Below are 48980 nucleotides of genomic sequence, written 5' to 3'. Positions count from 1 at the left end.
CCAGGTTTTCCGAGACAAGGCGCGCCGTGCAGCGGGTAGTGGTTCTACCCGCAAGCGGCGCAACGCAGGATCGGGGAACCTGGGGTGCCAACCCCAAGGGGCTCGGCCGCCCGTTTTTGATAACAACGGGCGCGGGAACGGCGTTGCGGTTCCCTTGTGCAGAATGACTGCACGGCAGTCACTGCGCCTTGTTCGCACGCAAAAGCGACGAAGCAGCGAGCGTGTACATTAATCAGTGTTTCCCTGGCCTTCGTACGAGTCCTCAGGGCGCAGGTGAAAGATGGCCCCGGATCTTCTCCGGGGCCATCTGCATTGGGGGCAGGGGGAAACGCGAACGCCGTACGGTTTCGCGTTAAACTGCCGCGCTTCATTCATGCGGCCCAAGACCATGACCTTTCTCGAGGAAACCGCCCGGCGCCGGACCTTTGCGATCATCTCGCATCCGGACGCGGGCAAGACCACCATGACCGAAAAGCTCCTGCTGTACGGCGGCGCGATCCAGCTCGCCGGTACGGTCAAGGGGCGCAAGGCCTCGCGCCACGCCACCTCCGACTGGATGGAGATGGAAAAGCAGCGCGGCATCTCGGTGACCTCCTCGGTGATGCAGTATCCCTACAAGGGCCGCATCGTGAACCTGCTGGATACGCCGGGGCATGCGGACTTCTCCGAGGACACCTACCGCACGCTGACCGCGGTGGACTCCGCGCTGATGGTGATCGACGCCGCCAAGGGCGTGGAGGAGCGCACTATCAAGCTGATGGAGGTCTGCCGGCTGCGCGACACGCCGATCATGACCTTCGTCAACAAGATGGACCGCGAGGGCCGCGACCCAATCGAGCTGCTCGACGAGGTCGAGGAGGTACTGAAGATCCAGTGCGCGCCGGTGACCTGGCCGATCGGTTCCGGCAAGCGCTTCCGCGGCGTCTATCACATCCGCCGCGACGCGGTGCACCTGTACGATCCGGAAGAGGGCGGGAAGAAGTCCACCGGCGAGATCATCGACGGCCTCGACAACCCGCGCTTGGACGAGGTGCTCGGCGACCAGGCGCAGGAACTGCGTGACGAAATGGAACTGGTGCAGGGGGCCTCGCACGAGTTCGACCCCGAGGCCTACCTGCGCGGCGAACAGACCCCGGTGTTCTTCGGCTCCGCGATCAACAACTTCGGCATCGAGGAACTGCTGGACGACTTCGTCGAATATGCCCCGGGTCCGCTGCCGCGGCCGACCCATTCGCGCCGGGTCGAGCCCACCGAGGAGAAGTTCACCGGCTTCGTGTTCAAGATCCAGGCGAACATGGACCCGAAGCACCGCGACCGCATCGCCTTCATGCGCATCTGCTCCGGCACCTTCGACAAGGGCGCGAAGCTGCGCCATGTGCGTATCGGGCGCGACGTGAAGATCCCCGACGCCCTGACCTTCATGGCCTCCGACCGCGAACATGTGGAGACCGCCTACCCGGGCGACATCATCGGCATCCACAACCACGGCACCATCCGCATCGGCGACACCTTCACCCAGGGCGAGGAGCTGACCTTCACCGGCGTGCCCAACTTCGCCCCGGAGCTGTTCCGTCGCGCCCAGCTGAAGGACCCGCTGAAGATGAAGCAGCTGGCCAAGGGGCTGCAGGAGCTGTGCGAGGAGGGGGCGACCCAGCTGTACCGCCCGCTGACCAACAACGACCTGATCCTCGGCGCGGTCGGCGTGCTGCAGTTCGACGTGGTCGCCGAGCGCCTGCGTACCGAGTACAAGGTCGAGGCGCAGTTCGAGAACGTGAACGTCCAGACCGCGCGCTGGGTCGAATGTGACGATCCGAAGAAGCTCGAGGAGTTCAAGGCGAAGGCCGCGGCCAACCTGGCCATCGACCACGGCGGCGATCTGGTCTATATCGCCCCCACGCGGGTGAACCTGCAGATGGCGCAGGAGAAATGGCCGGAGATCCGCTTCGAGGCCACCCGCGAGCACGGCCAGCCAACGGAGTAGGGGCGACCCCGGGGCCCTGCGTTGGCACCGTCATCGCGAGGAGCGTAGCGACGTGGCGACCTCCGTCCGAAACCAGTGGTTCGTGGCTTGACGCCAGCTTGCGACTGCTGCGGCGCCTCGCAATAAAGGTGCATACGACTGACGCCGGAGGGCTGCATGGCACGAATACTTCGATGGATGCCCGTAGTGGCGGTGATGCTGGCGCTGGGTACAAGCGGTTGCGCGGTGCACAAGACCGAGACGCGAGCCGATGGACCGGAGCCGCGCCCGGGGACGGTCAAGCAGATGAACCCGTTTCTGCATTTCCTGGAGACCCGGCCAAGCCCCGAGGAGTTCGAACGCGTCTATCCGGACGTGACGCTCGTACTGCCGGGCGAGATCGCGACCCACGAGTACCGCCAGGACAACTCGCGCTTTTTCGCCGAGCTGGACGACGAGGGCCGAATCAAGGACGGCGACTTTCGCTAAGCCATGGCCCTGCGCATCTCCAACAGCGTCGCGGTGCCCGAGGACGAGGTCGAGTTGACCGCGATCCGAGCCCGGGGCGCGGGTGGGCAGAACGTGAACAAGGTCGCCTCGGCCATCCATCTGCGCTTCGACATCCGCGCCTCCAGCCTGCCTGACGTTTACAAGCAGCGCCTGCTGCGCCGTCGTGACCAGCGCATCAGCAAGGATGGCGTGGTGGTAATCAAGGCGCAGCAGTACCGCACCCAGGAGGCCAACCGCGAGGATGCGCTGGATCGCCTGGCCGAACTCCTGCGCGAGGCCGGTCGTCCGATCAAGACACGCAAGCCGACCCGTCCCACCCGCGCGTCCAAGCTGCGCCGCCTCGAGGGCAAGACCCACCGTGGCCGCAAGAAGGCCCTGCGCGGCCGGGTCGATCCCGATTGAGGGGGTGGGCTGCGGCGATAGACGCCTAGGGAGACGCTGATTTAATCGCACGTCCGCGCTCGAGTCGCTTTTGCGTGCGAACAAGGCGCGGTGACTGCGGTGCAGTCGTTCTGCACAAGGGAACCGCAACGCTGTGCGCGCGCCCGTTTTTGATCAACAACGGGCGGCCGAGCCCCTGCTTTAAATGGATTGTGGGGTTGGTGCCCCCTGTTCCCCGATCCTGCGTTGCGCCCCGCATTCATCAAAAACGGGCGGGTAGAACCACTACCCGCTGCACGACGCGCCTTGTCTCGGAAAACAGGGGGCACCAACGCGGACGTGCGATTAAATCAGCGTCTCCCTAGTCGATCCCGAGATGCCGCGGCAGCTGTCCCAGCCGGCCCAGTGTCAGCACCGGCCGGGGCCGCCCGTGTTCCCAGGGCAGCGCGTCGGGATTGAACCAGGCGGCCTGAAACCCCGCGTTCAGGGCTCCCAGGACGTCGCTGGTGCTGTCATCCCCCACATGCAGGATCTGCTCGGCCTCGACGCTGGCCTGCTCGCGGGCCTGGGCGAAGATCACCGGGTCGGGCTTGGCCGCGCCGGCCTCGCCCGCCGCGATCGCAAAGTCGAAGTGGCGCCCCAGGGGGGTGCGAAAGACATCGGCATTGCCGTTGCTGATGGCGCCCAGTCGGAAGTGACGCGACAGCGTGGCGAGTACGCCGTCGGCCTCGGGGAACGGGGTCACCTCGTTGCGCGCATGCCAGAACACCTCGAATCCCTCTTCGGACAGCAGATCGGGACAGCAGCCGCAATCCGTGGCCAGCTCGCGGAGCCAGCGCTTGCGCAGGCCGGTCAGGTCGTGGCGCTCGTTTTGCGGGGCCGCGCGCATGAAGGCGGCACGCTCCGTGACCAGGGCCTGCGGATCAAAGCGCTCGCAGACCATCGGCGCATGCTCGCGCAGCCAGGCGTAGAAGCGCGCCTCCGCATGGTGGATCACCGGCATCACCGGCCACAGCGTGTCGTCGAGGTCGAACGTCAGGCAGCGTACGCCGGTCAGTGACGTCGGGTTGGGGGTGGAGGATCGCATCCTCAAAGCATAATGGCCCGGTACGGCCAATGCGGGATATCGTCAGCCAGGCTGGGGTTGCGGGCATCCCCTGCGGGCGGCATGTTGGGGGGCATACACGAACGGGAGCGCGACATGGAGACGGACAATGCCGGAGTGTGGCCGCGTTACGCCCTGAGCCAGCGGATCGTGCACTGGGCGGTCGCCGTGCTGGTGCTGGGTGCGCTGGCGCTGGGTGGGACCATCGGCTGGTATGGCTTCGAGGGGCTGCAGGAGCGCTTTGGCGAGGGCACGACCGACACTATCTACACCTGGCACAAGAGCTTCGGGGTGCTGGTTTTGCTGCTGATGCTGGTGCGTGTGGGCCTGCGGCTGCGTCACGGCAAGCCGCCCTACGCGGTTGCGTTGCCGCCCGCCCAGCGCATCGCGGCCGAGTCGGTCCACGGGCTGCTGTATCTGCTGCTGATCGTGATGCCGGTGATCGGCTGGTGGGCGACGGCGGCCGGCGGTTACCCGGTGCAGCTGGGTCCGTTGATCCTGCCGGGCCTGTTCCCGGAAAACGAGGCGCTGTCGGAGACCCTGTTCGCATGGCACCAGATCCTGGGGATCACCATTCTGGTGCTGGCGCTGGGTCATATCTCGGCGGCCCTGTACCACTGGCGTGTCCGTCGGGATGGTGTCCTGCAGCGGATGACGTTCGGTTCCCCGCGGCGCTGATGCGCGTCTGTCCGTGATCCGACTGCTGCTGACCCTCGCAGCGCTCAACGTCGTGCTGCTGGGGCTGGCCGTGCCCCGGTACGCGGGGATCGGGCCCTACTGGCTGGCCTGGGAGGCGGTCTTGCTGGTTGGCCTGTTCGCGCTGCTGCCCGCCGGGCGGCTGGCGCGCGTCCTGGCCTGGGGGGCGGGTTTCGTTCTGCTGGCGCTGGTGGTGCTGGCGCTGTTCGACGCCCTGACCCGCGTCAGCCTGGTGCGCCCCCTGAACGTGATGCAGGACTGGATCCTGCTGGATGCGGTCTGGCGGCTGGTGACCGGCAATCTGGATGCCTGGGTCACCGTGGGGCTGGTCGCCGTCCTGATCGCGGGGCTGGTCGCGGTGATCGCGGGCGCCGCTCGCGGCCTGTTCGCGTTGACCGTGCAGCCGGCGCAAGGACATCGGATACCCCTGTCTGTCGCGGTCGGGCTGTTCACGCTCGGGCTGGTGGGGGCGGTCGTCTCCGCACGGGGCGCGGCATTGCCGGGCACGGCCGCCCCCGGGCTCGTCTCGGTCCACGAGCAGATCGTGGCCGGGCAGGGGGCGCTGGTGGAGAACCGCACGTTTCGCGAGCGCCTGGAACAGACCCGCGAACAGGCCGAGGGGCGTCCCCTGCCGGGTCTGGCTGACGTGGACATGATCGTGGGGCTGGTGGAGTCCTACGGGGTCTCGGCCGTGTTCGACGAGCGCTATGCGCCGGGGATCGTGCCGAGCCTCGAGTCCATCGGCGAGGCACTCGAGGACGCGGACCTGCATGTGGTGACCGGCGTACTGGAGGCCCCGATCGCCGGGGGGCAGTCCTGGCTGGCCCAGGCCTCGCTGCTGACGGGTCTGCAGGTGCGTTACGCCGGGCATTACGATGCGTTGCAGGCGCAGACCCGCGACACCCTGGTGCAGGACTTTCAGGCGACCGGGCACGAGACCACCATGCTGGCGCCGGCGATCCAGCTCGACTGGCCGGAGGGGCAGTGGTTTCGCTGGGACCGGATCGTCGACAAGCACGGGTTCGACTACGCCGGGCCGCCGTTTTTCTGGGTGACCATGCCGGATCAGTACACCTGGTCGTTCTTCGAGCGCGAGATCCGCGGGCCCTCGGAGCGCCCGGTATTCGCGATGCTGGCCCTGATCAGTTCGCATGCGCCGTGGACGCCGATCCTGCCGGTGCTGGAGGACTGGGAGGCGATCGGGGACGGCGCGGTCTTCGACGAGTGGGCGGGCAAGGGGCCGAGCCCGGAGGCGCTGTGGCGGGACTTCGATCGCGTGCGCGAGTACTACGCGGAGTCGGTGCGCTATTCGCTGGAGGTGACCGGGGGCTATGCGGCGCGGTATGCGGACGAGGACACGCTGTTTTTCATGCTGGGCGATCACCAGCCGGCGGCCCTGGTAACCGGGCAGGACGCCAGCTGGGCAGTGCCCGTGCACATCATCAGTGGCGATCCGGCCTTGCTGGAGCCGTTTCGCCAGTACGGGTTCGTCCCGGGCATGCAGCCGCCCTCGGAGCGGGCGGAACACGGTTTTGACGCCCTGCGCGACTGGCTGCGCGAGGCGTTCGGGACGCCGCCCGGTTCGGACTAATCTACGCCTTCCGGGGCTCCGTAGTCTTCCTCGAGCAGCTCGCGCATCTGGTCGACGACGCCGGGCTCGGTCCACTCGATCGCGCCGAACAGGTAGTAGCGCAGGTTGCCCTGGCGGTCGACGACATAGCTGGTGGGATAGGCCATCGCGCGCCAGTCGTTCAGGGACTCCTGGTCCGGATCGAGCAGGATGGTGAACTCCGTTTGCACCTCGTTCTCGATGAAGTCACGGATGGTCTCTTCGTCCTCGCCAAGATTCACCGCGAGGATACGAAAGCCCTCTTCGCGCAGCTCGTCTTCCAGCAGCTGCATCGACGGCATTTCGTGGACACAGGGCGGGCACCAGCTGGCCCAGAAGTTGATCAGCACGACCTCGCCGCGATAGTCCTCCAGACGGTGTTCGTCGCCTTCCAGATCCGGGCGGACCAGCTCGGGGGCCGCGACCGGTTCGTCCAGCGCATCCAGCTGGACGTCGCTGCCGGTGGGCGTGTTCACGCTCAGGTCCAGGTCGTCGGATGCGGCGGCGGTGCGCGCGGCCGGCAGGCGGCGCAACAGGTCCATGCCGTAGACGAGCTCCTGGTGAAAGATCTCGCGTGCCAGGAGTTCGGCCTCCATTGCATCGGGCCGGAAGAAGAAGCGGTCCCGCAGCTCGGGGAGCAGGCGCGCCCCGACGGAGCTGCCCCCGTCGCTCAGGGTCGAGCGGATCAGCCCCAGGTGCTGGAATTGCGGGGACAGCATGGGCTGGATGATGTAGATCGGCAGGTTGGTGACGCCGACGATGGGCTGCATCTCGGCCTCGTCGGTGTCCACGCCGGTATGCAGGTACGGGCTCATCATGATCAGCCCCGCGAGGTGCTCTGCCTCGGGGTGCTCCTCCTGCCAGTGGTACAGGCCCGTGAGCAGCCAGGGCAGGGCGCGGTCATTGCCGAACACGAACACCGCGCGTTCGTCCTCCGCGTGTGCGGCCTCGACCAGGTCGCCTACGGTCTCGGTCGGCATCTCGTTGAAGCTGGAGGCGGCCTCCGGCAGGAAATGCCCGGCGAACGGGTCCGCCAGCCAGACCTCGATGCCCGCGGCCTGCAGTGCCAGGGCCTGCTGCCGGTGGCCGTCCAGCAGTCCGTACTCGGACGGGAACCACAGCAGTACGGCATCGCCATCCGCGGAGTAGCGCTCGACCGGGATCTCGGCCCCGCCCGCATCGATGCTGACGGCAGCCGAGACCGCGCCGGTCTGGGCGTCGTCCGGGGTCTCTTCGGCAATCTCCTGGGCCAGGGCGGGGCTGGCACACAGGGCGCCCGTCAGGAGCAGGGCATGGAGCCACAGGGGCAAACGGGTCATGGAGAGAGGTCTGGTTGAATGAGTTCGAGCTGTAGACGTGGTGACAGCGGGTTTTGATCCCCCGCGAGCGTGAACGTCAGGGCGTTTCCGGGCGCGGGGCGTCGGCGTAGGGGTAGTCGCTGGCCTCGAGGTTCTCCTGGAAGGTCTCCAGGCGCTCCACCGCCAGGTCGGTCCGGTTGAACTGCGCGATATGAAACAGGGCGTCGCCCTCGTTGATCAGGGGCAGATTGAGCTCGCCGATGATGATCCCCGAGGCCGGGGCGAGGACCTCGGTCTCCGTCTCGCCGAAGGGATCGGAGACGATCGCCAGGCGGGTCTGGTCGCGGACCACGCGTTCGCCCTGGCGCACGAAGCTGCGCAGGATGCCGCTTTGCGGGGCGCGCACCCAGCCGCTGGTGCGGGCCATGATCGGCTCGCGCGGGGTGCGGCGCCGGCTTGCCGGCAGCATGCCGAGATGCCGCATCACTTCGATGATGCCGTGCACACCGCCGCGGATGGACAGCTCGTCGAAGCGCAATGCCTCGCCGGCCTCGTACAGCAGGATCGGGGTATCCCGCTCCGCCGCGGCCTCGCGCAGGGAGCCGTCGCGCAGCGCGGAATTCAGGATCACCGGCGCGCCAAATGCGCGTGCCAGCGCCTGCGTCTCCGAGTGATCGAGGTTGGCGCGGATCTGCGGCAGATTGGAGCGATGGATCGCCCCGGTGTGCAGGTCGATGCCATGGGTGCTGCGGTGGACGATCTCGCGCATGAACAGCCGCGCGACCCGGGCCCCCAGCGAGCCCTTGGGCGAGCCGGGGAAACAGCGGTTCAGGTCGCGGCGGTCGGGCAGGTAACGGCTCTGGTTGATGAAACCGTGCATGTTGACCACGGGAATGGCCAGCAGCGTGCCGCGCATGCGACGCAGCGCCGGGATCTTCAGCAGGCGGCGGATGATCTCCACGCCGTTGATCTCGTCGCCATGGATGGCGGCGCTGACGAACAGCACCGGCCCCTTGCGCCGGCCGCACAGTACCTGCACGGGCATGTTGGTCGGGGTGTGGGTATACAGGGCGCTGAGCTGCAACTCCACCGTGCGCCGCTCACCGGGACGGACGGTCGTCCCGCCGATGGTGATCGCGTCGTTGCGGTCGGCCCGGGGTGTGGCCATCAGCCGCGGCCCTTGGTCTTGGTGCGGTTGGGCTTGGCGTTCTTCTCGATGAATTCGATGATCATGCCGGCGACGTCCTTCCCGGAGGCGTTTTCGATCCCCTCCAGGCCCGGCGAGGAGTTGACCTCCATCACCACCGCGCCGTGGTTCGAGCGCAGGAGGTCGACGCCGCAGACGTTCAGCCCCATCACCTTGGCCGCGCGCACCGCCGTGGCCCGTTCCTCGGGGGTGATACGGCACAGGCTGGCACTGCCGCCGCGATGCAGGTTGGAGCGAAATTCGCCTTCCTTCGCCTGGCGCTTCATCGAGGCGACGACCTTCTCGCCGATCACGAAGCAGCGGATGTCGGAGCCCTTGGCCTCCTTGATGTACTCCTGCACCAGGATGTGCTGCTTCAGGCCCATGAAGGCCTGGATTACGCTCTCGGCTGCCTGCTTGGTCTCGGCCAGCACGACCCCCAGGCCCTGGGTGCCTTCCAGAAGCTTGATCACGCAGGGTGCGCCGCCGACGGTGGCGAGCAGGTCGTCGATATCGTCGGGGGAGTGGGCAAACCCGGTCACCGGGAGCCCGATGCCGCGGCGCGAGAGCAGCTGCAGGCTGCGCAGCTTGTCGCGCGAGCGTGAAATGGCCACCGACTCGTTCAGCGGATAGACGCTCATCATCTCGAATTGGCGCAGCACGGCGCTGCCGTAGAAGGTGATGGAGGCGCCGATACGCGGGATCACCGCGTTGAACTGGTCGAGCACATCGCCCTTGTAGTGGATCTGGGGCTTGTGCGCGGTGATGTTCATGTAGCAGCGCAGCGGGTCCACCACGCGGATTTCGTGGCCGCGTTGCTGGGCCGCCTCCACAAGACGCCGGGTGGAGTAGAGCTTGCTGTTGCGCGAGAGGATTCCGAGCTTCATTCGGGCGTGGATTCCGGTGTTGCAAGATGTGGAGCGGGACGGCCGAGCAGGAACGAGGCCTGAGGGTCCACCAGGAAGCGCCCCCGCATGGCCTCGCGCCCGAGCAGCATACGAAAGCGCATGGTATCGCGGCTGGTCAGGGAGAGTTCCAGAGGAACCACTCGATCACCGATTTTTGCCCGGGTCGCGATGAAGTAACGCTCGCCGGTATGGCCGCCGGAGTCCGTGACATTGCGGACATCCAGCACCGGGGCCTCGCACCAGACTTCGGTCTGGTCGTCGTGCTGATACGGGTGGATGCCGAAGCGCACCCACTCGCGCCCCGCTTGGGAAAAACTCTCGACATAGAAGGCATGCAGCGCGGAACTGCGTGCGCCGGTATCCACCTTGCACTTGATGGCCCCGAGGCCCAGATCCGGCAGGCCGACCCACTCGCGCCAGCCGAGCACATCTTCGGCACGCGCCGAGGGATTGAAATGAGGCGGGCGATCCATGAGTCCCCCGGCTGAATTGGGTCCGGCCCCCACTATAACGAATCGCCCGCGGGATGCTGACGCCCGGTGCCTCCCGATCCGTTCCCTTATAGCGCCCCGCCGCAACTGGAGCCCTGGCCGGCCGTGCAGCCGTAGCAGTGGTCGCCCACCGCGATCGGTGCCTGTGACAGGTATGAGGGCGTCAGCTCGCTGATGTGTACGGGGTGGCCATCGCCGGCGCCCAGAGGGATATTCAGCATCTGGTTGAAATCACAGTCGTGCACATAGCCTTGCCAGTCGACCGAAACGAGTGTCCGACACATGACGGCTGCAAGGTTGGACGACTGATGGGCGCTGCGCAGTGTCTGCATGTACGTGTTGTAACGGCCTTCACGCGCAAGTGTTTTGGCAAAGCGATGGATCGGCATGTTGGTGATCGTGAACAGCGCGTTGAAGCGGATGCCGTACTCGCGCTCGAGATGCTCGTGGTAGGCGGCCTCCAGTTCGGCCTGCGGGGGCGGCAGACTGGGGCCCTGCGGGTTGTAGACCAGGTTGAGGGTGAGACCACTGTCGGGCAGGCCATAGCCCAGGGCATTGAGCTGCCTGAGGCCCGCGATACTGCGTTCGAACACGCCGTCGCCGCGCTGGGCATCGACGTTCTCTTCCAGATAGCAGGGCAGCGAGGCCACAATCTCGACGCCCTGCTCGGCCAGAAAGGCCGCCAGGTCCTCCTGCCCGGGCTCGCCGAGGACAGTCAGGTTGCAGCGATCCATCACGTGTATCCCGCGCTGGCGCGCGGCGCGGACCAGGTGGCGGAAACCGGGATTCAGTTCCGGGGCGCCGCCGGTCAGGTCGAGGGTCGGGATGTCACAGCGATCGCAGCAGGCGAGCAGTTCGTCGATCACCTCCGGCGGCATGACCTCGCGCCGGTTCGGCCCGGCGTTCACATGGCAGTGAAAGCAGGTCTGGTTGCAGACATAGCCGAGGTTGGCTTGCAGGGTCTCCAGCCGGGTGCGCGTCACGGCAGGGAAATCGTGGTAGGCAATCAGGGGCTCTTGCTGGGACATGACATCGGCTGCCGGCTGGGGCTGTATTGGTACAACGAGTATCTCCAAGCCTGAACCGTCCCGGTGCCCCGGGCAACGAAGCCGGATGCCGGGTGGGGTTCTGGTACCGTGGCTCGATGCTGGAGCGCCTTCAGGTCTGGATCTATCTCGCCGCCATTTTGATGGGGCTGGTGCTGGCCGGCCTCTGGCCGGGGTTTGGCGAGGGGCTGACCGCCTGGGTTTGGGCCGTGCTCGGGCTGTTGCTGTTTGTCACCTTTGCGCAAATCCCGTGGGAGGCGATACGACTCGCCTTTAACGACCGTCGCTTCCTGGCTGCCGCGCTGGTGGGGAATTTCGTGCTGGTGCCTCTGGTATTGCTCGCGCTGCTGCCGCTGGCGCCCGACGACCCGGCGATACGGCTGGGCATCCTGCTCGTGCTGCTGATGCCCTGCACCGACTGGTTCATTACCTTTTCCCGACAGGGCGGGGGCGATGGTGCGCGTGCCGCGGCGTTCACGCCGGTGAGTCTTGCGGCGCAGTTCCTGATGCTGCCGGTGTACCTGACTATCATCCTAGGGCCGGGCGAGGCCCTGGGCCTGATGTCGGCGACCGTGTTCGCCGCGGCGGCGCTGCTGATCGGGCTGCCGCTGCTGGCGGCCGTCTTGCTGGAGCAGGCGCTCAGGATGCGGGGTCGCGTGGAGGTCTGGCAGAACCGCTTCGCGATTGCCACCGTTCCGCTGCTGGCGCTGGTGGTGGGGCTGATCGCGCTGGTGGAGGCCCCGCTGGTGTTTGCGGGTGGGCGGGATCTGCTGGGCGTGATCCCGGTGTACGCGCTGTACCTGCTCGGGGCGGCAGCGCTGGCCTGGGGACTGGCCCGGGCCTTCGCCCTGCCCGGCGAGCAGGGGCGCACGCTGGCCTTCAGCCTGGGTACGCGCAACTCGTTTGTCGTGCTGCCGGTCGCCCTTGCACTGCCGGAGGTGCTGCACGCGGCGGTCATGGTCATCGTGCTGCAGTCGCTGGTCGAACTGTTTGGCATGCTCGTCTACCTGCGCTGGATGCCGCGCCTGTTTCCTCCCGCGCAGGGATGCTCGGCACAATCCGGGTCGAGCTGACTGGTCCGGGGTGCGGTCACCGGCCCACCGTGCGTCGGCCATGACCAGCCAGAGGGTCGGGTATCAGCCCGGGGTGATGCGCTCGCCAGGCGGGCCTTACTGCATCAGCAGGTAGCCCTCGTGCTGCAGTTCGATGATCTCGGCGTCGGCCATGGGCACCAGGTTCACGAAGCCATGGACGTCATCGTGATCAATGCCGCGCAGCCGGGCGGAGGCCTCGCACATCCGGAACTCCACCACGCCACCTTCGGTGAGGGACTTGGCCCGGCGCATGGTTTCCTCGCGTTCGGCAAACTCGTCGCGGGTGAAGAACGGGACCTCCCGGCCATGCAGGACCAGCACGATGTGGGCCTCGAACGGATCGGACTCGTAGACGTTGTTCAGCATGCTGACGCGGTCGAGTACGCTGTTCAGCTCGTCTTCGGTATCCACGTAGACGTCGTAGACCACCTTCCTCGGTTCGTATTCGCGGTCCATCATCTCGGCCGAGCCCCAGGGCATCTGGTCATCGGCGGCCGCCTTCAGCGGCAGGGCCAAGAAGGCCAGGCTGGCGAGCAGACACAACAGCAACGCAGGGGTGCGGGAACGGTCTCGCATGGTCATATCCTCCGAATCGGTTCTTTGCAGGGTGGACGGCTGGTGAGGGGGACTTCTTCCCCGAAGGTCGAGTCTGTCCGGCTCATAGGCGTGCCTCGGGGCCCTGAGCGCGCAGCACACGCTCGACGATGGACTCCATCGCCAGCGTGATGCGCCGGCTCAGACGCTGCGGCCGGGTATAGGTAATCTCGAACAGGTCGGCCTCGCGGCTGATCTCCAACAGCAGATCATCGCTGGTTCGCAGCTCGTCGGCCAGGCCCATCTCGTGCGCCTGTTCGCCGTACCAGTGCTCGCCGGTCGCCACTTTTTCCAGGTCCAGGGACGGGCGGTAGCGGGAAAGAAACGTCTTGAACAGGTCGTGGGCCTCTTCCAGCTGTTCGCGGAACTTGCGCCGGCCCTCGTCCGTGTTTTCTCCGAGTACGGTCAGGGTGCGCTTGTGTTCACCTGCGGTCAGCAGCTCGACATCGATGTCGTGGCGCTCCAGCCAGCGGTGCAGGTTCGGAATCTGGGCCACGACCCCGATCGAGCCCAGCACCGCGAAGGGCGCGGCCACGATCCGGTGCGCCACCGCGGCCATCATGTACCCGCCGCTGGCCGCGACCCGATCCACAGCGACGGTCAGGTCCAGCCCGGCTTCGCGCAGACGGGCCAGTTGCGAGGCGGCCAGGCCGTACGACGGGACGAGCCCGCCCGGGCTTTCCAGGCATACGATCACCCGGTCCTGTTCGGGGCGGGCCAGGGTCAGGATTGCGGTCACCTCCTCGCGCAGGCTGTCGACGCTGGAGGCGCGGATGTCGCCGGTGAAGTGCAGCACATACACCCTGGGCCGTTCCTGGTCGTCGGAATCCTCGCCGGGGTGTTCGGTCGGGGTATCCGGCTTCGGGGTTTCGCTGGACGCGTCCTTGCCGGACGAGGAGTCACCACGGGGCCATCCAAGCTTCTTGCGCAGCCGCGCTCGCCAGTTCGCACTTCCCTCGACCGCGTGCCGAATGGTCTTCTCCATGCGTCGGTAGCGATCGTTCAGTTTGCGCACCGTCAGGCGGTCGGGCCGTTTTTCGCGGCTGCGGGCGAGTACGCCGGCAAAGGCCCCCATGAGTACCAGCAGCGCAACGACTGCGGTAACCACCTTGGCGAGAAAAAGTCCGTACTCCTGCAGCAGTTCCATCCGTGTCGTCCTGTTCCGTCGGCCGGCTTCCGGCATGCCATAATGCCAGCATGAGGATCGAAAGCGACGAAGACCCCCGTAGTGCAGGACTGTTTCTCGGGCGCGAGGGTTCCGCCAGTGCCACCCCGCCGGACCCGATCATCCACGCGGGATACGCCACCCTGAGCCTGCGCCAGATCGACGAATGGAACGGTGTGCCCAAGGGCACGGCGTTTCGCCTGTTCAAGGCACAAAAGGATCAGTTGCGCGAGGGGCAGGACTTTTTCTACATCCCCGAGGGCAAGGACCCGGAGCTGACCGAGACCCTGCGTCTGGATGGCCGGATCTATCCCTCCACCGTTCATGTGTTGCTGATGACCACGACAGCCTACGCGCGCATCCGCGAGGAGTGGCATCGGCGCATGCACAAGCCCGGCTGCGGGTGCCCCGGGGAACATTAGGGAAACACTGATTAATGTACCCGATCGTGCTCGGATCGATGTTGCTGGCGGACAAGACACGGCCTCCGTCGTTCAGCCTTTTGCCGGCACGGGAACGCCGCGGCGGATTGCGAAATCCCGGGTGTCGACGCAGGCGGGTCCATTGATCCGCGTCTCCCTGGAACAGTGGCGCATGCTGCAGGCGGTGGTGGCCGCCGGTGGTTTTGCCCGTGCCGCGGAACAGGTACACAAGAGCCCCTCCAGCGTGAACCATGCGGTGCAGAAGCTGGAGGAGCGCCTGGGTGTCGAGGTTTTCGAGGTGCAGGGCCGCAAGGCGGTCCTGACCCCGGCGGGCGAGGCGCTGCTGCGCCGTGCCGAGCACCTGCTGGAGGAGGCGGCCGAGATCGAGGCCCTGGCCGGCGCGCTCGCGGCCGGCGTGGAGTCCGAGGTCCGGCTGGCGGTGGATCAGATCCTGCCGCGGGAACCGGTGATCCAGGCGCTGGAGCGCTTTTCCCGTGCCTATCCGTCGACCCGTGTCCAGCTGGAGGAGGTCGTCCTGACTGGTGGACCGGAACTCCTGCGTGAAGGCCGGGTGGATATCCTGATCGCGCCGGAACTGCCGGGTGGCTATCTGGGTACCTGGCTGGCGGACCAGGTCATGGTCTGCGTGGCACATCCGGAACACCCGCTAGCGGGTCGCCCAGGGCTGACGCGGCGGGACCTGCAGGCCCAGCGCCAGATCGTGGTTCGTGATTCCGGCGAACAGCAGGCCGGGGAGGGGGGCTGGGTCGACGCCGACCAGCGCTGGACCGTCTCGCACATGGGTACCGCGCGCGAAATTCTGTGCTCCGGGATCGGCTTCGCCTGGCTGCCGCTGGATCGCATCGCGGAGGATCTTGCGCAGGGGCGACTGGTCGAACTGAACCTGGAGGCGGGCACGCGACACGAGGTGCCGTTCTACATGGCGCACGCGGATCGCGACCGCGCCGGGGCCGCCAGCCAGGCCCTGATGGAGGCCCTGGAGGCCGCCTTTGGCGGAAGCTCGTCAGAGCCCTCTGAACGGTAGGAGCCTGCTTGCAGGCGAAGCCCCTGCCCGCGCCGGGCAGGGACAGGCCGGCTCCAAACCCAAGCCACCCAACCAGCAAGGAAAGAATCGATGTGCGGGATCGCGGGAGAATTCGTCTGGGGTGAACGGCGCGCCAGCGGCGAGGCCGTGGCGCGCATGCTGCCCTGCCTGGAACGGCGCGGGCCGGATGCCGACGGGCTGTGGGCCTCCGGGCGGGTCGCCCTGGGGCACCGGCGTCTGTCGATCCTGGACCTGTCGCAGCGCGCGCATCAGCCGATGTTCGACCCGGAGACGGGGCTCGCGCTGGTGTTCAACGGCGCGATCTACAACTTCCGCGCGTTGCGCACGGAGCTGGAGGGCCGCGGCCACCGCTTCTTCTCCACCGGCGATACCGAGGTCATCCTGCGCGGCTACGCCGAGTGGGGCGAGGGCATCGTCGCCCGGCTGCACGGCATGTTCGCCTTTGCACTGTATGACGGCCATGCCCAGCGCCTGCTGCTGGCGCGCGACCGCATGGGCATCAAGCCGCTGTACCTGGCGCGCAGCGGCGACGGCATCCGCTTCGCCTCGAATACCCAGGCGCTGCTGGCGGCGGGCGACGTGGACACCGAGCTGGATGCCGAGGCGCTGCACATGCTGTTCTCGCTGCACGCGGTGGTGCCCGCGCCGCGCACCGTGCTGCGCGGCATCCGCAAGCTGGAGCCGGGGCATTACCTGAGCATCGATGCGCGCGGCCAGGAGCGGTTGCACCGTTACTGGACACTGTATGCCCACCGCCCGGACGAGGCCGTGTCCGACGCCGAGTGGCAGGAGCGTATCGAGCACGATCTGCGCAGCGCGGTGCGCAAGCGCCTGGAGGTGGCCGACGTGCCGGTGGGCGTGCTGCTCTCCGGCGGGCTGGATTCCTCGCTGCTGGTCGCGCTGGCGATGGAGGAGGGGGCGCAGGACCTGCGCACCTTCACCGTCGGTTTCGAGGACCAGCCGGAGGAGAAGGGATCGGAGTTCGAGTACTCCGATCCGGTCGCCGAGCGCTACGCCACCGACCACCAGGCGACCCTGATCCCCAACGATCAGGTGCTGGCCCGGCTGCCGGAGGCGGTAGGAGCGATGGCCGAGCCGATGTTCGGCCAGGACGCGGTGGCCTTCTACCTGCTCTCGGAGCAGGTCTCGCAGCATGTGAAGGTGGTGCAGTCCGGCCAGGGCGCGGACGAGGTGTTCGGCGGCTACTTCTGGTACCCGCAGATGGCCGAGGACCGCCACGGCGACTGGGTCGAACGTTTCCGCCGCCACTACTTCGACCGCGACCACCCCGAGATGGCCGAGATGCTGCGCCACCCGCCGGCGAACGACGTCACCGGCGACTGGCTGCGCGAGCAGTTCGCCGAGCTCGAGACCGACCGTGCCGATTCCTTCATCGACGCGGTGCTGGCGCTGGATGTGACCACGCTGATCGTGGACGACCCGGTCAAGCGCGTGGACAACATGACCATGGCCTTCGGCCTGGAGGCACGGGTCCCGTTCCTGGATCACGAACTGGTGGAGACCGCCGCCGCGATGCCGCCGCACCTGAAGCTCGGTGACGGAGGCAAGGACGTGCTGCGCCGCATCGCCCGCGGCCGCCTGCCGGACGCCGTGCTGGACCGGCCCAAGGGGTACTTCCCGGTGCCGGCCCTGAAGTACGTGCGCGGCGATTTCCTCGAGTTTATGCGCGACATCCTCACCGCGCGCGCCTCCCGCGAGCGCGGGCTGTACCAGCCGGCCTACATCGACAAGCTGCTGGACGCCCCGGACCAGTACTTCACCCGCATCCAGGGCTCCAAGCTCTGGCACGCGGCCCTGCTCGAATACTGGCTGCAGACCCACGTGGACCAGTAACCGCTGGCGTCCCAGCCGTGGCTCAGGACTCCTTCAGGCGCGGCATCAGCATGGTCAGGTTGCAGGGCATGGTGCGGTCGTCCAGTTGGGCCTGGATGATGCGGTCCCAGGCGGTGCGGCAGGCGCCGGTGGAGCCGGGCAGCACGAAGACATAAGTGCCGTTGGCCACGCCCGACAGGGCGCGGGACTGCAGGCTGGAGGTACCGATCTCTTCATAGGACAGCATGCGGAACAGCTCGCCGAAGCCCTCGATGGTCTTGTCCAGCAGCACCGAGGCGGCCTCCGGGGTGCCGTCGCGGCCGGTGATGCCGGTGCCGCCGGTGGTCAGCACCGCGTCGATCTCCGGGTCGGCAATCCAGCGGGAGAGTTCGGCGCGGATCGCGTAGATGTCGTCCCGGACCACGCGGCGCTCGGCCAGCCGGTGCCCTGCGCCCTCCAGTCGCTCCACCAGGGCATCGCCGGAGCGGTCCTCGGCCAGCGTTCGGCTGTCCGATACCGTGAGGACGGCGATGTTCAGCGGGGTCTGGACGGGGGTGGTTTCCGGGCTCTGGGCGGTCATGGGCAACGTCCTGTTGGTGTATCGTGAGCGCCCATCATAATGAATGCGGGTCCGGTCGCGGCAATGCGGCCGGGTCGAGACGTCTGGAGTCAGCAGGAATGTCGGAGCGGGTACAAAAGGTCCTGGCGGCGCGCGGCCTCGGTTCGCGGCGCGAGATCGAGGGCTGGATCGAGCGCGGAGAGGTGAAGGTCAACCAGCGCACGGCCAAGCTGGGCGACCAGGTCGGGCCGAATGACGTGATCCGCGTGCGCGGGCGCGTGATCCACATGGCGGAGCATGCCCATCGCTGGCTCGTGTATCACAAGCCGGTCGGCGAGATCTGCAGTCGCAGCGACCCCGAGGGCCGCAAGCCGGTGTTCGCCAGCCTGCCGCGCCTGAAGGGGCAGCGCTGGGTGGCGGTCGGGCGTCTCGACCTGAACACCTCGGGTCTTTTGCTTTTCACCACCGATGGCGAACTGGCCAATCGCCTGATGCACCCCAGCCACTCGCTGGAGCGCGAGTATGCGGTGCGGGTGCTGGGCGAGGTCCCCGACGATACGCGGCGCATGCTGCTGGAAGGGGTCGAGCTGGAGGATGGTCCCGCGCGCTTCGATGTCCTGGAAGAGCGCGGCGGCGACGGCGCCAACCACTGGTTTCATGTCGTGGTCAGCGAAGGCCGCAACCGCCTGGTGCGCCGCCTGTGGGATGCGGTCGGGGTGACCGTCAGCCGACTGATCCGGGTGCGCTACGGGCCGGTGGTGCTCGGGCGTGGTCTGAAGACGGGCGCTTCGCGAGATCTGGAGGTGCGCGAGGTCGAGGCCCTGTACGAGGCGGTCGAGTTGCCCGTGCCGGAGTCCATTCGCGAGCGGGGGCGGCGCCGCGGGCCGGGCCGCAACACCCGGCCCGCGCGCGGCAAGCGGGCCAAGTCGGGGGGGCGCGTACGCGAAGCGGATCGCTGGACCTCCACCAAGCCGGGGAGCGGCCCCGGCAAGGGCGGCAAGACCGGACGTTCGGGGCCGGGGCGTTCCGGGCGCAAGGGCGGGCCGCGCAAGCCGGGTGGTCGGGCGCGTTCCTGATGGCGTTGCGGGTGTCCGAGGTCCGGCAGCGCCTGCAGGGCGCCTACGGCGACCTGCAGTGGTGGCCGGCGGAGTCGGCGTTCGAGGTCATGGTGGGCGCGGTGCTCACGCAGAACACCAGCTGGACCAATGTCGAACGCGCAATCGCCAATCTGCGCGCGGCCGATGTGCTGGACCCGGAGTCCCTGTTGGAGCTCCCGCACGAGACGCTGGCCGAGCACATCCGCCCGAGCGGCTACTTCAACGTGAAGGCCGAGCGCCTGCGGCACCTGCTGCGCTTTCTGGAACAGCAGGGCGGGGTGGAAGCCCTGGCCCGCATGGAGACCGAGGCCCTGCGCTCGGCCCTTCTGGGTGTGAAGGGGGTCGGGCCGGAGACGGCGGACGACATCGTGCTGTATGCGTTCGAACGGCCGGTGTTCGTGGTTGATGCCTATACCCGGCGGCTGTTCGAACGGCTGGGCCTGCCGCATGCCCGCGGCGCCTACGACGACCTGCGGGCCTGGGTGGAGTCGGAACTGGGGCCGGATGCGCAGGCCTTCAATGATCTGCATGCCCTGATCGTGGAACACGGCAAGCAGCGCTGCCGACCCAAGCCCGTCTGCCAGGACTGTCCCCTGAGCGACGTCTGCCCGGGGCGTGTGGCGAGCCAGTGATCAAGCGTCCCCGGCCACGAGCCGGTCGCGTCCCTGTTCCTTTGCGCGATACAGGCGCTCGTCGGCCAGATCGATCAATACCTCGGGTGTCAGGTGCGCGGGGTCGCACTCCTTGGACCATGCCAGCCCGGCACTGACGGTGAATGGCAGCGATTCGCCCTCGAAGTGTATGTCGAGTTCGCGGGTGGCCTGCAGCAGTCGTTCGATCGCGATGGTGGCGGCCTCGTGATCCACGTGGGTGAGTACCACGATAAACTCCTCGCCACCGAAGCGCGCGACGATGTCGAAGGCCCGGTGCTCGCGTCGCAGCACATCGGAGAAATTGCGCAGGACCTCGTCGCCGGCCAGGTGCCCATGGGTGTCGTTGAGTGCCTTGAAATGGTCCAGGTCCAGTATGACGAGGGCAAAGTTGTCGCCATGGCGGCGCCAGGCCTCGATCTGCTCGCGCAGGCGTTCCATCAGGTAGCGTCGATTGTAGAGACCGGTCAGCGGGTCCGTAATCCCCAGGTCGCGCAGCTGGACTTCCAGGTGGTTGCGCTGAAGCGCCTCCGAGATCACGTTGCCCAGGACCAGTAGCAGCTCCGTCTGGTCCTCGCGCCAGGTGCGGGGGCGGAGCATGTCCATGCCGAGAAAGCCGGTCACCTGGTGGCCGGTCAGGATCGGCACGCAGATCAGGGTCCTGATCCCCTGCCGGCGGAACAGTTCGCGCTCGATGGCGGCCTCCTCGGGAAGGTCGTCCACCGAGGCGATCATCACCGGTGTGCGGTGTTCGAACACCTCCAGCATGCGTGTGCGCCACCAGGGCAGCTTGACGAGGTCCACGTGGCGCAACTGGTTCATCACCGAGAACACGCCGGGGGCGCACCACTCGTGGGTGTTGTCCATGTGTTCGCCGTCCGGTGACAGCTCGAACAGGTAGCAGCGGTCGCTCTCGAAAAAGCGCCCGATGTCGGCCAGGGCGGCGTCCAGACGTTGGTCCATCAGATCGGTGCTGGCGGTCACGAAGTCCGAGGACAGGCGCGCGAGCATGGCGTTGAAGCGCGCCTGATACTGAAGCTCGTCGTGCATTCGGCGGCGATCGGTGATGTCCCGGGCCACACCCACATATCCGGTGATCCTGCCGTTCGAGTCGCGGATCGGGGCGCCGCTGGAGACGTGCCAGCGCCACTCCCCGTTGTGGTGGCGGATGCGGTACTCGATTTCCTGGCCATCATTCTCCGAGCGGATGGTGCGTTGCAGAAAGCGGCCGCACTCGCCGCGGTCGTCGCGGTGGACGTAGTCGATAATGGGCGTGCCGGTCACGTCCCTGGCGGCATAACCCAGCACGCGCGTCCATTGGGGGGAGACATAGGAGAGGATGCCGTCCGGCGTGAGGGTGTAGATGATGTCGCCGATGTTCTCGACCAGCTGACGGTACTGGGCCTCGCTCGCACGCAGCTGATCCTCCAGCAGCCGTCGGTCGGTGATGTCGTACATCGTGCCGATACTGGCCGGACCGTTTTGCAGTTCCACGCGGCCGGCAGTTAGATCCACCCAGCGGGTCTCGCCTTCGCCGGTGATGACCTTCATCTCGTAGTGATCCGGTACCTCCTTGCCCGCGATCCGGTCGCGGGCCCGTCGGGTAATGGCGTCGCGTTGTTCCGGGTGGATAACCTCATAGAAAGGCTGAGTCAGCAGCCAGGATTCGGGACGCCCAAGGATGCGCGAGAGGGCCGGATTGACGGTCTGGAAGCGGTCATTCTGGAGGATGAATACGCCTGCCGCGGCGTGTTCGGTCAGGGTGCGGAACAGCTCGCGCTCCTCCTCGAGTTCCGTGGTGCGCTGGCGCACCCGTGTCTCCAGCGTGCGCCGCTGGCGCAGTAGCAGCGCCATGTACAGCAGCGTGGCCAGCAGGGCCGCACCAATGACAGTGGGTGTCAGCCAGGCCGGGATGACCTCGATGGTGTCCGAATGAATCCAGCGCTGCGTGATCTGGCGCAGCAACTCGTCGTCCAGCCGAGCGATGGCCTCGTTGATCTCGTCCAGCAGTGCCTCGTCACCAGGGGCGACAGCAGCGCGCAGGGGCTGCTCGTAGAGCAGCTCGAGCGGGTGGAACATGCCTGCTTCGCCATGGCGGTCCAGCAGATACATGGCGACCGGGTAGTCGCCCACAAAGACATCGATGGTGCCGTCCACTGCGGCGCGCACCATCTGCTCGTTGTTGTCGAAGATCTGCAGGGGCTGTTCGGGATGTTCGCGCTGCATGAACTCGAGCTCGAAGCTGCCGTCCACCACGCCTGTCGGTTCGTCCGCGAGTTCGTCCAGTCGGGCCACGGGGGCGCCGGTGCGCACGAAGGCGAAGGTCCGCAAGGGGAGCAGCACGTCGCTGAAGATCAGCGTTTGTTCGCGCTCGGGTGACTGGATCAACCCGCCGTGGATATCGGCCTCGCCGTCGCGCACCAGTTCAAGAGTCCGCGGCCAGTCGACCAGGCGGAACTCCACCGGGCGGTCGAGTTCCTCTGCGAGTTCCTGCCAGAGGTCGACCAGCAAACCCCGCGGCTCGCCGCCGTTGCCGGCGAAGGCGAAGGGGGGCCAGGCATGGTCCTGGGATACGATCAGGGGTTCCGATGGTTCATCGGCCTGAAGGCTGGCGCTGCAAAGGAGCAGGAGGCCCGCGGCCAGCACGCCGGCCGGCCATGCCGCGAGCCACTCGCAGAACCACTTCAGGGGCCGGAGGGAGCCAGTATCGAGGCGGGCTTGGGTCACATCGTGGCCGGGCTGGGGCGATGCGCTATCCTGACACAGCGCTTCCCCGTTGCCGACCCCTGCCGCGATCAGCGAGTCCCAAGATGCCGGCTGGCCTTCGCAAGCAGCTCCGCCGCCAGTTCGGGGTCGTTGCGCAGACGGCGTCCCCAGTCCGGGAAGACGTTCTGTTCCTCGCGGCTTTCGTGCTTGGCGAGGGCCCCGGAGATCAGGGCGAAGAACGGGGCCACCATCCAGGCCTCCTCGACGCCTTCCTGGAACTCGTGTTCCAGCAGCGCGGTTTGTTCCAGGATCTCGTCATGCTCGCGCAGCATGACCGTGACCGGGTCCTGGCCGCTGGCCCCGCGTGCAGCCGCCAGGGTCGGGACGATCAGTTCGTTCTCCACATGAACGTGCCGGCGCAGGCCTTCCACATAGGCCTGGAAGTCGGGTGCCGCACCTTCGAGATCGCCGGCATTGACCTTGTGCAGGGCGCTGGCGAACAGCCGGTCGATGCGCAGATGGTCGCGCTGCAGCAGATCGACAAGGTCCACGGGCGCGACGTCCTCGCGCCGCTGGACGCGCAGCTTCCACAGGGGCGGGCCGTTCTCCTGCACCTGCCAGTGGATGGCGTGGCGCAGTTGCAGGCTGACCGCATCCATCAGCAATTGCGGCTCCTGATCCAGCCAGACGTCGAAGACCTGGCCCGGCTGCAACTCGCGGAGGGTGTAGTAGGCGCGCGTGTGGGCGTGGTCGCCCAGTCCCCGCAGGTCCAGCAGGAAGTCACTCATCGGCTTGTTCCGCATACGCATCCGGGATACCCCGACGGCGCGCCATGGAGCGGCCCAACCGGGTACGTTCCTCGGGGCTGAGCAGGTGATCGGCCAGGGGCAGCACCGCGTTGTCCTCCAGTTCGAGGTGCGCCCGGTAGAGCCGGACCCATTCTTCCGCGCCCTGCAGCAGGTCCGCGCGCCCGGCCGCGATGTCCTGGAGGGACGGTTCCAGGGTGTCCCAGGCGGCCTCAAGGCGGGGGTGCTCGGCACTCAGGCGATCTACCCATTCACCCAGCTGCGGGTGGGCCCCGGGATCGTCGCGGTAGGCATGAAGGATCGGGAACAGGTCTTCGTCTTCATCGGCATGGTGTTGCGGGGCGGCTTGCTCGAAATAGGCCAGCACCCGCCGCGCCGCGGACTGGGCCTCGGCGTCGGCCCCGTGCTGCTCAATATGCGTCGGCAGCCGCTCCAGCGTGTCGAGGCAGTTCGTGATTCGCCGATGACACGCCCGCAGGAAGTCGATCGGGCGGTGGAAGCCGGGGGCGGGTTCGTGAAGCTGCAGTTTCATCAATAGGCTCGGATGACAGGCGATCGGCGTGTGTTCGGATCATGGACGGCGCTACTGTCTCTGAAGGCGCCCGGCTCCGTGTTGATCTCGATCAATGCATTTACAATACATATTATATTAGTCTAGCGTCGCTGCAGAACAAACAAGAAAGGGAGCGAACGCGATATGCATCCACGCAACCGGATGTTCATCCTGGCCGCGCTGATCTATGCGCTGCTGGGCGGGCTGCTCGGCATCGTCTGGCTGGCCCACCCGGGGCTGGTGCCCGGCAATGTGCCGCGCATGCACGGCCACCTGATGCTGCTGGGCTTTGTGACCATGATGATCTACGGCGTGGGTCTGCATGTGCTGCCGCGTTTCTCCGGCCGCTCGTTGTTCTCGGAACGGCTCGGGCATGTGCAGTTCGTGCTGGCGAATCTTGGCCTCTGGGTGATGATCGCTGGGTGGTTGATCGTCCATAACCCGACGGTTGCGATCGGCGGGGCGATGGCCTGGGGGGCGATGATCCTGTTTGCGCTGAATATCGCACTCACCGTGCGCCACTACGGTCCGAAGGGGGCGTGATGAGCCATACCGAATACAACGGCTGCGAACTGCCGGACGACCTGTTCTACGATCTCGACTATGTCTGGGTCCGTCCGGAGGACGACGGTACCTTCACCCTGGGCATCACCGATCCCGCCCAGACGATGGCGGGGCGTGTGCAGTACTTCCGCTTTCGCAAGCCGGGTTCGCACCGGGCCGCGGGCAAGCCGGTCGCGCGGCTGGAGTCCGGCAAGTGGGCGGGGGGCATCCCCACACCCTTCGACGGCACCATCGAGCGCATCAACCCGGCCGTGGAGGCCGACCCGGGGCTGGTGAATGTCGCCCCCTATACCGATGCCTGGGTGGTGGCGATGCGCCCGGACGACCCGCAAAAGGCGCTGGAGCGTCTGCATACAGGGCCCGAAGCCGTCGACGGGCTCAAGCAGTGGATCGACCGCTACGACATCCACTGCATGCGCTGCGCGGACTGAGGAGACGGACTCATGAAGGTGGAACTGCTGGTGTCCGAATGGTGTGCCTCCTGCCACGATGCCGAGCGCATCTGGCGCGAGGTGGCGGAGAAGAAGCAGATCGATTTTGCGGTGGTCGACATGGGGCAGCCGGAGGGGCGTCAACTGGCGACCCGGTTGCGCATACGTTCCATCCCGGCCGTGGTCGTGGACGGCGAACTCAAGCACATCGGGCTGCTGGACCGCACGGCCGCGACCGCGCTGGTCGCCGAGGCGCCGGAGCGCACGCAGAAGGCTGCACGTCATGTCGGGCTGGGGCTTTCGGCCTCCAGCCGTGCCTCGGTACTGGGCGCGATGATCTGGCTGCTGGTCGCGGGTGCCGCCTTGCCGCTGGGCGGCTTCTTTCTGGATGGGGCCGCGCGCCCCGCCGCATTGCACGGCTTTACCCTCGGGTTCCTGCTGCTGCTGATCATGGGGCTGGGCGAGCACATGCTGCCGCGCTTTACTGGGCACCCGATTGCGGGTGGCTGGCTGTGGGCCTGGACACCGCAGATTCTGGTACATCTGGCTGTGCTGGGTATGGGCTTCGGCTGGCTGCTGGGCGTGCCAATGCTGACCGCGGTCGGTGCGCTAGCCGCGTTCGTCGCGCTACTGCTGTTTACGCTGCGCATCGCGCCGCTCCTGCTGCGCGCGTCCGTGTGAGAGTGCCCAGCGCCTGTCGAGACGGTAGACTGTTGCGTATGTGCAGACAGCGGAGTCGCCGACAGTGAGCCTGTTCGAGAAGCGCATCGCGGAGCTGGAAGAAGAGCTGCCGCATCTGGAGCCGGCGGACCTGGTCGACTGGCGCCAGGCGGGGCGCTCGTTCCTGCTGGTGGATGTTCGCCAGCCGGAGGAAGCGGCCGAAGGCAGCATCGACGGCGCGGTGAATATCCCGCGGCCCAAGCTGGAGGCCAGCATCGAATCCCACATGCAGGACCCCCAGCAGCCCGTCGTGGTGTACTGCGGGTACCGTGGCCGGTCCCAGCTGGTGGCGGACAGTCTGCGCGCGATGGGAATTGATGCCCGTGTCCTGCGTGGTGGCTACTCGGCGTGGCGCGACACGCAGGCTTGATCGCAGAAATGCCAGTCGCGGCTGATATGGCTTTTTGGCCGGGGCTTGGCTACTCTCGGGTCTGATTCTCCGATTTGGGATTTGTCCCCGTTTTATTCAGCGCGCCTCCCGTGGGGGCGCGTTCTGCTTTATTGGAGTGTGTAAAGGTGAGTAATCCGAAGATCGTCGTCTCCAACACGGACATGGAGCGCCTGGACAAGCTGCTGGAATCGCTGCCGGACGACAGCTTTCCCGGCAAGGCCGACCTGGAGGCCGAGCTGGATCGTGCGGATGTCGTCGATTCGCGCGAGATCCCGGGTTCGGTGGTCACGATGAATTCCAGGGTCCGTTTCCGGGTGATCGAGTCCGGCGAGGAGTTCTCGCTGACGCTGGTCTACCCGCGCGACGTGGACGAGAGCGGTGGCACGCTGTCGATTCTGGCGCCGGTGGGCAGTGCGCTGCTGGGGCTGTCCGAGGGGGACGAGATCGAATGGCCGCGCCCGGGTGGCGGGAAGATGCATGTGCGCATTGAGGCCGTCGAGTACCAGCCGGAGCGCGCCGGCGAGTATCACCGCTAGCAAACTCGGTTGCGCCAGGCGTGACCGATCAGCACTGTTCCCAGGGCAGCCCGTGGTAGCGCCAGCCGCCGCGGGTGGAACGCTGGTGGTGTTCGTCCAGCGGCCCCTCGAAGCCTTCCTCCACTGAATAGACATTCTCGATACCGGCATCGACCAGGGCCTGGCCGGCGGACAGCGTGCGCTTGCCGCTGCGGCAGATCAGGTAGAGCGCGGGGGCATCCTCGCTGTGGTCCTCGGCCCCGCCCAGCAGCAGTTTGCGTACCTGGGGCACGAAGTGGGGGTTCACGGTCCAGTCGGGCTCGTCGATCCACGGGATATGGATGGCGCCCTGCGGGTGCCCGACGAACAGGAATTCCATAGTGGAGCGGATGTCGATCAGCAGGTCGCGCGGGCGCTGCTGAAGCCGCTGATGGGCCTCCTGCGGACTGATCCGGCGCACACCGGGCGCGGGGACCGTCTTCTGGTTGGCGAGTGGGTCTTCCATTAAGGCTCCGGGCGTGGGCCGTCGGCCGTCCCTGGCCGTGCGCCACTTACATCGCGAAGTCGAGTCGTTCCTGAACCGAGTCTAGCGCGGCCTGGGCGCATTCTTCATCCAGGTCGCCACCAGGGGCTCCAGACACGCCCACCGCGCCGATCATGCTGCCGGCGACCTCGATCGGCAGCCCGCCCTCCAGCATGATGATGCCGTCGACGTGGTTCATCTCCATGCGGATTTCCTCGCGGTTCGCCCGGAAGCTGCCGGAGCTGGTGCCGGACATGACCGTAGCGCGCGCCTTGTCGCCGGCGATCTGGATGGTCTGCACGGCGGCCAGATTGTCGCGCAGCACGGCGCGGTCGTTGCCGGCACGGTCGACGACCACGGCGCTGGTCTGGTGCCCCTTCTCGCGGCAGGCCAGCACCGCGGCCTCGGCGATGTCGTTGGCCAGCTCCATGCTCATCATGCGCTGGTTGAACACGTCGGCCTGGGCCACGCTGGCCAGTCCCAGGCAGGCCGCGGCGGCGGTACCGGCAGCCAGTCGCTTGATCGAACGCGTCATATCCATCTCCTGTCCTTTGTTATGGGTTCTGCGACCCCGATCATGGCAGAAACATCGTGGTCTTGCCGCTCGGGCGGGGCGGCAACAGGCGACAGCACCGCGCGGCATGGATACACTATCGCGCATGTCGGGAAACAGCTTTGGGCGACTGTTCGTCGTCAGTACCTTTGGTGAGAGTCACGGGCCGGCCCTGGGCGCGGTGGTGGACGGCTGTCCGCCCGGTCTGGAGCTTTGCGAGGCGGACCTGCAGTTTGATCTGGATCGCCGCCGGCCGGGACAGTCGCGCCACACCACCCAGCGCCGCGAGCCGGACCAGGTACGCATCCTGTCCGGGGTGTTCGAGGGCCGCACGACCGGCACTCCGATCGGCCTGCTGATCGAGAACGTCGATCAGCGCTCCAAGGACTACAGCGAGATCATGGATCGCTTCCGTCCGGGGCATGCGGACTACACCTATCACCGCAAATACGGCTCGCGCGATTACCGCGGCGGCGGGCGCAGCTCCGCGCGCGAGACCGCGCTGCGTGTCGCGGCGGGTGGCATCGCCCGGCGCTACCTCCAGCAGCGCTACGGGATCGAGATCCGTGGCTGGCTGTCACAGCTGGGCCCAATCGAGCTGGAGGCGAAGCAGCCGGAGATCGTCAACGACAACCCGTTCTTCTGCCCCGACCCGGACAAGGTCGCGGAGCTGGAGGAATACATGGATGCCCTGCGCAAGTCCGGCGATTCGATCGGCGCGCGGGTGACTGTCGAGGCTGTCGGTGTGCCGGCGGGCTGGGGCGAGCCGGTGTTCGACCGCCTGGACGCGGAGCTGGCGCATGCGCTGATGAGCATCAACGCGGTCAAGGGCGTGGAGATCGGGGCCGGCTTCGAGTCGGTGACCCAGCGGGGCACCGAGCACCGCGACGAGATTACCCCCGAGGGTTTCCTGTCGAACCACGCCGGCGGCGTGCTGGGCGGGATCAGCACCGGCCAGGCCGTGCGCGCGAGCATCGCGCTCAAGCCGACCTCGAGCATCCGTCTGCCCGGACGCAGCATCAACACCGCCGGCGAACCGGTGGAGGTGGTCACCAAGGGCCGCCATGACCCCTGCGTGGGGATCCGCGCGACCCCGATCGCGGAGGCGATGATGGCGCTGGTACTGATGGACCATGCTCTGCGCCATCGCGGACAAAACGCCGACGTCGGCGACACCGGCCTGCCGGAACTGCGCGACCTCCCACACGACTGATATGGGCACGCTCCGTCGTGTCGGCCGTGCCGGAGGTCCGTTCCGGTGATTCCCAGCGCGCGCCTGTCCACGGTCTACTTCTTCTATTTCGCGAGCCTCGGCGCGTTCATGCCGTTCTGGGGCCCGTATCTGTCCGAGGCCGGCTTTAGCGGATCGCAGATCGGCGAGCTGATGGCGATCGTGCTCGCCACCAAGATCATTGCACCCAACGTCTGGGGCTGGCTCGCGGATCGCGCCGGCGCGCACATGCCGATCACCCGCTGGGGAGCGTTTGGCGGTGTGGTCGCCTTTGCCGGGGTGCTGCTGTACACCGGCTACTGGTGGCTGGCGGTGGTGATGGCCGCGTTCAGCTTCTTCTGGAATGCGATCCTCCCGCAGTTCGAGGCGACCACCATGCGTACGCTGGGTCGCGATGCCCATCGCTACGCGCTGGTCCGCCTGTGGGGCTCCGTCGGGTTCATTGTCGCGGTCGCGCTTCTGGGCTGGGCCTTCGACCATATCGACATTGCCTGGCTGCCCTGGATCGTGCTCGGCATCTTCGCGGCTCTCTGGCTGGTGACGCTCTGGGTGCGCGAGCCGGTGCGCGACATGGAGCAGGACAACAACGTCCCGGCGCTGGTCGCGGTACTCAAGCGGCCGGAGGTGATCGCGCTGTTTCTGGCCTGCTTTTTCATGCAGGCGAGCCACGGTCCCTATTACGCGTTCTTTACGCTGTATCTGGAGGAGGCCGGGTTCTCGCGGGCGGTGGCCGGGCAGTTGTGGGCGCTCGGAGTGGCGGCGGAGGTGGTCCTGTTCCTGCTGCTGCCGAAGCTGATCCTGCGCTTCGGGGCGTGGTTCCTGGTATCGGTGGCACTGGTGCTGACCACCCTGCGCTGGGGGCTTCTGGCCGCCATCCCCGATTCCCTGCCCATGCTTTTGTTCATCCAGGCCCTGCACGCGGCCAGCTATGGCGTCTATCACGCCGCCGCCATCTCGCTGATTCATTATTTCTTTCCCGGCCGCCTCCAGGGGCGCGGACAGGCCCTGTACTCCTCGCTGAGCTTCGGGCTCGGGGGCGCTGCCGGAAGCCTGGTCGCGGGGTATCTGTGGGACGGCATCAGCCCGGCCTCGGTCTACGTGTTCGCGGCATTTCTGGCGGCTGCCGGCGTGCTGGCGTCGGTATACGGGGAATGGCGGCACAAGACGCCGGTCCGCACGCTTTAGGCCGCTCCTCCGGGCTGTCAGGCACGCCCGTTGTCGGTGTCGAGCCGGCGTTGCACGCGGTTCATCAGCTGGCCGGAGACGCGTTCGACCAGCGAATGCGCGGCACGCCGCACCGCAGCCTCGAGCAGTGGGCTGCCCAGGCGGTATTGCAGCTCGAACTCCACCTGCGTGTGGCCGGGTTCGCCCGGGCTCAGCCGGTAGCTGCCCCGATTCTGGATGCCGCGGATCGAGCGCCAGGCGAAGTACTCGGGGCGCGCGGCCTCGCAGACCTCGACATCGAAATGCAGCTTCATGCCGGCCGCGCGAATCGTCCAGCGGTAGCGGTCGTCCCCCAGCGGCTCGATATGCTCCACGTTGTCGCAAAGATCGACAAAGTTGGGCACGTGGCTCAGCAGGTCGAAGACCTGCTCCGGCTCCGCGCGAAGGGAGGTTTTATGGGTCAGCTGACGCATTGTCGAGACGCCGGGAAGGTTGAGCGGCACTTGCTGTTGAGAGGCTCGCGCAGGCCGGGGGTTCCATGCAACCGGACCCGCGCCGGGCTACGATGACGGATCAGCCCCGACCGGTTATTGCGATGTCCGCCCAGCCCGCCTCCGAGCCCGAGTTTCTCCAGCGCTTCCAGGCGGGGAGTACGGGCATGCTGTACTGGTCCGATCTGGACGCGCTGTGGGCGCGCCTGCGCGAACGGGCGGATGAGCACTGGTATGTCTATGCCGTGGGTGATGCGGTGCCGCAGGCGCCGGTCTCGGCGGAGGACTTCCGGCGCTTCCTGGAGGAGGTCGATCGCCTGCTGCGGCAGGATCACGACGAGGATTACTGTGGCATCGTCTATGTCGATGATCGCGAGGCCCCGAGTTTCGTGAAGATCTTCGATCCCAACAACCTGGGCTCCAGCTGCGGGTCCTCCGGGCTGCGGGTATTGCCTGGCTGGGTACTCTCGCAGGTGCCACCGGTGGATTTGGAGGCCGCGATGCCGCCGACCGGCAGTCGCCGGCGCTGGTGGCAGCGCCTGTTCGGCGGGGCACGATGAACACACCCGACACACAGGGAAGGTGGGTTGATGGCTGATGCCTGGTGGCAGCGCCTGCGCGGGCAGTCGCGCGTGCTGGTCGCGCTGGGCGTGCTGGTGCTGGTGATCCTCTGGATTGCCTCCGGGATGCTCGGCCGGGAAGTGGACGATGCCCCGCCTGCCATGGATCGACAACCGCTGGCGGTGGCGGTAACCGAACTGGAAGCAGAGCCGGTAGAGCGCCTGCTGGTCCTGCAGGGCCGGGTGGAGCCGGATCTGCGCGTGATGGTGCGTGCCGAGACCGCCGGCCAGGTGGCCGAGTGGGAGGTGGCCCGCGGGGCGCGCGTCGCCGCCGACGAGCCCCTGGCGCGGCTGCGCATGGACGACCGCGAGGCACGCCGGCGCCAGGCGATCGCGCGGCTGCGCGGCGCCGAGAGCGAATACGAGGCCGCCCAGCGCCTGCACGATCAGGGCCATGTGTCGCGCACCCAGCTGGAGGCCCGCGAGGCCGAGCGCGAGGCCGCCCGGGCGGAGCTGGAGGCGATCGAGCTGGATATCCGCAACACGCGCATCGTCGCGCCGGTGGCCGGGGTGGTGAATCAGCGCCTGGCGGAGCGGGGCGACTTCGTGGCACGTGGCGACCCGGTGGCGGAGATCGTGGACAACGACCCGCTGCTGGCGGTGGTGCATGTGCCGCAGCACCAGATCGGGCGCGTGGAGCCGGGCCAGGCGGCACGCATCCGCTTCCTCGACGGGCGTCGCGCCGAGGGCGAGGTCCGGTTCGTCTCGCGGGTGGCCGAGGTCGGCACCCAGACCTTCCGCGTGGAGGTCGAGGTCCCGAATGCCGACGAGGCGTTGCCCTCCGGGATCAGCGCCGGGGTCGAGATCCCGACCGAGACGGTCGCGGCGCACAAGCTCTCGCCGGCCTGGATGGGACTGGACGACAACGGCCGGGTCGGGGTGAAGACGGTGGATGACGAGGACCGGGTGGTCTTCCATGCGGTCGAGGTGATTCGCGCCGCCACCGATGGCGTCTGGGTCACCGGGTTGCCGGAGCGCGCGCGGGTGATCACCATCGGCCACGGCTTCGTGACCCCGGGCGAGACGGTGCGACCGCATCCCGGAGGGGAGCCGCCAGACGCCGAGGCGGGCGCGCCCCAACCGGTGGGCGGGGCGCTGCCGTGAAGGCCCTGATCGCCTGGGCGGTAGAACACGCCCGGACGGTGCTGCTGTTCCTGCTGCTGATCCTGGTACTGGGTGCGACCGCCTACCAGGTGGTGCCCAAGGAGGCGGCTCCCGAGATCGACATCCCCATCTTCTTTGTGTCCGTGCCCTATCCCGGGGTCAGTCCGGAGGATGCGGAGCGTCTGATGCTGCGCCCGCTGGAGCGCGAGCTGCAGACCCTCCCCGGGGTGGACGAGATGCAGTCCTGGGCGGGCGAGGGCTTCGCCCTGGTGCGGCTGGACTTCGAGCCCGGCTGGGACAATCGCCGGGCCCTGTCGGACCTGCGCGAGGAGGTCGACCAGGTCCGCCCCGAACTGCCCGCCGGGGCGGACGAGCCCAGCGTCTCCGAAGTCGACCTGTCCATGTTCCCGGTGCTCACGCTGAATCTGTCCGGTCCGCTGGACGAGCGCACGCTGGTGCGCCTGGCGCGGGACCTGCGCGACCGCGTGGAGGCGATTCCGGGGGTGCTGGAGGCGGATGTCGGTGGAGACCGCGAGGAACAGATGGAGGTCCTGGTCGATCCGCTGGTGCTGGAGACCTTTGAGCTGTCATTCGATGAACTGACCCGCGCGATCGAGCGCAACAACCGCCTGATCGCGGCCGGGGCGCTGGATACCGGGGCCGGGCGCATTCCTCTGCGGGTGCCGGGTACCATCGACGACGTCGACGATGTGCTGGATACCGCCATCCGGGTCGAGGGCGACGCGGTGGTGCGGGTGCGCGATGTCGCCGAGGTCCGCCAGAGCTATCTGGACCCGGAAGGTTTCACCCGCATCGACGGCCAGCCCTCGGTGTCACTGGAGATCCGCAAGGCCTCGGAGGCCAACATCCTGGAGGTGGTGGCCGCCGCGCGCGCGACCATCGAGGCGGCGCGGGCCGACTGGCCGGAGACGGTCGAGGTGACCTACCTGCAGGACATGGCGCGCGATGTCGACGACCTGCTGGGCGATCTCGAGAACAACGTGATCACGGCGGTGCTGATCGTCGCCCTGGTGATCCTGGCGATGATGGGGGCGCGCGCGGCCCTGCTGGTGGGGCTGGCCATACCCGGGGCCTTCCTCGGCGGCATCCTGGCGATCTATCTGATGGGGTTCACCCTCAATGTGGTGGTGCTGTTCGCGCTGATCCTGGTGGTTGGCATGCTGGTGGATGGCGCGGTGGTGGTCGTGGAACTGGCCGACCGCTATGTGGCCGAGGGCATGCCGCGGCGGGAGGCCTTCCGTGCCGCGGCCCAGCGCATGTCCTGGCCGATCACCACCGCGATCGGGACCACGCTTGCGGTGTTCGCGCCGATGCTGCTGTGGCCCGGCATGGTGGGCGAGTTCATCGTCTATCTGCCGGCCACGGTGATCGTGACCCTGATCGCCTCGCTGGCGATGGCGCTGGTGTTCATCCCGGCGCTGGGCGCAGTGATCGGCCAGAGCCGTCCGATCAACCCGGCCCAGACCCGCTACGTACGCGCGGCCGAGGAGGGCCGCTATGACGAACTGCAGGGCCTGACCCGTTCGTATATCCGGCTGCTGCAGCCGCTGGTGCGCCATCCCGTCTGGACGCTCGCGGGCACGCTGGCGCTGGTCGCTGCCGCATATGCGCTGTATGCCCAGCAGGGGCGCGGGGTGGAGTTCTTCCCGCAGGTGGAACCGGACTTCGTGCAGGTGCAGGTGCAGGCGCGCGGCGACCTGTCGGTGTGGGAGGCGGACGCCCTGGTGCGGCAGGTGGAGGACCGCCTGCAGGGAGTGCCCCAGATTCATCATGTCTATGCGCGGACTATCGGTACCCAGCTCGGGCGGCTTCAGGGCGACTACCCGGAGGATGTCATCGGGCTGATCCAGCTGGAACTGATCTCCTGGCGGGATCGCCCGCCGGCGGCATCGATTATCGAGGAACTGCGCGAGCGCACCGCCGACTTGCCCGGGATCCGCCTCCAGTTTCGCGCCCAGGAACGCGGGCCGCGCGAGGGGCGGCCGATCGTGGTCGAGGCCTCGAGTCGCGATGCCGACCGCATCGCGCCGGTGATTCGCGAGATCCGCAGCGCGATGGACGATCTGGGTGGCTTCGAGGACGTGACCGACGACCTGCCACTGCCCGGGATCGAGCTGGAGGTCCGCTTCGACCGCGAGCAGGCGGCGCGCTTCGGCGTGGATGTTCCGCTGCTGGGCGAGGGCGTCCAGCTCCTGACCCGCGGCATCCAGCTTGGCAGCTACCGCCCGGACTACAGTGACGAGGAGGTCGACATCCGCCTGCGCCTGCCGGCGGATCAGCGCCACTTGCAGCAACTGGCCACCCTGAACCTGCCGGGCGCGACCGGACTCGTCCCCCTGGCGCACTTCGCCGAGCTGGTGCCGGTGCCGGCCACCGGGCTGATCAAGCGGCGCGACGGCGACCGCGCCTACACCCTGGAGGCGGATGCCGCCAGTGGCTACCTGGTGGACGAGCGCCAGCGGGCCCTCGAGGCGCGCATCGCCGAAATGGAGCTGGACCCGGAGGTGCAGCTGCGGTTTCGTGGCCAGGCCGAGGAGCAGGCCGAGGCGGCGCGCTTCCTGCTTGCGGCCTTCGCGCTGTCGCTGTTCCTGATGCTCGCGATGATGGTCACCCAGTTCAACCGCTTCTCGCAGGCGCTGCTGGTGATGTCGGCGATCGTGTTCTCCACCGCCGGGGTGCTGCTGGCCCTGCTGGTGCGCGGCGAGCCGTTCGGGATCGTGATGAGCGGGATCGGGGTGCTGGCGCTGGCCGGGATCGTGGTGAACAACAACATCGTGTTGATCGACACCTACAACGAACAGCGTCGACGCGGCCTGGATGCGCTGGAGGCGGCCCTGCGGGCCGCCGCCCAGCGCATGCGGCCGGTGCTGCTGACCGCGATCACCACGATCCTCGGCCTGATGCCCATGGTGCTGGCCTGGACCGTCGACTTTGCCGGAAGGGACTTCTACGTCGGGGCGCCGGTGACCGGTTTCTGGGTGCAGCTCGCGACCGCGATCGCCGGGGGGCTGTTCGTCGCCACGCCGCTGACCCTGTTGTTCACGCCCGCGATGCTGGTGCTGCTGGATCGGCTGGGGCTGGACCGACGGCCCACGCCGGAGCCGCAGCGCGCCTGAGTCAGCGCCCGGCGAGCTGGCGCAGGCACTCCATGTAGGCGTTCTGGTCCGGCGCCGCGTTGTTGCGCTGCGCCTCCCACAGGGCCTGCCCCAGGCACTCCATCATCCGGTGCTCGGCGTCCATCACCCCGAAGCGGGCGCACAGGCCTTGGTGCAGGGCGCGGATGCCCTCGGGGCGGTCGGTGCGGGCCTGGTCACGCAGGCTCAGGTGCATCGCCATGTGCAGGAACGGATTGGAGGTGCCCAGCTCCGGCGGGAATTCGCCGGTCAGCGCGGTCTCGCGGTCCTTGAGATAGTCGTGGTACTCGGGGTGTTCCGAGATCACGTCCACCAGCTGCTGTTCCAGGTCGGTCAGCGTTTCGCCGGCCTGCGCCTTCTGCCAGGCGTCGACGAACTGGGTGCGGATCTGGTCTCGGTTGCCGTACATGCTGTGTCCTCGGGGTGGCGTCGCGGGGTTCAGGCGGCGGCCGGGGGTGGAGTCTTGGCCCTGTATTCGCACAGGTCCTCGATCGGGCAGCGCCAGCACTCGGGCTTGCGCGCCTTGCAGACATAACGCCCGTGCAGGATCAGCCAGTGATGGGCGTCCTGCAAATAGGGCTTCGGGGTCAGCCGCATCAGCCGCTTCTCGACCTCCAGCACGTTCTTGCCGGGGGCCAGTCCGGTGCGGTTGGCGACTCGGAAGATGTGGGTGTCCACCGCGATGGTGGGTACGCCGAAGGCGGTGTTCAGGATTACGTTGGCGGTCTTGCGCCCCACACCCGGCAGGGCCTCGAGCGACTTGCGGTCGCGCGGGACCTCGCCGCCGTGCTGCTCGACCAGGATGCGACAGGTCTTGAGGATGTTCTCGGCCTTGGCGTTGTACAGCCCGATGGTCTTGATGTGTTCCTTCAGCCCGTCCAGCCCCAGATCGAGGATGGCCTCGGGGGTGTTGGCGACGGCGTAGAGGCGGCGCGTGGCCTTGTTCACGCCGACATCCGTGGCCTGGGCCGACAGGATAACCGCGATCAGCAGCTCGAACGGGGTGTTGTACTCGAGCTCGGTGGTCGGCTCGGGATTTGCCGCCTTCAGGCGTTCGAAGATGGCTTCACGCTTGGCCGCGTTCATGTGGCGGTATCTCCCGGGGCCGCAACGCAAACCGGCCCCGCAGGGCGGGGCCGGATGCTGCCGCAAGGTTGCCGGTCAGACGTGGCGGAAAAGACCGACGTCCGGGGCCGCTTCGCGCGGGTTGGACTCGGCTTCCTTCTCCAGATCCTTGATCAGCTTGGCGTGCTTCTCTTCCAGATCATGCATCGCCTTTTCGTCCATCTTCGGGAAGATGACATCGCGGATGAACGAGCCCAGCTCGTCCAGGCAGCTCGGCCAGTACTTGTCGTTCAGGTGGAACGCGTGATGGGCATGGGTGCCCATCGGGTAGCTGTCGAACTTGGTGATCATGGTGTAGGAGAGGTCGGCGTCCTTCTCGACGAAGTCCTTGGCCCAGTCGTACCACCACTTGTAGTACTTCTCCTGCAGGTCGTCGTTGAATCCGTGTTTCTCGAAAAAGGCGGCGATGTTGCCGCGCGGGGCGAGGCCGTAGCGCGTGCCGCGCTTGCCAGCAAACGGGAAATGTCCAGCCATGCCTGTCTCCTGAGACGTTGGGATTGCCGGGGCCGGGCCCCGGTAAAAGGAATTTGTGGCGCCGGAAGTTTACTCGCTGGCGAGCGAGAATCAAGAAACAGGTGCCTCGGCGGTCTCCGCGCGCCCGAAGCGTCCCTCGTACAGACGCAGCAGGGCGGGGATCACGAACAGCACCAGCAGGGTGGCGAAGGCCAGCCCGAACACGATCGAGATTGCCATCGGGATCAGGAACTGGGCCTGCACCGAGCGCTCGAACAGCAGCGGCGTGAGGCCGGCGATCGTGGTGACGGAGGTCAGGATCACCGCGCGCAGGCGCTGGCAGGCCGCCTCCACGATCGCCTCGCGCAGGGCGAGTCCGGTCTCGCGCAGCCCCTGGTAGAAGCTCACCAGGATGATCGAGTTGTTGACCACGATCCCGGTCAGCCCGAACAGGCCGAACAGCGAAAGGATGGTGAGCTCCACGCCCATCACCCAGTGCCCGAACAGCGCACCGAGAATCCCGAAGGGAATGATCGCCATGACGATCAGCGGCCAGCCCCAGGAGCCGAACACCCAGGCGAGCACGATGTACATCAGCCCCAGCGCCAGCACGAGGCCCATCTGCATGTCGGCGAACGTCTCTTCCTGGTCCGCCGCACGCCCTTCGAAGGAATATTCGATGCCGTGTCGGTCCGACAGCTCGTCCAGTGGTCCGTCCTCGAGTGCCGCCCGGATGCGCGCGGCGTTGTTCACCGCTCGGTCCACCTCGGTCGATACCTGGATGGCCAGCCGCGTGTCGGCATGGCGCAGGGTCTCGAACCCCTGGCGCGAACGGAGATCCACCACGTCGTCCAGTGGCACGAAGGCCCCGTCCGGCAGGCGCAGGTTCAGCCGCTCCAGACTCTCCGTCCGGTGGCGCTCGCTGTCCGGGAGGCGCACGCGGACCTCGACCTCCTCCAGTCCGTCCTGATAGAGCTGGGCGAGGTATCCATCAAAGGCGTTGCGCAACTGCCCGCCGACCGATTCGGTACTCAGCCCGACCGCGCGACCCTCGGGTTTCACCTGGAACACGAACTGCTCGCGACCGAACGGGGTGTCGTCGCTGGTGGCGAAGGTCCCGGGGAAGTCGTCCAGCATGTCGGCCAGTTCCAGTGCGGCCTCTTTCAGTACATGCGGGTCGTCACCGGTCAGGCGGATATCGAGATCCCGCCCCGGCGGCCCGGTCTGGCGTTCATCGATGGAGAAGTTCTCGATGCCCGGGGCCTGGCGGATGCGGTCATCCCATTCACGGATGAACTCGCGGTTGCGTACGGTTCGTTCTTCCGGCGAGACCAGCTCCACCTGGATGTTGCCGAACTGTTCCCCCTTGGGTGCATTGCCATCGCCGGGGTCGATCCCCTGGCCGAGGCGGGTCACGGAGGTGCGTACCAGATTGCCGCCCAGCGCCTCCTCCGTCTCCTCGAGGGCGCGTTCGGCGTGGATCAGGAACGACTCGACGCGCTCGGGCGGCGTGCCGGCGACGAAGTTCACCCCTGCGTTGACGATGGTGCCCTCGGGCGAGGGGAAGAAGGTGAAGCCGATGCGGCCGCTGGCGGCCAGCCCAATGGCGAGAATCAGCGCGCCCACGGCCAGCGCCAGGGTGACGCCCGCGTGATCCACCGAGCGCGTGACCGCGCGCCGGAACGGGCCGTTGCGCAGGCGTTCGAAGCCGGCGTCGAAGCGCGCCCGCAGACTGCCCTGTGGCGGTTCCTCGAGCCGGTGCATCACCCCCTTCAGATGGGCCGGCAGGATCAGGAAGGCGATCAGCAGGGTAGCCACGATCACGCAGATCACCACCAGCGGGATATCGAACAGGATATTGCCGATCATCCCGCCAATCAGCATCAGTGGCATGAAGGCGGCGACCGTGGTCAGCGAGGCGGCGATCACCGGTCCGAGCATGCGCCGCGCGCCGTCGCGTGCGGCCCTCCCTGCGTCCAGCCCGCGCTGGTGCAGGCTGTAGGCGTGTTCGGAGACCACGATCGCGTTGTCGACGATGATCCCCAGCGACATGATGAAGCCGAACAGCGAGATCATGTTGATCGAGCCACCCACGACCCACAGCACGACAAAGGCGGCGGTAAATGCGATCGGGATGCCCAGTGCCACACGCAGTGCGACATGCCGGTTGAGGAACAGGAACAGGATGCCCAGCACCAGCATCAGGCCGCCGAGGCCGTTCTTGAGCAGCATATTGATGCGCTCGGCCAGGAGCTCCCAGAAGGCATCCATTACCTGGACATCCACACCCGGTGGCAGGGTGGGCCTGGTCGCCTCCAGCCAGTCCTCGAGGACGCGCGCGGCCTCCAGCGAGTCCCCTGTCTCCGAACGCATGAGCTGCATCTCGATGGCGGGTTTGCCGTTGGCGCGACTGCGTACCTCGCCATCGCGCGGGCGCAGTTCGATGTCGGCGATATCGCCCAGCCTGATTCGCCCCAGATCGGTGTCGCCGCGCAGGATCAGCCGCTCGAAGCCGACGACATCGCGGGCCTGCTCCAGGCTGCGAATCTGGCGGGCGGTATCGTCGCGCCCGACCGAGCCGGCGGGGAAGTCCTGCGCCATTTCGCGGATCTGGGTGCCGATCTCCTCCAGGGTCATGTCCAGGCGATAGAGATCCCGCGACGGCACCTGGATGGCCATCTCGTCCTCGGTCAGCCCGGTGAACTCGATCTGGGCGATGCCGGCATCCAGCAGCTCCCGCTCGAACTGCCGCGCCAGCCGGCGCAGCTGCTGCGGGTCTTCCGGGCCGGTAATCAGCAGCCGGGCCACGGGCTCGTAGCGGATGATTCGCTTGACCACCGGGGTTTCGGCGTCCTCCGGCAGATTGCGCTGCTGGTCGACGCGGTCATTGACCTGCTCGGCGGCCCGCGTCATGTCCGTGCCCGCCTCGAACTCGAGGGTCACCACGCCGACCCCCAGCGCGGAGGTCGAGGTCATGTTGCGCAGGCCGTCGATGGTGCGCAGGTCCTGTTCCAGGGGATCGATGATCGCCTGTTCCACGTCCTCAGCGCTGGCCCCGCTCCAGACCACTTCCACGGTCATGAAGTCCAGCTCGAAGTTCGGGAAGAACTGGGTGTTCAGCTTGGTCAGCGCGAATGCCCCGGCCAGCAGCATCAGCGCGATCAGCAGATTCGCGGCCAGGCGGTGTTCCAGGAAGATCTGGATCGGGCCGCGCGGTGGCTGGCCGTTGTCGCGCGTCCCCCCGCCGGGCATCGGGCGCTCGTCCGGGCCGTCGCCGGCACGCTGGCCGGGATCGGCATCAGCCATCGTTCGGGTCCTGATCCGCGTTGGTGTCGAAAGCGCGCGGGATCGCGGCATCGCGATCCGGGCGTTCGCCGGGCTCCTCGACCTCGACCTTCAGCCCGTCCACGGCATTGGGCAGGCGGGTGGCGACCAGGATGTCGCCCGTCTGCAGGTCCGGGTGACGGATCAGGGCACGGGCGTCCCCGGCATCGGTCATGAATTCGCCGAGGCGCTCGACCCGCAGCGACTGCATGCGGCCGTCCACGACGCGGAAGACCTGATCCCGGCCATAGAGGGCCTCGTAGGGTACGGCCAGGCTGTCGGGCTCGGCCGGCAGGCGCAGGGTTAGTTCAACAAAGCGATTGAGATTCAACGCAGAATGGCCCTCGCGGACCTCGAAGATGCCGCGCGTACCGGCTTCGCCCGCACGCGTCTCGCCCTCCAGGCGTGTCAGTTCGGTACGCACCGTGCGTCCACCCACCTGCGCATGAGCGGTCAGAGCTTCGCCTGCGTCCAGCAGCTCCTCGATGCGCGGGAGGATGTAATCGGGGATGCTGGCGCGAATCTCCAGGTCATCGAGTGCGAACAGGCGTACTAACGGGTCTCCAGCGCGGGCGCGCTCGCCAGACGCCACCTCGACCTCGACCACGCGGGCATCGAAGGGCGCGGCGATCGTGGTGCGCTCGAGATCGATGCGCGCCTGATCCTCGGCCGCCCGCGCGCGCTCCAGCCGGGCTTCCGCCTGGGCCTTGCGCATCGGGGCATCGACGATTGCTTGCTCGCGGTTGTCCACGGTCAGGCTGGCCTGTTCCAGGGCCTCCCGGGCCGTGTCCACGTCGGTTTCGGAGCCGAGGTCACGTTCGCGCAGGTTCTGGGCGCGGCGCAGGCCGCGTTCGGCGATTTCCAGGAGTTCGCGCTCACGCACCAGGGCTTCGCGATCGAAACGGGCCCGAATCTCTTCGCTCTCTTTTGCGCCTTCCAGTTCGCGGCGTTCGGCCGTGCGCTGGGCCAGCAGCAGTTCCGCCTCGCGCGGGTCGATGCGCACCAGGGTTTCGCCCGCCTCCATGCGGGCCCCGATGCGGGCCGGGACGGCCTCGATCTCGCCCTCGACGGCCGCGCGCAGGGTGGCCGTCTGGGCCGATGCGCTGCGCCCGTTCAGCAGGATGCCAGGGTGGTGCTCGCCCAGTTCGGCCACCAGTCCCTGCACGGGCCAGGTGCGCTCGGTGGCCTCGGGCGCAGGCGCCTCGGGACCTGTCGCACGCAGTACAAGAAAGCCCACGACCGCGGCGGCGAGGATCAGAAGGGGGGGCAGGGCACGTCGGAGAAGGCGCGGCATTATGTTCTCGGTCGGATGGGGCAGGGCCGGTCGCTCGGTTGGAGCCCGTAAGGGCCAGAGGGTTCCTTCCCGGCGCGACATTCTAGGGAGACGCGGATCGAATCGCACGCGTCGCGTTCCCCTAGGTTAGGATGCGTCACAGCGAACCGTGGAGAAACTGATGATCAATCTCGCCGTATTACGATCTCTTGCGGCCGCCGCCCTGGTCCTGAGCCTGGGCGCGGGCACCGCGGGCACCGCGGGCACCGCGGGTACCGCGGTGGCCGGGGAGGCCCCGGAGGTGTGCGAATGCCTGGAAGGGCTGGAGATGGAAGGCACGCCTTGGGTGCGCCTGGTGCCGGGGGATACCACTGCCGGCTATCTGGAGCTGCGCAATACCGGCGAGTCCGATCGCCGTATCGTGGCCGCCGAGTCGCCAATCGCGAAGACCACCGAATTGCACGAGCACACCCATGAAGATGGCGTGATGCGCATGCGCGAGGTCGATCACCTGGACCTGCCCGCGGGCGAGACCCTGGTGCTGGAGCCGGGTGGCCTGCATCTGATGTTCATCGGCCTGCACGAGCCGCTGACGGCCGGTGACTGGGTCGCCGTGCGGGTGACCTTCGAGGACGGCGAGACCATGGATCTGCACATGCAGGTGCGCCGCGGCGAGGCCGAGGAGGGTACCGGGCACGACCACATGGAGCGCGACGACGCGAGCCACGGGCACGGCGGTCACGGGCACTGACGTGCCCGCCCGAACGGCGCGGGATCAGTTCTCCGGCCGGTTCGGGATCTCGATCGTCGCCTTGGCGCGCAGGTCCTCCAGCTTTTCCTGGATGGCGCGGCTTTCCAGGATCTCGATGATCTCGGCGCGCACCTCGTCCAGCGGCGGGACTTCCACCTCGCGGGTGTCGTCCAGACGGATCAGGTGCCAGCCAAACTGTGACTGCACGGGCGCGTCGGTGGTCTCGCCGGGTTCCAGGGCCTCGGTGGCAGCGGCGAATTCCGGCACCATGCCATCGGGCGTGAACCATCCCAGGTCCCCGCCTCGAGCGGCGGATCCCGGGTCGATGGAGTGTTCCTCGGCCAGCTCCGCGAAATCGGCTCCGTCGTCCAGCTGTGCCAGCAGCTCGCGCGCGCTGTCCTCGTCCCCGACCAGGATGTGACGCGCGCGGTACTCGGTGCCGCGCAGGTATTCGACCTGGCGTTCGTATTCCGCCTCCACCTCTTCTTCGCTGATCTCGAGTTCCTCGGCGATGCGCTCCATCAGCGTGGATGCCAGCAGATTGGTCTCGACCATTTTCAGGATGCGCTGGATCTCGGGGTCGTCACCCAGTCCGCGTTTCAGGGCCTCCTGGCGCAGCAGTTCCAGGCTGATGACCTCGTCCAGTACCCCTTCGCCCTGCGCGGCCACCCCCGGATCCTCGTCCATGCCGGCATAGGTGAACAGATCGGCGCGGGTGATCGCGCGATCATTGACGATGGCGACCGTGTCCTCGTCGTCGGTATCGGTGATGACCGTGTCGAGCTCGCTAGCCTCTTCGTCGGGCAGCGGCAGACCCTCGTCGCCATTCCCGCAGGCGGCCAGAAGGCCCGCGAGGGCGAGAGTGGCAACGAGCGCGGCGGGACGGGTACGCATGATCAAAACACCTGCTTGAAAGGACGAACATCCACCGAGGCATAGACCCCCGCGGCGACATACGGATCGGCATCGGCCCACTCGTGGGCGGCCTCCAGCGACGGAAACTCGGCCACGATCAGGCTGCCGGTGAAGCCGGCGGGGCCCGGGTCGTTGCTGTCGATCGCCGGCAGCGGACCGGCCAGGATCAGGCGGCCGGCCTCGTGCAGGGCCTGCAGCCGGGCGACGTGTTCCGGCCGCGCGGCCAGCCGTGCATCCAGCGAGTCGGGGGCATCCTGGCCCTGGATCATGTAGAGCATCAATCGGGGTTCTCCGTGGGTCGAGGAATTCATTCTAGCGCGGGCGGGGCGCCTTATGAGCACCGCCCACCATGCGCTACACTGCGCGCCTTGTCATCAATGGCCGAGTTCATGATCGCGATACACCCCGAAAACCCGCAGCCCCGGCTGATCCGGCAGGTCCTGGAGCGGCTGCACGAGGGCGCGGTGATCGCAATCCCGACCGACGCCTGTTATGCCCTGGCCTGTCTGCCGGGCGACAAGGCGGGCGCTGACCGTATCCGCCGCATCCGGCAGGTCGACGATACCCATCACCTCACGCTGCTGTGTCGTGACCTCTCGGAACTCGGCGTCTACGCCAAGGTGGACAACACGGCCTTCCGCCTGATGAAGGGTCTGACACCCGGGCCCTATACCTTCATCCTGCCGGCCACGCGCGAGGTGCCGCGCCGCCTGCAGCACCCCAAGCGTCGCACTATCGGTCTGCGCGTGCCGGACAGCCGTATCGTGTCGGCATTGCTGGAGGCACTGGGCTCGCCGCTGATGACCGCGACCCTTCAGCTCCCGGGCGAGGAGCTGCCGCTGAGCGAACCCTGGGTGATCGACGAGCGGCTGTCGAAGGTCGTGGACGAGGTCGTCGATGGCGGGGCCGGCACCCTGGAGCCGACGAGCGTGATCGACCTGACCGGTGATGTGCCGGAGATCATCCGTCACGGTGTCGGCGATGTGGCGTTCCTTGATGAGTCGTAAGGGCATGGAGGCCAGGGGAGATGCGTGATGCGTAAGTGGATTGTGCTGCTACTGGTGCTGCTGATCGTGGTCGCCGCCTGGCCGGTGTTTGTCGGCGGGCAGGTCGAGCGCAACGTGACCGAGACGCAGCAGGCACGCATCGGCGAGGTGGATCTGCGCCACGAGATGGTCGAATACCGGCGCAGCTACCGAACCGCGAGCGCGCGCAGCGAGCTGACCCTCGACGACGGCGAGACCGAGCTGGTCATCCCGCTGGAGCACCGGGTGCGCCACGGTGTGCTCGGCGCGCGCGGCGAGTCGAATGTGGACCTGGACGCCCTCGAAGCCCCGGAGGGCTCGCTCGCGGCCCATCTGCTGCACGAGCTCGATCTGGTCGTGCAGACGCATGCCGGCATGGGCGGTCGTCTGACCACGCGCGTGCAGTTCGAGCCCCTGACGCTGGACCTGATGGAGGTTCCGGATGTGGCCGACCGTGTTGATGGCGATGGGCCGCTCTGGCTCGAGCTGGATGCGGGCCAGGGGCGCTTTGCCTGGTCGGCGGAGCAACTGCTGCTGAGCCTGGATCTGCCCGCGCTGCGTCTGCATGACGACGAGGCGGACCTGCGGGTCGAGCAGGCCCGTTTCGCGACCGTATTCGAACCGGACGAGGATGGTGTCTACGGCCGCCTGCCGGATTACGAGGGGGGCCTGGCGGCCGCGCACCTGCACGTTCGCGACGAGCAGGGCGAGATGGAGCTGACCCGGCCGCGAGTGAATGCCTTCCAGAAGACCAGCAATGATCGCCTGGACAGCCGCCTGCGCCTGGAGATCGACGAGGTTCGCCTGCGCGAGGCGGACGCCGACGTGCTGGAGCTCGAGACCGTGGATCTCCAGTTTGCGCTGCTGCGCTGGGATCGCCCGGCACTGTTGCAGATGATTCAGGACCTGGAGGCGCTGCAGGAGCGTGATCTGGAACGCGGTCAGCGCCTGGCGCTTGGCGGGTCGGTGATTACCGACGCGATCGAGCGCATGATCGAACACAGCCCGGCGGCCGAGTTGAAGGCCTCGTTCAACGAATCCCCCGCACGCCAGGTGGCCCTGGAGACCGAGCTGGGCCTGCGCGGCGACGCGCGCGGTTTCCGTACCCGGCCGCTGGAGACCCTGGTACTGGACAGCGAGCTGCGGCTCGGGCTGGAATGGGTGCGGGAATTCGAGTCCGCGTACCCGGACGCGGATTTGGACGAGCGTCTTCATACCCTGGCGGCCCAAGGCTGGCTGCAGCGCGACGCCGATGCCGAACTCTGGCGCGGACACCTGAATATGGAGGACGGTCGCGTGTACGTGAACGAACGCGATCGCACGGCGGCCCTGTTGGGCATGCTGTTTGCCCTTTCGGGCGGCATGTTCTGAGTATCATCCCCAACGAACCCCACGAATAACGGAGAAGGAACCACTCGTGACCAGCACCCAGGGAACGAACCAGCGCGTGATCTCGGGCATGCGCCCGACCGGGCACCTGCATCTGGGCCATTATCACGGCGTCCTGAAAAACTGGATCGAGCTGCAGCACAACTACGAGTGCTTCTTCTTCGTTGCCGACTGGCATGCGCTGACCACACACTATGAAGACCCGGGCGACCTGCAGCAGCATGTCACCGAGATGGTGATCGACTGGCTGGCGGCCGGGGTGAGCCCCGGTTCCGCCACGCTGTTCGTGCAGTCGCGCGTGCCGGAGCACGCGGAGCTGCACCTGCTGCTGTCGATGATTACCCCGCTGGGCTGGCTGGAGCGTGTGCCCACGTACAAGGATCAGCAGGAGCAGCTGCGCGAGAAGGACCTGGCCACCTACGGCTTTCTGGGCTACCCCGTGCTGCAAAGCGCGGACGTGCTCGCCTACCGTGCCGGCATGGTTCCGGTTGGCGAGGATCAGGTGTCGCACCTGGAAGTCACGCGCGAGATCGCTCGCCGCTTCAACCATCTCTATGGCCGCGAGCCGGGGTTTGCGGAAAAGGCCGAGGCGGCGATCGACAAGATGGGCAAGAAGGCCGCCAAGCGTTATCGCGACCTGCGCAAGCGCTTTCAGGAGCACGGCGAGGACGAGGCGCTGGAAGTGGCCCGGGCGATGCTCGAATCGCAGCAGAACATCTCGCTGGGCGATCGCGAACGCCTGTTCGGCTACCTTGAAGGTGGTGGCAAGATCATCCTGCCCGAGCCCCATTCCAAGCTCACGCCTACCGCGAAGATGCCGGGTCTGGATGGGCGCAAGATGTCCAAGAGCTACGGCAACACCATCAGCCTGCGCACCGAGCCGGCCGAAGTGGAAAAACTGATCCGGACCATGCCGACGGACCCGGCGCGTGTGCGTCGCACCGATCCCGGCACGCCGGAGAAGTGTCCGGTCTGGGATCTGCACCTGGTCTATACCGACGAGGCCAAACGGGCCGAGCTGCACGAGGGCTGCACCTCGGCCGGGATTGGCTGTATCGACTGCAAGCGCCCGCTGATCGAAGAGGTTCAGGCGGAGCTCGAGCCGATCCAGCAGCGCGCAAAGGAGTACGCCGAGGACCCGGCCCTGGTGCGTTCGATCATCGTCGAGGGCTCCGAGGCCGCGCGCGAAGAGGCGCGCGAGACCCTGGAAGAGGTGCGCCGCGTGATGGGCCTGGACTACCTGCGATGAGCGGTTTCGGAATGCTCCCACCGAGATGAGCCATGGACCCGCGCGATGAGCTGACGGACCTGGACAATCCCGCGACGGTCGAGACCGGAGCGGAAGGCGAGTTTGTCTATCGCGTGCATGGCGAGCCGGTGGCGGAACTGCCGGCCGATCTGTATATCCCCCCGGATGCGCTGGAGGTCTTCCTTGAATCGTTCGAGGGACCGCTGGACCTGTTGCTGTACCTGATCCGGCGGCAGAACCTCGACATCCTCGCCATCCCGATCGCCGAGATCACGCGTCAGTACATGGCCTATATCGAGGTGATGCGTGCGCTGCGGCTGGAGCTGGCCGGCGAGTACCTGGTGATGGCGGCGCTGCTCGCCGAGATCAAGTCGCGCATGCTGCTGCCGCGCCCGGTGGAGGCCGCCGCGGACGAGGACACCGATCCGCGCATGGCACTGATCCGTCAGCTGCAGGAATACGAACAGTTCAAGACCGCGGCCGAGCGGCTGGACGAACTCCCGCGCATGGACCGCGACGTGTATGCCGCCGGCGCCAGTGTCGAGGCGCTGGAGGGGCCGCCACCCCCGGCCCCCACGATGGACGAGCTGATGGAGGCCCTGGCCGCCGTGATGCATCGGGCCAGCCTCTCCGCGCACCATCACATCTCCACCGAGCAGTTGTCGGTGCGCGAACGCATGAGCAGTATCCTCGAGGTCCTGCACCCGGAGCGCTTTACCGACTTCGTCACGCTCCTGCTCGCCTCCGAAGGGCGTCAGGGCGTGGTGGTATCGTTTCTCGCCGTGCTGGAGCTGACCAAGTCCGGCCTGGTGGAGTGGGGCCAGAGCGAACCCTACAGCCCGATTCGGCTGCGCCGCCGGGGTGGCCGGCCGGACACGGAGGATGCATGAACGACGTCACCAGCCCTGAGGCCCCGCAAGCCGCCACCGAGATCGAAGCCGATACGCTCGGTGCCATCGAACTCGCGATCGAGGCGGTCCTGTTTGCGGCCGCCGAGCCGGTCGCGCCGCGCGACCTGAAGGCCGCCTGCGAGGACCTGGGCGAGATCGATCAGCCGACACTGGACCAGGCGATTGGCCGTCTGCAGGAGCGCTATGCGGATCGCGCCATCGAACTGGTGCGCACGGCTGGCGGGTACCGCTTCCGCGTGCGGGCCCGCTTCTCCGCCACGGTGCAGGCGGCGCAGCCCGAGCGCCCCGCGCGGCTGTCGCGTGCGCTACTGGAGACACTGGCGATCATTGCCTATCGCCAGCCGGTGACGCGCGCCGAGATCGAGGCGGTACGCGGCGTCGCGGTCAGCTCCGGGATCATGCGCACCCTGCAGGAACGCGAATGGGTACGCGTGGTGGGGCACAAGGAGGTGCCGGGGCGTCCTGCGCTGTTCGCGACGACGCGGACGTTCCTCGACGACCTGGGGCTGAAACGGCTGGAAGAGCTGCCACCGCTGGACGCGATCCGCGACCTGGCGGATGTCGCCTCCGACGCGGGCTTCACCCTCGCACCGCCCGAGGACGACGCCAATGGCCAGCTCCGCCTCGAGCCCGCCCCCGACTCCGACGACGACCCTCGCTAGCCGTCTGCGCTTCAGGGCTGGCCCTAGTTTTGCCTCAGGAGTTTACGGTGGCTTCGGTCCACCGCCTGCCAAGCGCTGTTTCGCCAGCGCGCCTCGAGTTACTTCTTTGCTCGTGCAAAGAAGTAACCAAGAAACACGCCCGGGATTCGCCCGGGGACCTTGCTCCGGGCGCGCCAGGCCGGCGGCGCTGAAACTCGCTGCGCTCAGACAGTCAGCGCCTTTTCTCCGGCCTGTCACGCCCTCCACAAGGGGCTCATATCGGGAGGGTAGGTCAAAACCGACGGTGTTCCCGCACCTGTCCTGAGTCCCAAGTTGTAGGGTGCGTTGAGCGAAGCGAAACGCACCATCCCAGCGTCGGCGCAACCCTGATGCGATTCGCTGCGCTCATCACATCCTTGTGTCTTGCGGTTCACGGATCGCTACCATGGACCGCACCGGACTCGGGGTAACCCGATCGCATCCTGAGGTCACGAACCTGTGCCGTAGATGGGCCCCCGAGTCCTTTTTCATCTCGAAGTTTGAACGGTATCCAAGCTCCCCGTGAGGGGCGGGTGAGGCTGTACGGACAAGGTGAGAGGACGAGATGGCTCATATTGGCATTGATGTCAGCAAGAACAAGCTCGACTGCATGTGGGTCCGGGATCTGGAGGCGGGCAAGGTCAAGCCGAAGGTATTCCCGAACCGCCAGGACCAGTACCCGGAGTTG

49 protein-coding genes and 1 pseudogene are annotated in these 48980 nt (G+C 67.3%); 28 read left to right on the top strand and 22 right to left on the bottom strand.

The annotated features are described in order from the left end of the window. Positions 1 to 388: 388 nt before the first annotated feature. The 3 genes from G372_RS0103885 to arfB all read left to right on the top strand — a co-directional run bounded on the left by G372_RS0103885 (position 389) and on the right by arfB (position 2872). Entirely contained in the window at positions 389 to 1981 is a 1593-nt protein-coding gene (locus G372_RS0103885; RefSeq protein ID WP_019624560.1) for a peptide chain release factor 3, read from the top strand. A 195-nt stretch (positions 1982 to 2176) separates the two neighbouring features. After that, entirely contained in the window at positions 2177 to 2449 is a 273-nt protein-coding gene (locus G372_RS0103880; RefSeq protein ID WP_196800084.1) for a hypothetical protein, read from the top strand. Between the two features lie 3 nt (positions 2450 to 2452). Continuing rightward, positions 2453 to 2872 carry an alternative ribosome rescue aminoacyl-tRNA hydrolase ArfB gene (gene arfB, locus G372_RS0103875; RefSeq protein WP_018863779.1) on the top strand — a complete coding sequence of 140 codons (420 nt, stop codon included), beginning with the start codon at positions 2453 to 2455 and terminating at the stop codon, positions 2870 to 2872. 340 nt (positions 2873 to 3212) lie between these two features. On the opposite strand, the gene G372_RS0103870 is transcribed toward arfB, so the two are convergent. After that, complete coding sequence (locus tag G372_RS0103870) at positions 3213 to 3938, bottom strand: HAD family hydrolase (RefSeq protein WP_019624558.1); 726 nt, start codon at positions 3936 to 3938, stop codon at positions 3213 to 3215. A 114-nt stretch (positions 3939 to 4052) separates the two neighbouring features. Here G372_RS0103870 and G372_RS0103865 point away from each other — a divergent pair, with 114 nt between their 5' ends. Both G372_RS0103865 and G372_RS0103860 read left to right on the top strand, forming a co-directional pair. Further along, complete coding sequence (locus G372_RS0103865; protein WP_018863781.1) at positions 4053 to 4634, top strand: cytochrome b; 582 nt, start codon at positions 4053 to 4055, stop codon at positions 4632 to 4634. A 13-nt stretch (positions 4635 to 4647) separates the two neighbouring features. Next, a complete protein-coding gene (locus tag G372_RS0103860) occupies positions 4648 to 6243 on the top strand; it encodes an alkaline phosphatase family protein (protein WP_019624557.1) in 1596 nt (531 codons plus the stop codon). Here G372_RS0103860 and G372_RS0103855 read toward each other — a convergent pair. The 5 genes from G372_RS0103855 to arsS form a co-directional block, all read right to left on the bottom strand. Beyond that, positions 6240 to 7580 (bottom strand): TlpA family protein disulfide reductase, encoded by a 1341-nt coding sequence (locus G372_RS0103855; protein WP_019624556.1) that lies wholly within the window; start codon positions 7578 to 7580, stop codon positions 6240 to 6242. The two genes, G372_RS0103860 and G372_RS0103855, sit on opposite strands and share 4 nt — an antisense overlap. Positions 7581 to 7656: 76 nt before the next feature. Further along, positions 7657 to 8727, bottom strand: a complete 1071-nt coding sequence (locus G372_RS0103850; RefSeq protein ID WP_019624555.1) for a succinylglutamate desuccinylase/aspartoacylase family protein — start codon at positions 8725 to 8727, stop codon at positions 7657 to 7659. Beyond that, positions 8727 to 9632 carry a 30S ribosomal protein S6--L-glutamate ligase gene (gene rimK, locus G372_RS0103845; RefSeq protein ID WP_018863785.1) on the bottom strand — a complete coding sequence of 302 codons (906 nt, stop codon included), beginning with the start codon at positions 9630 to 9632 and terminating at the stop codon, positions 8727 to 8729. The genes G372_RS0103850 and rimK overlap by 1 nt, the downstream gene beginning before the upstream one ends. Beyond that, positions 9629 to 10126, bottom strand: coding sequence for an ATP-dependent zinc protease family protein (locus tag G372_RS0103840; protein WP_018863786.1), 498 nt, complete (start codon positions 10124 to 10126; stop codon positions 9629 to 9631). The genes rimK and G372_RS0103840 overlap by 4 nt, the downstream gene beginning before the upstream one ends. Positions 10127 to 10212: 86 nt before the next feature. Next, entirely contained in the window at positions 10213 to 11172 is a 960-nt protein-coding gene (gene arsS, locus G372_RS0103835; protein WP_018863787.1) for an arsenosugar biosynthesis radical SAM (seleno)protein ArsS, read from the bottom strand. A gap of 116 nt (positions 11173 to 11288) precedes the next feature. Between arsS and G372_RS0103830 the strand changes: the two genes are divergently transcribed. Continuing rightward, on the top strand, positions 11289 to 12263 hold the full coding sequence (locus tag G372_RS0103830; RefSeq protein WP_026340420.1) for a bile acid:sodium symporter: 975 nt from the start codon (positions 11289 to 11291) through the stop codon (positions 12261 to 12263). Positions 12264 to 12359: 96 nt separating this feature from the next. Here the strand turns inward: G372_RS0103830 and G372_RS0103825 are convergent, their stop codons facing one another. Both G372_RS0103825 and sohB read right to left on the bottom strand, forming a co-directional pair. Beyond that, positions 12360 to 12860 carry a DsrE family protein gene (locus G372_RS0103825; protein ID WP_196800081.1) on the bottom strand — a complete coding sequence of 167 codons (501 nt, stop codon included), beginning with the start codon at positions 12858 to 12860 and terminating at the stop codon, positions 12360 to 12362. Positions 12861 to 12942: 82 nt separating this feature from the next. After that, positions 12943 to 14025, bottom strand: coding sequence for a protease SohB (gene sohB / locus G372_RS0103820; RefSeq protein WP_019624552.1), 1083 nt, complete (start codon positions 14023 to 14025; stop codon positions 12943 to 12945). Positions 14026 to 14075: 50 nt separating this feature from the next. Here sohB and G372_RS0103815 point away from each other — a divergent pair, with 50 nt between their 5' ends. From G372_RS0103815 to G372_RS0103805, 3 genes are all read left to right on the top strand, one after another. Beyond that, positions 14076 to 14465 carry a hypothetical protein gene (locus tag G372_RS0103815; protein ID WP_018863791.1) on the top strand — a complete coding sequence of 130 codons (390 nt, stop codon included), beginning with the start codon at positions 14076 to 14078 and terminating at the stop codon, positions 14463 to 14465. Between the two features lie 142 nt (positions 14466 to 14607). Next, positions 14608 to 15510 (top strand): LysR family transcriptional regulator, encoded by a 903-nt coding sequence (locus G372_RS0103810; protein WP_019624551.1) that lies wholly within the window; start codon positions 14608 to 14610, stop codon positions 15508 to 15510. A gap of 90 nt (positions 15511 to 15600) precedes the next feature. Next, the gene (locus G372_RS0103805) at positions 15601 to 17385 is read left to right on the top strand and encodes an N-acetylglutaminylglutamine amidotransferase (RefSeq protein ID WP_019624550.1); all 1785 of its coding nucleotides are present in this window, start codon (positions 15601 to 15603) and stop codon (positions 17383 to 17385) included. Positions 17386 to 17407: 22 nt separating this feature from the next. Here G372_RS0103805 and moaB read toward each other — a convergent pair whose 3' ends face one another. Continuing rightward, complete coding sequence (gene moaB / locus G372_RS0103800) at positions 17408 to 17944, bottom strand: molybdenum cofactor biosynthesis protein B (protein ID WP_018863795.1); 537 nt, start codon at positions 17942 to 17944, stop codon at positions 17408 to 17410. 98 nt (positions 17945 to 18042) lie between these two features. On the opposite strand from moaB, the gene rluB reads away from it, so the two are divergent. Together rluB and G372_RS0103790 are read left to right on the top strand one after the other, a co-directional pair. Beyond that, positions 18043 to 18999, top strand: a complete 957-nt coding sequence (rluB, locus tag G372_RS0103795) for a 23S rRNA pseudouridine(2605) synthase RluB (RefSeq protein WP_018863796.1) — start codon at positions 18043 to 18045, stop codon at positions 18997 to 18999. Further along, entirely contained in the window at positions 18999 to 19652 is a 654-nt protein-coding gene (locus G372_RS0103790) for an endonuclease III domain-containing protein (protein ID WP_018863797.1), read from the top strand. The genes rluB and G372_RS0103790 overlap by 1 nt, the downstream gene beginning before the upstream one ends. Here the strand turns inward: G372_RS0103790 and G372_RS0103785 are convergent, their stop codons facing one another. The 3 genes from G372_RS0103785 to G372_RS0103775 form a co-directional block, all read right to left on the bottom strand. Then, positions 19653 to 22358 (bottom strand): diguanylate cyclase, encoded by a 2706-nt coding sequence (locus tag G372_RS0103785; protein WP_051080821.1) that lies wholly within the window; start codon positions 22356 to 22358, stop codon positions 19653 to 19655. 107 nt (positions 22359 to 22465) lie between these two features. Then, a complete protein-coding gene (locus tag G372_RS0103780) occupies positions 22466 to 23164 on the bottom strand; it encodes a hemerythrin domain-containing protein (RefSeq protein ID WP_019624548.1) in 699 nt (232 codons plus the stop codon). Next, entirely contained in the window at positions 23157 to 23714 is a 558-nt protein-coding gene (locus G372_RS0103775; RefSeq protein ID WP_019624547.1) for a hemerythrin domain-containing protein, read from the bottom strand. Before G372_RS0103775 ends, G372_RS0103780 begins: the two co-directional genes overlap by 8 nt. Before the next feature lie 165 nt (positions 23715 to 23879). Between G372_RS0103775 and G372_RS0103770 the strand changes: the two genes are divergently transcribed. The 5 genes from G372_RS0103770 (at position 23880) to rnk (ending at position 26377) form a co-directional block, all read left to right on the top strand. Continuing rightward, positions 23880 to 24278, top strand: a complete 399-nt coding sequence (locus G372_RS0103770; protein WP_018863801.1) for a hypothetical protein — start codon at positions 23880 to 23882, stop codon at positions 24276 to 24278. Continuing rightward, positions 24278 to 24730 (top strand): biotin/lipoyl attachment domain-containing protein, encoded by a 453-nt coding sequence (locus tag G372_RS0103765; RefSeq protein WP_018863802.1) that lies wholly within the window; start codon positions 24278 to 24280, stop codon positions 24728 to 24730. Before G372_RS0103770 ends, G372_RS0103765 begins: the two co-directional genes overlap by 1 nt. 12 nt (positions 24731 to 24742) lie before the next feature. Beyond that, on the top strand, positions 24743 to 25411 hold the full coding sequence (locus G372_RS0103760) for a glutaredoxin family protein (RefSeq protein WP_019624546.1): 669 nt from the start codon (positions 24743 to 24745) through the stop codon (positions 25409 to 25411). Between the two features lie 64 nt (positions 25412 to 25475). Continuing rightward, positions 25476 to 25820, top strand: a complete 345-nt coding sequence (locus tag G372_RS0103755; protein ID WP_019624545.1) for a rhodanese-like domain-containing protein — start codon at positions 25476 to 25478, stop codon at positions 25818 to 25820. A gap of 146 nt (positions 25821 to 25966) precedes the next feature. Further along, positions 25967 to 26377, top strand: a complete 411-nt coding sequence (gene rnk, locus G372_RS0103750) for a nucleoside diphosphate kinase regulator (RefSeq protein WP_018137751.1) — start codon at positions 25967 to 25969, stop codon at positions 26375 to 26377. Between the two features lie 28 nt (positions 26378 to 26405). On the opposite strand, the gene G372_RS0103745 is transcribed toward rnk, so the two are convergent. Continuing rightward, the gene (locus G372_RS0103745; protein ID WP_019624544.1) at positions 26406 to 26861 is read right to left on the bottom strand and encodes a rhodanese-like domain-containing protein; all 456 of its coding nucleotides are present in this window, start codon (positions 26859 to 26861) and stop codon (positions 26406 to 26408) included. A 46-nt stretch (positions 26862 to 26907) separates the two neighbouring features. Then, positions 26908 to 27414 (bottom strand): GlcG/HbpS family heme-binding protein, encoded by a 507-nt coding sequence (locus tag G372_RS0103740; protein ID WP_018863807.1) that lies wholly within the window; start codon positions 27412 to 27414, stop codon positions 26908 to 26910. Positions 27415 to 27538: 124 nt separating this feature from the next. On the opposite strand from G372_RS0103740, the gene aroC reads away from it, so the two are divergent. Both aroC and G372_RS0103730 read left to right on the top strand, forming a co-directional pair. Then, a complete protein-coding gene (gene aroC / locus G372_RS0103735; protein WP_018863808.1) occupies positions 27539 to 28645 on the top strand; it encodes a chorismate synthase in 1107 nt (368 codons plus the stop codon). Between the two features lie 45 nt (positions 28646 to 28690). After that, positions 28691 to 29848 carry an MFS transporter gene (locus G372_RS0103730; protein WP_019624543.1) on the top strand — a complete coding sequence of 386 codons (1158 nt, stop codon included), beginning with the start codon at positions 28691 to 28693 and terminating at the stop codon, positions 29846 to 29848. 17 nt (positions 29849 to 29865) lie between these two features. On the opposite strand, the gene G372_RS0103725 is transcribed toward G372_RS0103730, so the two are convergent. After that, on the bottom strand, positions 29866 to 30300 hold the full coding sequence (locus G372_RS0103725) for an SRPBCC family protein (protein WP_019624542.1): 435 nt from the start codon (positions 30298 to 30300) through the stop codon (positions 29866 to 29868). Between the two features lie 122 nt (positions 30301 to 30422). On the opposite strand from G372_RS0103725, the gene G372_RS0103720 reads away from it, so the two are divergent. Genes G372_RS0103720 through G372_RS0103710 form a run of 3 tightly spaced genes read left to right on the top strand, consistent with a single transcriptional unit; the run spans position 30423 to position 35179 of the window. Further along, positions 30423 to 30878 (top strand): hypothetical protein, encoded by a 456-nt coding sequence (locus tag G372_RS0103720; protein ID WP_019624541.1) that lies wholly within the window; start codon positions 30423 to 30425, stop codon positions 30876 to 30878. A 30-nt stretch (positions 30879 to 30908) separates the two neighbouring features. Continuing rightward, entirely contained in the window at positions 30909 to 32042 is a 1134-nt protein-coding gene (locus G372_RS0103715) for an efflux RND transporter periplasmic adaptor subunit (protein WP_019624540.1), read from the top strand. Beyond that, the gene (locus G372_RS0103710) at positions 32039 to 35179 is read left to right on the top strand and encodes an efflux RND transporter permease subunit (RefSeq protein ID WP_019624539.1); all 3141 of its coding nucleotides are present in this window, start codon (positions 32039 to 32041) and stop codon (positions 35177 to 35179) included. Before G372_RS0103715 ends, G372_RS0103710 begins: the two co-directional genes overlap by 4 nt. Position 35180: 1 nt before the next feature. On the opposite strand, the gene G372_RS0103705 is transcribed toward G372_RS0103710, so the two are convergent. The 5 genes from G372_RS0103705 to G372_RS0103685 all read right to left on the bottom strand — a co-directional run bounded on the left by G372_RS0103705 (position 35181) and on the right by G372_RS0103685 (position 41393). Continuing rightward, the gene (locus G372_RS0103705) at positions 35181 to 35606 is read right to left on the bottom strand and encodes a DUF1841 family protein (RefSeq protein ID WP_018863814.1); all 426 of its coding nucleotides are present in this window, start codon (positions 35604 to 35606) and stop codon (positions 35181 to 35183) included. A gap of 29 nt (positions 35607 to 35635) precedes the next feature. After that, positions 35636 to 36283 (bottom strand): endonuclease III, encoded by a 648-nt coding sequence (gene nth, locus G372_RS0103700; protein ID WP_018863815.1) that lies wholly within the window; start codon positions 36281 to 36283, stop codon positions 35636 to 35638. Positions 36284 to 36358: 75 nt separating this feature from the next. Further along, positions 36359 to 36796, bottom strand: coding sequence for a hypothetical protein (locus tag G372_RS0103695; RefSeq protein WP_018863816.1), 438 nt, complete (start codon positions 36794 to 36796; stop codon positions 36359 to 36361). A 90-nt stretch (positions 36797 to 36886) separates the two neighbouring features. Beyond that, positions 36887 to 40081 (bottom strand): efflux RND transporter permease subunit, encoded by a 3195-nt coding sequence (locus tag G372_RS0103690; protein ID WP_019624538.1) that lies wholly within the window; start codon positions 40079 to 40081, stop codon positions 36887 to 36889. After that, on the bottom strand, positions 40074 to 41393 hold the full coding sequence (locus G372_RS0103685; protein ID WP_019624537.1) for an efflux RND transporter periplasmic adaptor subunit: 1320 nt from the start codon (positions 41391 to 41393) through the stop codon (positions 40074 to 40076). Before G372_RS0103685 ends, G372_RS0103690 begins: the two co-directional genes overlap by 8 nt. Positions 41394 to 41553: 160 nt before the next feature. On the opposite strand from G372_RS0103685, the gene G372_RS0103680 reads away from it, so the two are divergent. Continuing rightward, on the top strand, positions 41554 to 42123 hold the full coding sequence (locus G372_RS0103680) for a copper chaperone PCu(A)C (protein ID WP_020008824.1): 570 nt from the start codon (positions 41554 to 41556) through the stop codon (positions 42121 to 42123). A 24-nt stretch (positions 42124 to 42147) separates the two neighbouring features. On the opposite strand, the gene G372_RS0103675 is transcribed toward G372_RS0103680, so the two are convergent. Both G372_RS0103675 and G372_RS0103670 read right to left on the bottom strand, forming a co-directional pair. Further along, a complete protein-coding gene (locus G372_RS0103675) occupies positions 42148 to 43017 on the bottom strand; it encodes a peptidylprolyl isomerase (protein WP_026340417.1) in 870 nt (289 codons plus the stop codon). Between the two features lie 2 nt (positions 43018 to 43019). Next, positions 43020 to 43316, bottom strand: a complete 297-nt coding sequence (locus G372_RS0103670) for a YciI family protein (RefSeq protein ID WP_018863821.1) — start codon at positions 43314 to 43316, stop codon at positions 43020 to 43022. 111 nt (positions 43317 to 43427) lie between these two features. On the opposite strand from G372_RS0103670, the gene G372_RS0103665 reads away from it, so the two are divergent. From G372_RS0103665 to G372_RS14435, 6 genes and pseudogenes are all read left to right on the top strand, one after another. Then, positions 43428 to 44045, top strand: coding sequence for an L-threonylcarbamoyladenylate synthase (locus tag G372_RS0103665; protein WP_026278947.1), 618 nt, complete (start codon positions 43428 to 43430; stop codon positions 44043 to 44045). A gap of 27 nt (positions 44046 to 44072) precedes the next feature. After that, entirely contained in the window at positions 44073 to 45434 is a 1362-nt protein-coding gene (locus tag G372_RS0103660) for a DUF945 family protein (protein WP_019624533.1), read from the top strand. A 46-nt stretch (positions 45435 to 45480) separates the two neighbouring features. Then, positions 45481 to 46701, top strand: a complete 1221-nt coding sequence (locus G372_RS0103655) for a tryptophan--tRNA ligase (protein WP_018863824.1) — start codon at positions 45481 to 45483, stop codon at positions 46699 to 46701. A gap of 32 nt (positions 46702 to 46733) precedes the next feature. Further along, positions 46734 to 47591, top strand: coding sequence for a segregation and condensation protein A (locus tag G372_RS0103650; protein WP_019624532.1), 858 nt, complete (start codon positions 46734 to 46736; stop codon positions 47589 to 47591). Continuing rightward, a complete protein-coding gene (gene scpB / locus G372_RS0103645) occupies positions 47588 to 48274 on the top strand; it encodes an SMC-Scp complex subunit ScpB (RefSeq protein ID WP_019624531.1) in 687 nt (228 codons plus the stop codon). Before G372_RS0103650 ends, scpB begins: the two co-directional genes overlap by 4 nt. A 583-nt stretch (positions 48275 to 48857) precedes the next feature. Continuing rightward, a pseudogene (locus G372_RS14435) lies at positions 48858 to 48980 on the top strand (IS110 family RNA-guided transposase); the annotation flags it as partial.

It is taken from the genome of Thioalkalivibrio thiocyanoxidans ARh2, assembly GCF_000385215.1.
Classification (GTDB): Bacteria; Pseudomonadota; Gammaproteobacteria; order Ectothiorhodospirales; family Ectothiorhodospiraceae; genus Thioalkalivibrio; species Thioalkalivibrio thiocyanoxidans.
The sequence above is the reverse complement of the archived record's forward strand: the minus strand, read 5'-3'. Positions and strand labels throughout refer to the sequence as shown.

Bases quoted from the DNA above. Each gene is read 5' to 3' on its own strand.
- arsS (WP_018863787.1), bottom strand. From the start codon at position 11,172: ATGTCCCAGCAAGAGCCCCTGATTGCCTACCACGATTTCCCTGCCGTG.
- sohB (WP_019624552.1), bottom strand. From the start codon at position 14,025: ATGGAACTGCTGCAGGAGTACGGACTTTTTCTCGCCAAGGTGGTTACC.
- G372_RS0103805 (WP_019624550.1), top strand. From the start codon at position 15,601: ATGTGCGGGATCGCGGGAGAATTCGTCTGGGGTGAACGGCGCGCCAGC.
- G372_RS0103870 (WP_019624558.1), bottom strand. From the start codon at position 3,938: ATGCGATCCTCCACCCCCAACCCGACGTCACTGACCGGCGTACGCTGC.
- G372_RS0103865 (WP_018863781.1), top strand. From the start codon at position 4,053: ATGGAGACGGACAATGCCGGAGTGTGGCCGCGTTACGCCCTGAGCCAG.
- aroC (WP_018863808.1), top strand. From the start codon at position 27,539: ATGTCGGGAAACAGCTTTGGGCGACTGTTCGTCGTCAGTACCTTTGGT.
- G372_RS0103660 (WP_019624533.1), top strand. From the start codon at position 44,073: ATGCGTAAGTGGATTGTGCTGCTACTGGTGCTGCTGATCGTGGTCGCC.
- G372_RS0103760 (WP_019624546.1), top strand. From the start codon at position 24,743: ATGAAGGTGGAACTGCTGGTGTCCGAATGGTGTGCCTCCTGCCACGAT.
- G372_RS0103695 (WP_018863816.1), bottom strand. From the start codon at position 36,796: ATGGCTGGACATTTCCCGTTTGCTGGCAAGCGCGGCACGCGCTACGGC.
- G372_RS0103685 (WP_019624537.1), bottom strand. From the start codon at position 41,393: ATGCCGCGCCTTCTCCGACGTGCCCTGCCCCCCCTTCTGATCCTCGCC.
- G372_RS0103885 (WP_019624560.1), top strand. From the start codon at position 389: ATGACCTTTCTCGAGGAAACCGCCCGGCGCCGGACCTTTGCGATCATC.
- G372_RS0103680 (WP_020008824.1), top strand. From the start codon at position 41,554: ATGATCAATCTCGCCGTATTACGATCTCTTGCGGCCGCCGCCCTGGTC.
- G372_RS0103790 (WP_018863797.1), top strand. From the start codon at position 18,999: ATGGCGTTGCGGGTGTCCGAGGTCCGGCAGCGCCTGCAGGGCGCCTAC.
- G372_RS0103720 (WP_019624541.1), top strand. From the start codon at position 30,423: ATGTCCGCCCAGCCCGCCTCCGAGCCCGAGTTTCTCCAGCGCTTCCAG.
- G372_RS0103725 (WP_019624542.1), bottom strand. From the start codon at position 30,300: ATGCGTCAGCTGACCCATAAAACCTCCCTTCGCGCGGAGCCGGAGCAG.
- G372_RS0103825 (WP_196800081.1), bottom strand. From the start codon at position 12,860: ATGCGAGACCGTTCCCGCACCCCTGCGTTGCTGTTGTGTCTGCTCGCC.
- G372_RS0103830 (WP_026340420.1), top strand. From the start codon at position 11,289: ATGCTGGAGCGCCTTCAGGTCTGGATCTATCTCGCCGCCATTTTGATG.
- G372_RS0103715 (WP_019624540.1), top strand. From the start codon at position 30,909: ATGGCTGATGCCTGGTGGCAGCGCCTGCGCGGGCAGTCGCGCGTGCTG.
- G372_RS0103675 (WP_026340417.1), bottom strand. From the start codon at position 43,017: ATGCGTACCCGTCCCGCCGCGCTCGTTGCCACTCTCGCCCTCGCGGGC.
- G372_RS0103690 (WP_019624538.1), bottom strand. From the start codon at position 40,081: ATGGCTGATGCCGATCCCGGCCAGCGTGCCGGCGACGGCCCGGACGAG.
- G372_RS0103670 (WP_018863821.1), bottom strand. From the start codon at position 43,316: ATGCTCTACATGATCCAGGGCCAGGATGCCCCCGACTCGCTGGATGCA.
- G372_RS0103705 (WP_018863814.1), bottom strand. From the start codon at position 35,606: ATGTACGGCAACCGAGACCAGATCCGCACCCAGTTCGTCGACGCCTGG.
- G372_RS0103780 (WP_019624548.1), bottom strand. From the start codon at position 23,164: ATGAGTGACTTCCTGCTGGACCTGCGGGGACTGGGCGACCACGCCCAC.
- G372_RS0103770 (WP_018863801.1), top strand. From the start codon at position 23,880: ATGCATCCACGCAACCGGATGTTCATCCTGGCCGCGCTGATCTATGCG.
- G372_RS0103880 (WP_196800084.1), top strand. From the start codon at position 2,177: ATGCTGGCGCTGGGTACAAGCGGTTGCGCGGTGCACAAGACCGAGACG.
- moaB (WP_018863795.1), bottom strand. From the start codon at position 17,944: ATGACCGCCCAGAGCCCGGAAACCACCCCCGTCCAGACCCCGCTGAAC.
- G372_RS0103840 (WP_018863786.1), bottom strand. From the start codon at position 10,126: ATGGATCGCCCGCCTCATTTCAATCCCTCGGCGCGTGCCGAAGATGTG.
- G372_RS0103740 (WP_018863807.1), bottom strand. From the start codon at position 27,414: ATGACGCGTTCGATCAAGCGACTGGCTGCCGGTACCGCCGCCGCGGCC.
- G372_RS0103665 (WP_026278947.1), top strand. From the start codon at position 43,428: ATGATCGCGATACACCCCGAAAACCCGCAGCCCCGGCTGATCCGGCAG.
- G372_RS0103650 (WP_019624532.1), top strand. From the start codon at position 46,734: ATGGACCCGCGCGATGAGCTGACGGACCTGGACAATCCCGCGACGGTC.
- G372_RS0103775 (WP_019624547.1), bottom strand. From the start codon at position 23,714: ATGAAACTGCAGCTTCACGAACCCGCCCCCGGCTTCCACCGCCCGATC.
- rimK (WP_018863785.1), bottom strand. From the start codon at position 9,632: ATGAAGCTCGGAATCCTCTCGCGCAACAGCAAGCTCTACTCCACCCGG.
- arfB (WP_018863779.1), top strand. From the start codon at position 2,453: ATGGCCCTGCGCATCTCCAACAGCGTCGCGGTGCCCGAGGACGAGGTC.
- G372_RS0103855 (WP_019624556.1), bottom strand. From the start codon at position 7,580: ATGACCCGTTTGCCCCTGTGGCTCCATGCCCTGCTCCTGACGGGCGCC.
- G372_RS0103850 (WP_019624555.1), bottom strand. From the start codon at position 8,727: ATGGCCACACCCCGGGCCGACCGCAACGACGCGATCACCATCGGCGGG.
- G372_RS0103765 (WP_018863802.1), top strand. From the start codon at position 24,278: ATGAGCCATACCGAATACAACGGCTGCGAACTGCCGGACGACCTGTTC.
- nth (WP_018863815.1), bottom strand. From the start codon at position 36,283: ATGAACGCGGCCAAGCGTGAAGCCATCTTCGAACGCCTGAAGGCGGCA.
- G372_RS0103815 (WP_018863791.1), top strand. From the start codon at position 14,076: ATGAGGATCGAAAGCGACGAAGACCCCCGTAGTGCAGGACTGTTTCTC.
- rluB (WP_018863796.1), top strand. From the start codon at position 18,043: ATGTCGGAGCGGGTACAAAAGGTCCTGGCGGCGCGCGGCCTCGGTTCG.
- scpB (WP_019624531.1), top strand. From the start codon at position 47,588: ATGAACGACGTCACCAGCCCTGAGGCCCCGCAAGCCGCCACCGAGATC.
- G372_RS0103745 (WP_019624544.1), bottom strand. From the start codon at position 26,861: ATGGAAGACCCACTCGCCAACCAGAAGACGGTCCCCGCGCCCGGTGTG.